Source organism: Photorhabdus namnaonensis (genome assembly GCF_001684335.1).
Lineage (GTDB): Bacteria > Pseudomonadota > Gammaproteobacteria > Enterobacterales > Enterobacteriaceae > Photorhabdus > Photorhabdus namnaonensis.
Map to the genome: position 1 here is coordinate 270,717 of NZ_LOIC01000082.1, position 57,671 is coordinate 328,387.

The 57,671-nt window shown below is 41.4% G+C and carries 53 protein-coding genes and 2 tRNA genes; 30 read left to right on the forward strand and 25 right to left on the reverse strand.

Features of this window, described 5'->3' with window-relative positions; genetic code table 11:
- The first annotated feature begins 159 nt into the window (after positions 1-159).
- Positions 160-3,219, forward strand: coding sequence for a D-2-hydroxyglutarate dehydrogenase YdiJ (gene ydiJ, locus Phpb_RS17725; protein ID WP_065391493.1), 3,060 nt, complete (start codon positions 160-162; stop codon positions 3,217-3,219).
- Positions 3,216-3,632, forward strand: a complete 417-nt coding sequence (gene menI / locus Phpb_RS17730) for a 1,4-dihydroxy-2-naphthoyl-CoA hydrolase (protein WP_036805375.1) — start codon at positions 3,216-3,218, stop codon at positions 3,630-3,632. Before ydiJ ends, menI begins: the two co-directional genes overlap by 4 nt.
- Positions 3,633-4,033: 401 nt before the next feature.
- Here the strand turns inward: menI and Phpb_RS24060 are convergent, their stop codons facing one another.
- Positions 4,034-4,192 carry a Hok/Gef family protein gene (locus Phpb_RS24060; RefSeq protein ID WP_071824117.1) on the reverse strand — a complete coding sequence of 53 codons (159 nt, stop codon included), beginning with the start codon at positions 4,190-4,192 and terminating at the stop codon, positions 4,034-4,036.
- A 456-nt stretch (positions 4,193-4,648) separates the two neighbouring features.
- Complete coding sequence (locus Phpb_RS24065; RefSeq protein ID WP_075489528.1) at positions 4,649-4,807, reverse strand: Hok/Gef family protein; 159 nt, start codon at positions 4,805-4,807, stop codon at positions 4,649-4,651.
- A 765-nt stretch (positions 4,808-5,572) separates the two neighbouring features.
- Here Phpb_RS24065 and sufA point away from each other — a divergent pair.
- The 7 genes from sufA to Phpb_RS17765 all read left to right on the forward strand — a co-directional run bounded on the left by sufA (position 5,573) and on the right by Phpb_RS17765 (position 12,392).
- Positions 5,573-5,941, forward strand: a complete 369-nt coding sequence (sufA, locus tag Phpb_RS17735; protein ID WP_065391494.1) for a Fe-S cluster assembly scaffold SufA — start codon at positions 5,573-5,575, stop codon at positions 5,939-5,941.
- Between the two features lie 12 nt (positions 5,942-5,953).
- Entirely contained in the window at positions 5,954-7,450 is a 1,497-nt protein-coding gene (gene sufB, locus Phpb_RS17740) for a Fe-S cluster assembly protein SufB (protein WP_065391495.1), read from the forward strand.
- 57 nt (positions 7,451-7,507) lie between these two features.
- Positions 7,508-8,254: a Fe-S cluster assembly ATPase SufC gene (gene sufC / locus Phpb_RS17745; RefSeq protein ID WP_065391496.1), complete on the forward strand. Its 747-nt coding sequence runs from the start codon at positions 7,508-7,510 to the stop codon at positions 8,252-8,254.
- Positions 8,229-9,542 carry a Fe-S cluster assembly protein SufD gene (gene sufD, locus Phpb_RS17750; RefSeq protein ID WP_065391497.1) on the forward strand — a complete coding sequence of 438 codons (1,314 nt, stop codon included), beginning with the start codon at positions 8,229-8,231 and terminating at the stop codon, positions 9,540-9,542. The genes sufC and sufD overlap by 26 nt, the downstream gene beginning before the upstream one ends.
- Positions 9,539-10,777: a cysteine desulfurase SufS gene (gene sufS, locus Phpb_RS17755; RefSeq protein ID WP_065391498.1), complete on the forward strand. Its 1,239-nt coding sequence runs from the start codon at positions 9,539-9,541 to the stop codon at positions 10,775-10,777. The genes sufD and sufS overlap by 4 nt, the downstream gene beginning before the upstream one ends.
- A 12-nt stretch (positions 10,778-10,789) precedes the next feature.
- Positions 10,790-11,206: a cysteine desulfuration protein SufE gene (gene sufE, locus Phpb_RS17760; RefSeq protein WP_065391499.1), complete on the forward strand. Its 417-nt coding sequence runs from the start codon at positions 10,790-10,792 to the stop codon at positions 11,204-11,206.
- Between the two features lie 115 nt (positions 11,207-11,321).
- On the forward strand, positions 11,322-12,392 hold the full coding sequence (locus tag Phpb_RS17765; RefSeq protein WP_065391500.1) for a L,D-transpeptidase family protein: 1,071 nt from the start codon (positions 11,322-11,324) through the stop codon (positions 12,390-12,392).
- A gap of 109 nt (positions 12,393-12,501) precedes the next feature.
- Here the strand turns inward: Phpb_RS17765 and Phpb_RS17770 are convergent, their stop codons facing one another.
- Complete coding sequence (locus Phpb_RS17770) at positions 12,502-12,738, reverse strand: major outer membrane lipoprotein (RefSeq protein ID WP_036805405.1); 237 nt, start codon at positions 12,736-12,738, stop codon at positions 12,502-12,504.
- 441 nt (positions 12,739-13,179) lie between these two features.
- On the opposite strand from Phpb_RS17770, the gene Phpb_RS17775 reads away from it, so the two are divergent.
- Positions 13,180-14,031: an enoyl-CoA hydratase-related protein gene (locus tag Phpb_RS17775; RefSeq protein WP_065391501.1), complete on the forward strand. Its 852-nt coding sequence runs from the start codon at positions 13,180-13,182 to the stop codon at positions 14,029-14,031.
- A gap of 1,175 nt (positions 14,032-15,206) precedes the next feature.
- Here the strand turns inward: Phpb_RS17775 and pykF are convergent.
- The 4 genes from pykF to Phpb_RS17795 form a co-directional block, all read right to left on the reverse strand.
- Complete coding sequence (pykF, locus tag Phpb_RS17780) at positions 15,207-16,616, reverse strand: pyruvate kinase PykF (RefSeq protein ID WP_065391502.1); 1,410 nt, start codon at positions 16,614-16,616, stop codon at positions 15,207-15,209.
- A gap of 453 nt (positions 16,617-17,069) precedes the next feature.
- Positions 17,070-17,146 (reverse strand) — tRNA-Val (locus Phpb_RS17785).
- A 59-nt stretch (positions 17,147-17,205) separates the two neighbouring features.
- A tRNA-Val gene (locus tag Phpb_RS17790) sits at positions 17,206-17,282 on the reverse strand.
- A gap of 171 nt (positions 17,283-17,453) precedes the next feature.
- Positions 17,454-18,827: an MATE family efflux transporter gene (locus Phpb_RS17795; RefSeq protein WP_065391503.1), complete on the reverse strand. Its 1,374-nt coding sequence runs from the start codon at positions 18,825-18,827 to the stop codon at positions 17,454-17,456.
- Between the two features lie 224 nt (positions 18,828-19,051).
- Here Phpb_RS17795 and Phpb_RS17800 point away from each other — a divergent pair, with 224 nt between their 5' ends.
- Positions 19,052-19,708 (forward strand): riboflavin synthase, encoded by a 657-nt coding sequence (locus tag Phpb_RS17800; protein ID WP_065391504.1) that lies wholly within the window; start codon positions 19,052-19,054, stop codon positions 19,706-19,708.
- 424 nt (positions 19,709-20,132) lie between these two features.
- Entirely contained in the window at positions 20,133-21,110 is a 978-nt protein-coding gene (locus tag Phpb_RS17805) for a CgnE/CgnB domain-containing protein (RefSeq protein WP_065391505.1), read from the forward strand.
- Positions 21,111-21,265: 155 nt separating this feature from the next.
- Here the strand turns inward: Phpb_RS17805 and cfa are convergent, their stop codons facing one another.
- Positions 21,266-22,417, reverse strand: a complete 1,152-nt coding sequence (cfa, locus tag Phpb_RS17810) for a cyclopropane fatty acyl phospholipid synthase (protein ID WP_065391506.1) — start codon at positions 22,415-22,417, stop codon at positions 21,266-21,268.
- A 297-nt stretch (positions 22,418-22,714) separates the two neighbouring features.
- On the reverse strand, positions 22,715-23,911 hold the full coding sequence (punC, locus tag Phpb_RS17815) for a purine nucleoside transporter PunC (protein ID WP_065391507.1): 1,197 nt from the start codon (positions 23,909-23,911) through the stop codon (positions 22,715-22,717).
- 148 nt (positions 23,912-24,059) lie between these two features.
- Here punC and punR point away from each other — a divergent pair, with 148 nt between their 5' ends.
- Positions 24,060-24,968 (forward strand): DNA-binding transcriptional activator PunR, encoded by a 909-nt coding sequence (punR, locus tag Phpb_RS17820; protein WP_065391508.1) that lies wholly within the window; start codon positions 24,060-24,062, stop codon positions 24,966-24,968.
- 6 nt (positions 24,969-24,974) lie between these two features.
- Here the strand turns inward: punR and purR are convergent, their stop codons facing one another.
- Positions 24,975-26,000 carry an HTH-type transcriptional repressor PurR gene (gene purR / locus Phpb_RS17825; protein ID WP_065391509.1) on the reverse strand — a complete coding sequence of 342 codons (1,026 nt, stop codon included), beginning with the start codon at positions 25,998-26,000 and terminating at the stop codon, positions 24,975-24,977.
- A 695-nt stretch (positions 26,001-26,695) separates the two neighbouring features.
- Here purR and Phpb_RS17830 point away from each other — a divergent pair.
- Complete coding sequence (locus tag Phpb_RS17830; protein ID WP_065391510.1) at positions 26,696-27,043, forward strand: Grx4 family monothiol glutaredoxin; 348 nt, start codon at positions 26,696-26,698, stop codon at positions 27,041-27,043.
- Between the two features lie 233 nt (positions 27,044-27,276).
- Here Phpb_RS17830 and rnt read toward each other — a convergent pair whose 3' ends face one another.
- Together rnt and gloA are read right to left on the reverse strand one after the other, a co-directional pair.
- Positions 27,277-27,933 carry a ribonuclease T gene (rnt, locus tag Phpb_RS17835; RefSeq protein ID WP_065391511.1) on the reverse strand — a complete coding sequence of 219 codons (657 nt, stop codon included), beginning with the start codon at positions 27,931-27,933 and terminating at the stop codon, positions 27,277-27,279.
- On the reverse strand, positions 27,933-28,346 hold the full coding sequence (gloA, locus tag Phpb_RS17840) for a lactoylglutathione lyase (RefSeq protein ID WP_065391512.1): 414 nt from the start codon (positions 28,344-28,346) through the stop codon (positions 27,933-27,935). The genes rnt and gloA overlap by 1 nt, the downstream gene beginning before the upstream one ends.
- A gap of 172 nt (positions 28,347-28,518) precedes the next feature.
- Here gloA and Phpb_RS17845 point away from each other — a divergent pair, with 172 nt between their 5' ends.
- Both Phpb_RS17845 and slyA read left to right on the forward strand, forming a co-directional pair.
- Entirely contained in the window at positions 28,519-28,758 is a 240-nt protein-coding gene (locus Phpb_RS17845) for a DUF1289 domain-containing protein (protein ID WP_036805434.1), read from the forward strand.
- 559 nt (positions 28,759-29,317) lie between these two features.
- The gene (slyA, locus tag Phpb_RS17850; RefSeq protein WP_036805437.1) at positions 29,318-29,749 is read left to right on the forward strand and encodes a transcriptional regulator SlyA; all 432 of its coding nucleotides are present in this window, start codon (positions 29,318-29,320) and stop codon (positions 29,747-29,749) included.
- An 88-nt stretch (positions 29,750-29,837) separates the two neighbouring features.
- On the opposite strand, the gene Phpb_RS17855 is transcribed toward slyA, so the two are convergent.
- Positions 29,838-30,308 carry an outer membrane lipoprotein gene (locus tag Phpb_RS17855; RefSeq protein ID WP_036805439.1) on the reverse strand — a complete coding sequence of 157 codons (471 nt, stop codon included), beginning with the start codon at positions 30,306-30,308 and terminating at the stop codon, positions 29,838-29,840.
- A gap of 347 nt (positions 30,309-30,655) precedes the next feature.
- Here Phpb_RS17855 and anmK point away from each other — a divergent pair, with 347 nt between their 5' ends.
- From anmK to pdxY, 4 genes are all read left to right on the forward strand, one after another.
- Positions 30,656-31,768 carry an anhydro-N-acetylmuramic acid kinase gene (anmK, locus tag Phpb_RS17860; protein ID WP_065391570.1) on the forward strand — a complete coding sequence of 371 codons (1,113 nt, stop codon included), beginning with the start codon at positions 30,656-30,658 and terminating at the stop codon, positions 31,766-31,768.
- A gap of 49 nt (positions 31,769-31,817) precedes the next feature.
- Positions 31,818-32,471: a pyridoxamine 5'-phosphate oxidase gene (gene pdxH / locus Phpb_RS17865; RefSeq protein ID WP_065391513.1), complete on the forward strand. Its 654-nt coding sequence runs from the start codon at positions 31,818-31,820 to the stop codon at positions 32,469-32,471.
- Between the two features lie 119 nt (positions 32,472-32,590).
- Positions 32,591-33,865 (forward strand): tyrosine--tRNA ligase, encoded by a 1,275-nt coding sequence (tyrS, locus tag Phpb_RS17870; RefSeq protein WP_065391514.1) that lies wholly within the window; start codon positions 32,591-32,593, stop codon positions 33,863-33,865.
- 99 nt (positions 33,866-33,964) lie between these two features.
- Complete coding sequence (gene pdxY, locus Phpb_RS17875) at positions 33,965-34,828, forward strand: pyridoxal kinase PdxY (RefSeq protein ID WP_065391515.1); 864 nt, start codon at positions 33,965-33,967, stop codon at positions 34,826-34,828.
- A gap of 46 nt (positions 34,829-34,874) precedes the next feature.
- Here the strand turns inward: pdxY and gstA are convergent, their stop codons facing one another.
- The 9 genes from gstA to pspF form a co-directional block, all read right to left on the reverse strand.
- Positions 34,875-35,480 (reverse strand): glutathione transferase GstA, encoded by a 606-nt coding sequence (gstA, locus tag Phpb_RS17880; protein ID WP_065391516.1) that lies wholly within the window; start codon positions 35,478-35,480, stop codon positions 34,875-34,877.
- A 376-nt stretch (positions 35,481-35,856) separates the two neighbouring features.
- Complete coding sequence (locus Phpb_RS17885) at positions 35,857-36,615, reverse strand: hypothetical protein (protein ID WP_065391517.1); 759 nt, start codon at positions 36,613-36,615, stop codon at positions 35,857-35,859.
- A 452-nt stretch (positions 36,616-37,067) separates the two neighbouring features.
- Positions 37,068-37,856, reverse strand: coding sequence for an enoyl-ACP reductase FabI (gene fabI, locus Phpb_RS17890; protein WP_065391571.1), 789 nt, complete (start codon positions 37,854-37,856; stop codon positions 37,068-37,070).
- A 174-nt stretch (positions 37,857-38,030) separates the two neighbouring features.
- Positions 38,031-38,840 carry a putrescine export ABC transporter ATP-binding protein SapF gene (sapF, locus tag Phpb_RS17895; RefSeq protein ID WP_065391518.1) on the reverse strand — a complete coding sequence of 270 codons (810 nt, stop codon included), beginning with the start codon at positions 38,838-38,840 and terminating at the stop codon, positions 38,031-38,033.
- Positions 38,841-39,833 (reverse strand): putrescine export ABC transporter ATP-binding protein SapD, encoded by a 993-nt coding sequence (gene sapD / locus Phpb_RS17900; RefSeq protein ID WP_065391519.1) that lies wholly within the window; start codon positions 39,831-39,833, stop codon positions 38,841-38,843.
- Complete coding sequence (gene sapC, locus Phpb_RS17905) at positions 39,833-40,723, reverse strand: putrescine export ABC transporter permease SapC (RefSeq protein ID WP_036805457.1); 891 nt, start codon at positions 40,721-40,723, stop codon at positions 39,833-39,835. The genes sapD and sapC overlap by 1 nt, the downstream gene beginning before the upstream one ends.
- A complete protein-coding gene (gene sapB, locus Phpb_RS17910; protein WP_065391520.1) occupies positions 40,710-41,675 on the reverse strand; it encodes a putrescine export ABC transporter permease SapB in 966 nt (321 codons plus the stop codon). Before sapB ends, sapC begins: the two co-directional genes overlap by 14 nt.
- Positions 41,672-43,336, reverse strand: coding sequence for an ABC transporter substrate-binding protein SapA (sapA, locus tag Phpb_RS17915; RefSeq protein ID WP_065391521.1), 1,665 nt, complete (start codon positions 43,334-43,336; stop codon positions 41,672-41,674). Before sapA ends, sapB begins: the two co-directional genes overlap by 4 nt.
- A gap of 257 nt (positions 43,337-43,593) precedes the next feature.
- Positions 43,594-44,613 (reverse strand): phage shock protein operon transcriptional activator, encoded by a 1,020-nt coding sequence (gene pspF, locus Phpb_RS17920; protein WP_065391522.1) that lies wholly within the window; start codon positions 44,611-44,613, stop codon positions 43,594-43,596.
- A gap of 186 nt (positions 44,614-44,799) precedes the next feature.
- Here pspF and pspA point away from each other — a divergent pair, with 186 nt between their 5' ends.
- From pspA to tyrR, 8 genes are all read left to right on the forward strand, one after another.
- On the forward strand, positions 44,800-45,474 hold the full coding sequence (gene pspA, locus Phpb_RS17925; protein WP_065391523.1) for a phage shock protein PspA: 675 nt from the start codon (positions 44,800-44,802) through the stop codon (positions 45,472-45,474).
- A 37-nt stretch (positions 45,475-45,511) separates the two neighbouring features.
- Positions 45,512-45,730, forward strand: coding sequence for an envelope stress response membrane protein PspB (gene pspB / locus Phpb_RS17930; protein WP_065391524.1), 219 nt, complete (start codon positions 45,512-45,514; stop codon positions 45,728-45,730).
- Positions 45,730-46,083, forward strand: a complete 354-nt coding sequence (gene pspC / locus Phpb_RS17935) for an envelope stress response membrane protein PspC (protein WP_040149899.1) — start codon at positions 45,730-45,732, stop codon at positions 46,081-46,083. Before pspB ends, pspC begins: the two co-directional genes overlap by 1 nt.
- Positions 46,084-46,270: 187 nt before the next feature.
- Positions 46,271-46,738, forward strand: a complete 468-nt coding sequence (locus Phpb_RS17940) for a hypothetical protein (RefSeq protein WP_065391525.1) — start codon at positions 46,271-46,273, stop codon at positions 46,736-46,738.
- A complete protein-coding gene (locus Phpb_RS17945) occupies positions 46,735-47,025 on the forward strand; it encodes a type II toxin-antitoxin system RelE/ParE family toxin (RefSeq protein ID WP_240492601.1) in 291 nt (96 codons plus the stop codon). The genes Phpb_RS17940 and Phpb_RS17945 overlap by 4 nt, the downstream gene beginning before the upstream one ends.
- Positions 47,026-47,050: 25 nt before the next feature.
- Positions 47,051-48,448: a YcjX family GTP-binding protein gene (locus Phpb_RS17950; RefSeq protein ID WP_065391526.1), complete on the forward strand. Its 1,398-nt coding sequence runs from the start codon at positions 47,051-47,053 to the stop codon at positions 48,446-48,448.
- Positions 48,445-49,509 carry a YcjF family protein gene (locus Phpb_RS17955; protein ID WP_065391527.1) on the forward strand — a complete coding sequence of 355 codons (1,065 nt, stop codon included), beginning with the start codon at positions 48,445-48,447 and terminating at the stop codon, positions 49,507-49,509. Before Phpb_RS17950 ends, Phpb_RS17955 begins: the two co-directional genes overlap by 4 nt.
- A gap of 257 nt (positions 49,510-49,766) precedes the next feature.
- Positions 49,767-51,350, forward strand: a complete 1,584-nt coding sequence (gene tyrR / locus Phpb_RS17960; protein WP_065391528.1) for a transcriptional regulator TyrR — start codon at positions 49,767-49,769, stop codon at positions 51,348-51,350.
- A 167-nt stretch (positions 51,351-51,517) separates the two neighbouring features.
- Here the strand turns inward: tyrR and tpx are convergent, their stop codons facing one another.
- Entirely contained in the window at positions 51,518-52,021 is a 504-nt protein-coding gene (gene tpx, locus Phpb_RS17965; protein ID WP_065391529.1) for a thiol peroxidase, read from the reverse strand.
- A 173-nt stretch (positions 52,022-52,194) separates the two neighbouring features.
- Between tpx and Phpb_RS17970 the strand changes: the two genes are divergently transcribed.
- Positions 52,195-53,817 (forward strand): peptide ABC transporter substrate-binding protein, encoded by a 1,623-nt coding sequence (locus Phpb_RS17970; protein WP_065391573.1) that lies wholly within the window; start codon positions 52,195-52,197, stop codon positions 53,815-53,817.
- A 16-nt stretch (positions 53,818-53,833) separates the two neighbouring features.
- Positions 53,834-54,817 (forward strand): zinc transporter ZntB, encoded by a 984-nt coding sequence (gene zntB, locus Phpb_RS17975; RefSeq protein ID WP_065391530.1) that lies wholly within the window; start codon positions 53,834-53,836, stop codon positions 54,815-54,817.
- Positions 54,818-55,187: 370 nt separating this feature from the next.
- Here the strand turns inward: zntB and ttcA are convergent, their stop codons facing one another.
- Both ttcA and Phpb_RS17990 read right to left on the reverse strand, forming a co-directional pair.
- A complete protein-coding gene (gene ttcA, locus Phpb_RS17980; RefSeq protein WP_205634804.1) occupies positions 55,188-56,117 on the reverse strand; it encodes a tRNA 2-thiocytidine(32) synthetase TtcA in 930 nt (309 codons plus the stop codon).
- 710 nt (positions 56,118-56,827) lie between these two features.
- Complete coding sequence (locus Phpb_RS17990) at positions 56,828-57,238, reverse strand: hypothetical protein (protein WP_065391533.1); 411 nt, start codon at positions 57,236-57,238, stop codon at positions 56,828-56,830.
- Positions 57,239-57,671 lie beyond the last annotated feature (433 nt).

The following is a 57,671-nucleotide window of genomic DNA, read 5'->3' on the forward strand; positions in this document are numbered from 1 at the left end:
GGTTACTCAAAATAGGTGAATATTGTGATAAGGTAAACGCTTGCCTTCTCAGACAAATCAGTTAACGGTGGTAAATGATTACGGCTGATTAAGGCATTGATTCAAAGATAGTATAAATGGAGCAATGTGGACACTCATTTTAAAAGGGTCAAAACGATAATGATCCCACGCATATCACAAGCACCGCACGTCAGTGAGGTCGCACAGAAGTTCTTGGATACATTAAAGGCACAAGGATTTACCGGAGATGTTGCAGGCAGTTATGCCGATCGTCTGACAATGGCGACAGATAACAGTATCTACCAACTCTTACCACAGGCTGTCATTTTCCCCCGATCCAGTGCGGATGTAGTTTTACTGGCTCGTGTCGCAGGTGAAAAAGAGTATCAGAATTTGACATTTACTCCACGCGGTGGCGGTACAGGCACAAACGGTCAGGCGCTTAATGATGGTATTGTGGTGGATATGTCCCGTTATATGAATCGTATCCTTGAGATTAACCCAGAGCAAGGTTGGGTCAGAGTTGAAGCGGGGGTGATTAAAGACCAACTGAACCAATATTTGCGTCCATATGGTTATTTCTTTTCACCAGAGCTTTCAACCAGCAACCGTGCGACATTGGGCGGTATGATTAATACCGATGCATCCGGTCAGGGTTCACTCGTCTATGGTAAAACTTCTGATCATGTTCTTAGCCTGCGGGCCGTTCTATTAGGGGGGGAATTACTTGACACCCGCGCTATGGATATAGCCCAAGCGGAATCGATTGCGCAAGAAGATTCGGTTATCGGTCGCATTTATAACACGGTGCTTAGTCGTTGCCGTGAACAACGTGAACTTATTGTTGAAAAATTCCCTAAACTCAATCGTTTTCTGACTGGTTATGATTTGCGCCATGTTTTCAGCGACGATATGCGGAAATTTGACTTGGGGCGTATCTTAACTGGTTCAGAAGGAACGCTAGCTTTTATTACCGAAGCGATTTTGGATATTACCCCGCTGCCGAAAGTCAGGCGGTTGGTGAATGTGAAATATGATTCATTTGATTCTGCATTGCGTAATGCCCCTTTTATGGTGGAGGCAAAGGCGTTATCGGTTGAAACCGTGGATTCTAAGGTGCTGAATTTGGCGCGTGAGGATATTATCTGGCATTCAGTTAAGGAATTGATCACTGATGTTCCTAACAAAGATATGCAGGGGTTGAATATTGTTGAATTCAGTGGCGATGATCAACCTTTGATAGAGCGGCAAGTAGAAACACTTTGTCAGCGCCTTGATGAACTGATGGATAGCAAGCAAGCAGGGGTTATTGGCTATCAAATTTGTCGAGAGTTAGCTGATATTGAGCGTATTTATGCAATGCGCAAGAAAGCGGTTGGTTTGTTGGGTAACAGTAAAGGTGCGGCGAAACCCATTCCTTTTGTGGAAGATACGTGTGTGCCGCCACAGTATCTTGCTGATTATATTACGGAATTCCGACGGCTATTGGATAGCTATCATCTTAATTATGGTATGTTTGGTCATGTGGATGCGGGGGTGTTGCATGTTCGGCCAGCGCTGGATATGTGTGATCCTCAGCAAGAGATACTGATGAAACAGATTTCTGATGAAATTGTCAGTCTTACGGCACGTTATGGTGGTTTATTGTGGGGAGAGCATGGTAAAGGATTTCGTGCTGAATACAGCCCTGAGTTTTTCGGTAGCATCTTGTATGAAGAATTACGCTGGATTAAGGCTGCTTTTGACCCGGATAATCGCTTGAATCCGGGTAAAATTTGTCCTCCGATGGGGATTGATGCCCCTATGATGAAAATCGATGCCGTTAAGCGAGGAACTTATGACCGGACAATTCCGGTGAATGTCAGAAATACATTCCGTGGCGCTATGGAGTGTAATGGGAATGGGCTCTGTTTTAATTTCGATGTAAAAAGCCCGATGTGTCCATCGATGAAAGTGAGCCAGCAACGTATCCATTCGCCGAAAGGACGTGCGACACTCGTGCGTGAGTGGTTGCGCCTTTTGACGGAACAGGGTGTGGACCCGACGTTACTGAAACAGGGATTAGGACAAAAACGACCAAGTTTGCGTGGGTTGATTGAGAAGACTCACAATAGCTGGCAGGCATGGCGTGGAGAATATGACTTTTCTCACGAAGTGAAAGAGGCAATGTCGGGTTGTCTGGCATGCAAAGCTTGCTCAACACAGTGCCCGATTAAAATTGATGTTCCGTCATTTCGTGCTCGTTTTCTTGAGTTATATCATGGTCGCTATTTTCGCCCTTTACGTGATCATATTGTGGCGAGTGCGGAAAACAGTACGCCATTAATGGCTAAAGTTCCTCGGGTCTTTAATTTCTTCCTGAAACAGCCGTGGATGCAAGAATTGAGTCGCCGGACTATCGGCATGGTGGATTTACCTTTGTTATCCAGCCCGACGCTGCACCAACAACTGGCGGGTCATTATGCGCTTTCCACCACATTAGAACAGCTTGAAAAAATGGATCAGGTTCATCGTAACGAACATGTATTGATCGTTCAGGACCCATTTACTAGCTATTACGACGCTAAAGTTGTGGCTGATTTTGCCTGTTTGGTAGAGAAATTGGGATATAAACCAGTATTGCTGCCATTTTCTCCGAACGGTAAAGCACAACATATCAAAGGCTTCTTATCCCGTTTTGCTAAAACAGCCAAAAAAACGTCAGATTTTCTCAATCGGGTTGCTGAGTTGAGTATACCTATGGTCGGTGTCGATCCAGCGCTGGTTTTGTGTTACCGGGACGAATATAAAGAAATTCTGGGAGAACAGCGTGGAAAGTTTGAGGTTCAGCTTGTTCATGAATGGTTGATTAACGCTTTGCCAGAAAAAAGTGATCATGAAGAAAAATCAGGTGATAAATGGTATCTATTTGGACATTGTACCGAAGTGACTATGCTACCGGGCAGTAGTCAACAATGGGGAAAAATTTTCCATCGGTTGGGTAGCAAGCTGGATAATATCAGTGTAGGCTGCTGTGGCATGGCTGGAACCTATGGTCATGAAAACAAAAACATAGAACACTCTATTGGTATCTATAAATTATCCTGGCAACCTGCCTTACAGAAATTACCCTTGGAGCGTTGTCTAAGCTCTGGTTATTCCTGCCGCAGTCAGGTTAAACGGATAGAAGGGCAAGTACTTAAGCATCCGTTGCAAGCTTTATTGGAGATAATCCCATGATTTGGAAACGTGATATTGGACTGGATAGCCTGAATCAAGTAAATAGCCAATGTATGATGGGCCATCTGGGCATAAAAATCACGCATATCGGTGATGACTATATTGAAGGCACAATGCCGGTTGATCATCGCACCCGTCAGCCATTTGGTTTATTACATGGCGGGGCATCTGTTGTGCTGGCAGAATCACTCGGTTCTTTAGCTGGGTATCTCTGTTCCGAAGGTGAGAAAAAAGTTGTTGGATTGGAAATTAATGCTAACCATATTCGGTCGGTTCGTAGTGGTGAAGTGAAAGGCGTGTGTAAACCTCTTCATATTGGCCGCAATCACCAAGTGTGGCGAATTGATATTTTTGATGAGCGGCAACATTTGTGCTGTACCTCTCGGTTAACCACATCAGTTTTGCCTGGATAAAATATAAAACAAAAGTGAAAGTAGGTTATTGTATGGAAAAATAACCTACTATTTAAGTGAAAAGGTTATTTATTTACGTATTAAATTTAATTGTGATAACCTTTAAGAAGTATATATATTTATGTAACTTATCGATGTTTTTATAATATTATGGGTTGTTTGATTGTATATGTCTGATGAATAGGAATGGTGAATTATCTTAAAAGAATTAATACTCTAATAGGGAAAGATCTAATTGAAAATTCTTATTCAAATCTATAAATACTGATATATTAATTAATGCTAAAGTTTCAGCAGTTTTAATTTGCGTTAAATTCCACTTAAATATGAAGGGTGCCTGAGAACCAAGTCATAACAACATCTAAAAGGGCGGGAGTAAAAACCTCCCGCCTAAGGTTGCCTTACCTGTCGCTGGATTCGTAAGCCATGATTGCCGCAACCTCTGTATTACCTCGTTTGATATGGAGTTTACAGATTGAACCCCTGGTTATCCACGTGAATATAAGTAATGTCACACAAATAATGATCAAACTAAATATTGCGATTTTTTGCGGCTTCATCGCCTTCTCTCCTTGCTTTTTTTCAGGTAAGAGGCTAGCCTTGTGTTGTCATGCATAGGAACAGCCTCATTTCGATTTATAGTCGGATGGGGCTTTTCTCTTTCTGCCTGGAACATAATGCTTAAGACAGAAAGTCTCAAGCACCCGGAGGCAGTATACGTTTATTCGCATGATATGCAATATCTTAAAATATTTATTATGGTCACGTAATACCTTCGAATTAAATTAGCCAGCTAGTCAAGCTATTAATAAGAAAAGGAAAGAATGGTGGAGGTGGAATATATAGATAAAATTGTTTCTTAATACGTTTAATTAATTGCGTCGATTAAATAGAAACTCTATTTGCATATATAATAATAGCCCCCTATTTTCCACTTAAATATGAAGGGTGCCTGAGAACCAAGTCATAACAACATCTAAAAGGGCGGGAGTAAAAACCTCCCGCCTAAGGTTGCCTTACCTGTCGCTGGATTCGTAAGCCATGCTTGCCGCAACCTCTGTATTACCTCGTTTGATATGGAGTTTACAGATTGAACCCCTGGTTATCCACGTGAATATAAGTAACGTCACACAAATAATGATCAAACTCAATATTGCGATTTTTTGCGGCTTCATAGCCTTCTCTCCTTGCTTTTTGTCAGGTAAGAGGCTAGCCTTACGTTGCTAGGCATAGGGGTAGCCTCATTTCGATTTATAGTCGGATGGGGCTTTTCTCTTTCTGCCTGAAACATAATTCTTACTTAGAACATAATGCTTAAGACAGAAAGTCTCAAGCACCCGGAGGCAGTATACTTTTATTCATATAGGATGTAAAATCTTGAAAATATTTATTATGGTCGCGTAATACCTTCGAATTAAATTAGCCAGTTAGTAAAATTATCAATAAAAAGGGAAGAAATGTTTAAAATGGAATATATAGATAAAATTGTTTCTTAATGCGTTTGATTAATTGAGTTGATTAAATAGAAACTCTATTTGCATATATAATAATAGCAACTTCCATTCTTTATCTCCGGTTAATGATGTCAATTTTGTCTGACTGCTATTTTCATATCGGTGAGGAGTCATTCGCCGTTGTGTCTGAAAGCTCACATCGAATAGTATTTCTGATGAACTTTTTGTGCTTTTGTTTTACGCCAAGAAGTAAAGAATAGCACAATTGATCAAACTAATAATTTATAGATAAAACAGTAAATTAAATAGATACCTTCATATGAAATGAACATAAATTATCGCATTCGAATAAAATTTAACCTTGTTAAGGTATATCCTCTTAAAACAAATGGTTGAAGTGATAAAGGTTATCATTACCATTATACGGAAGGAGAGCACTCCGATAACGGCGGCAAAAATAGCTATAGAATAAATGTGAGGCCAACTATGACAAACAGTGTTGAAACCTTTTCTCTAAATGAAACCGCATGGCAAGGAATTACCATCACCACGAGAGCCGCAGCGCAGATCCTAAAGTTGATGCAGCAAAACCCACAAAGTAAAGGATTATGTCTGGGGGTAAAGCAGTCAGGATGTGCCGGCTTTGGCTATGTATTTGAAATGGTTAACGATCCCGCACCTGATGATCTAAGGTATGAAAATGAGGGTGCGTGTCTATATGTCCCTTTGAAAGCCATGCCCTTTATTGATGGTACTGAAGTGGATTTTGTTCGCGAAGGTTTAAATCAGATATTTAAATTTAATAATCCAAAAGCACAACATGCCTGTGGGTGTGGTGAAAGCTTTGGTATATAAGTGTACCAATATATGTCTCAGAGCAATGTAGAAATCAGCGATGATGTGCAGACTTGGCTCAGCGATCATCGCTATAAAGAAGGTTTCTTCACTCAGGTGGCGACGGATGAGTTGGCTAAAGGTTTGAGTGAAGAAGTTGTGCGGGCTATTTCCGCAAAACGCAATGAACCCGAATGGATGCTGGAATTTCGGCTGGAGGCTTATCGCCATTGGCTAGGAATGGAAGAGCCTCATTGGTTGAAAGCCAATTATCCCAATCTTGATTATCAGGATTACAGTTACTATTCAGCACCTTCATGTGGTGCTTGTGATGATAGTTGCAATTCACAATCTGGTGCTGTTCAAGAGGCAGGGGCGGAGCAAGCTAATAGCTATTTAACCGCGGAAATTGAAGAAGCGTTTGATAAGTTGGGTGTTCCTGTACGGGAAGGTGAAGCGGTTGCGGTAGATGCTATTTTTGACTCCGTTTCTGTTTCAACCACCTATCGGGATAAGTTAGCGAAAGAAGGGATTATTTTCTGTTCATTTAGTGAAGCGATACAGGAATATCCTGGATTGGTCCGTAAATACCTCGGCAGTGTCGTTGCAAGCCACGATAACTTTTTTGCCGCATTGAATGCCGCGGTGGCTTCTGATGGTACTTTTGTTTATGTGCCAAAGGGCGTTCGATGCCCAATGGAGCTATCCACCTATTTTCGTATCAACGCTGCGAAGACGGGACAATTTGAGCGCACTATCCTGATTGCTGATGAAGGCAGTTATGTCAGCTATATAGAAGGATGCTCCGCGCCGGTGCGTGATAGCTATCAACTTCATGCCGCTGTTGTCGAAGTGATTATCCATAAAGATGCCGAAGTGAAATATTCCACGGTACAAAACTGGTTCTCAGGTGGCGACAGTGCAGGGGGGATTCTCAACTTTGTCACTAAAAGAGCGTTATGTGAGGGCGAAAATGCCAAGATGTCTTGGACGCAATCGGAAACAGGTTCCGCAATTACCTGGAAATATCCCAGTGTGATCTTGAAAGGAGATAACTCGATTGGCGAGTTTTTCTCTGTTGCTCTAACTAACGGCACTCAACAGGCAGATACCGGCACCAAGATGATCCACATTGGCCGTAACACTAAATCGACCATCATTTCAAAGGGCATTTCTGCCGGTCATAGTCAGAACAGCTATCGTGGGCTGGTCAAAATATTACCGGGAGCAGAAAACGCTCGTAACTATACCCAATGTGATTCCATGTTGATTGGTACTGAATGTGGCGCGCATACATTCCCTTATGTAGAAGTACAGAATAATACGGCGCAACTGGAGCATGAAGCGACAACCTCTCGCATTGGTGAAGATCAATTGTTCTATTGCTTGCAACGTGGCATCAGTGAAGATGATGCGATTTCCATGATTGTTAATGGATTCTGTAAGGATGTGTTCTCTGAACTTCCCCTTGAATTTGCCGTTGAAGCACAAAAATTGCTGGCGATCAGCCTTGAACACAGTGTCGGATGAGTTCTTCCTGTTTCCCTTTTTTATGACAGAACGTTAAGTCGTTCGAAGGCATGTAATATGTTAAGTATTAAAAACTTACGAGTTAGTGTTGAAGGTAATGCAATCTTAAAAGGATTAAATCTTGAAATTAAACCGGGTGAAATTCATGCCATTATGGGGCCGAACGGTTCCGGTAAAAGTACATTATCAGCAGCGTTAGCTGGCCGTGAAGAGTATGAAATTGATGATGGTGAAATCACCTTTAAAGGAAAAGATTTACTTGGATTTGAGCCAGAAGAGCGAGCCGGGGAGGGGATTTTCCTGGCTTTTCAATATCCGGTGGAAATTCCGGGCGTCAGTAATCAGTTTTTCCTACAAACCGCAGTGAATGCTGTCCGCCAATATCGCCGTCAGGAGCCGCTGGATCGCTTTGATTTTGCCGATTTTATCGAAGAGAAAATTGAATTGTTGGATATGCCGCCGGATTTGCTGACACGTTCAGTCAATGTCGGCTTTTCCGGTGGCGAGAAAAAACGTAATGATATTCTGCAAATGGCCGTGCTGGAGCCGACACTTTGTATTCTGGATGAGACAGATTCAGGGCTGGATATTGATGCATTGAAAATTGTGGCTAATGGCGTGAACTCTTTACGTGATCCAAACCGCTCATTCATTATTGTGACCCATTACCAACGTATTTTGGATTATGTGACACCTGATTTTGTGCATGTACTTTATCAGGGACGAATTATTAAATCCGGTGATTTCAGTTTGGCGAAAAAGTTGGAGGAGCAAGGTTATGGCTGGCTTATTGACCAACAGTGAAAAAGCTGAAAAGGTGCGGCAGGTTGTGGAACGTAACCAGCAAGCATTAGCACGTTTTGCAAATTTATATCGTTATCGTCATGGTGAGGATTCATCTCATGCCAGTTTGCATTGGCAACGAGTCGCTCAAACCGGCTTTCCCCAATTCAGGCATGAAGATTGGCGTTATACTCCGCTGGATAAATTGTTAAATCAGCCATACAGCAGCAAAACTTGGGAGTTGACAGTAGCACAATGCGAACAATTGGCGATTCCAATGGATTGTTGGCGTGTCGTTATGGTGGATGGTTGTTTTTCACCTTTACTGAGTTCCTGTGAATTTGGACCCTATCAGCTCAATTTACTGGATAATAAAAGTGGGCTTCCGGCGCCGGTACAGGGTGAGATTTTTCTGCATCTGACAGAGAGTTTGGCCCAACAACCTTTGGTTATTACATTAAGGGCTGGGCAAGTGGCAGAAAAGCCCTTGTACTTGCTGAATATAACCAGTGGTCATGGTAGTGAAGCATTGAATTCCAGTCATTACCGCTATCACATTGCCGTAGGCGCGAATGCGAGTGCCAGCGTGATTGAACATTTCGTCAGTATTGATGAGCGGCAACCCCATATGACAGGAAGCCGATTAACTGCGGAAGTGGGTGACAATGCTCATTTTGCCCATATAAAACTGGGGGTTGAGAATAGTGCAAGTTATCACTTTGCACATAACGATATTGTGATTGGTCGTGATGCTCAAGTAAAAAGCACCAGCTTTTTATTAGGTTCTGGGCTTGGCCGACACAATACCAGTGTTAAGTTGGATGGCGAAGGGGTCAATTTGTCGTTGAATAGTTTACTGTTGCCACAAGGAAAAGAGGTCGCTGATACTCGAACTTATTTGGAACATAATAAAGGGCATTGTGAAAGCCGTCAGTTGCATAAAACCATTGTGATGGATCAGAGCAAAGCGGTATTTAACGGCATGATTAAAGTGGCGCCTCATGCGCTAAAAACTGACGGACAAATGACTAATAACAATTTGTTGTTAGGCAAACAGGCAGAAGTGGATACCAAACCCCAACTGGAAATTTACGCTGATGATGTGAAATGCAGTCATGGTGCGACCGTTGGCCGGATAGATGAAGAACAACTGTTTTATCTGCAATCACGCGGTATCAACCGACGCGATGCAGAACATATGATGGTATTTGCTTTTGCTGCTGAGTTTACTGAATCTATTGCAGATGAATCCCTGAAGAACGCGGTGATGAAACACATTAAGCACCGTTTAGCGGGAGTGGAAAGATGACTTTTTCTGTAAAAAAGGTGCGACAAGATTTTCCGGTATTAGCTCAACAGGTTAATGGACATCCACTGGTTTATCTTGATAGTGCGGCCAGTGCTCAGAAGCCGGTTTCGGTTATTGAACGAGAAAGTGAATTTTGTTTGCACCAATATGCGGCAGTTCACCGGGGAATTCATACCCTGAGTTCTGCGGCTACTCGGATGGTTGAAAATGTGCGTCACCAGATGGCGCAATTTATTCATGCTCGAAGTGATGAAGAGATTGTATTCGTCAAAGGTACAACGGAAGGGATTAACTTGATTGCTAACAGTTATGGCCGCAAATTTATCAATAGCGGCGATAATATTGTTATTACTGAAATGGAGCATCACGCCAATATCGTTCCGTGGTATATGTTGGCAGAACAGATTGGATTTGAAATCAGAATATGGCCGTTGAATGAAAATGGCGAATTGGATCACGCAATTTTGGCTTCTTTGATTGATTCACGTACTAAATTACTCTCTTTTACTCATCTTTCTAATGTGCTTGGCACCGTGAATCCTGTACGTCAAATCATCAAACAGGCAAGAAAACTGGCTAATGAGCAGGGAAGTCGGTTACCTATTCTGGTCGATGGCGCTCAAGCCATTATGCATAAGAAAGTTGATGTGCAGGATCTGGACTGCGATTTCTATGTTTTTTCCAGCCACAAATTATATGGTCCAACAGGCATTGGTGTGCTTTATGGGCGTAAATCCCTGCTGGATGCTATGCCGCCTTGGGAAGGCGGCGGCGCGATGATAAAACAGGTTAGCCTGCAAAGGGGGATAACCTATGCAGAACCACCGTGGCGATTTGAAGCGGGAACCCCAAATATTACGGGAATTATTGGGCTTGGCGCTGCTGTCGATTATGTTACTTCACTTGGGCTGGATGAAATTCGGCAACATGAACAGGCACTGATGGATTATGCAATGGCACGGCTGAAAGAGGTCAGAACCTTGAAATTGTATGGTCCTGAGCGACGTCAGGGGGTTATTGCTTTCAACCTTGGTCAGCACCATGCTTATGATGTGGGAAGTTTCCTTGATCAATATGGAATAGCGATCCGTACCGGACATCATTGTGCCCTTCCTTTGATGGAGCATTATCACGTTTCCAGTATGTGTAGGGCATCATTGGCGATTTATACTACGCAAGAAGATATTGATGCGCTTGTTGTCGCATTGCGGCGAATAGAACAGTTACTGGGTTGAAAGGAAAAAGTCATGGCAAGTTTGCCCGACACAAATAAGTTGTTACGTAATTTTTCCCGTTGTCAGAATTGGGAAGAAAGATATCTCTATATGATTGAATTGGGGGGGAGGTTGCCTCCTCTTACTGACGAGCAACGCCGACTTGAGAATTTAATCGCAGGTTGCCAGAGTCAGGTGTGGATACTGCTGAGAACGAATCACCAAAACAAAGTGGAATTTATTGGTGACAGTGATGCCGCTATTGTTAAAGGATTGGTTGCGATTGTCTTTATCCTGTTTCAGGATAAAACTCCCCAAGAGATTCTGGATTTGGATGTAACTGAATATTTTGGAAAATTGTCTTTGGAGCAACATCTGACACCCTCACGCACGCAGGGGTTACATGCGATGATATGCGCCATCCGAAATAGAGCGAGTAAAATGGTTTAAATACTAGTCTTACGAGTTTCTTTCACTACTGATAACATATACGGCCGATAAGGCTTCAACCTTTTACACTTAAATTTATTCGATAACCATTCAGAAGTCATTCCAGGAAGCAAGCATGAAACGAGTTTTAACGTTTATTGGCATGTTATTGTTAAGTGGGCTAGCTAACACCGTCAGCGCCACAGAGTATACCTTGCCAGCAGCCAATAGCCGTTTAATTGGCGAAAATACGACATTGGTTGTACCCGATGATGGGCGTTCTTTGGAAGCCATTGCTGCCGAATATGAAATTGGTTTATTGGCAATGCTGGAAGCTAACCCAGGTACCGACCCTTATTTGCCTACTCCGGGTTCTGAACTGATTATTCCGTCACAAATGCTGTTGCCTGATACACCGAGGCAGGGGATTGTGATTAACCTTGCAGAACTCAGACTTTACTACTTCCCTAAAGGGAAAAACAAAGTCATCGTTTATCCGATTGGTATTGGGCAACTTGGTCGTAATACGCCAGTGATGACAACATCTGTCAGCCAGTTAATTAAAGATCCAACTTGGACGCCGACTAAGAATATCCGTAAACATTATGCTGAACAGGGGATTAGCTTACCTGCGGTTGTTCCTGCTGGTCCTGAAAACCCAATGGGCTTATTTGCGTTGCGTTTAGCAGCCGGGCGCGGAGAATACTTGATCCACGGCACGAATGCTGATTTTGGTATCGGTATGCGGGTGAGTTCCGGTTGTATCCGTTTACGTCCTGATGATATTGAAACGTTGTTCAATACAGTGCCCCGTGGAACGCGAGTACAAATTATCAATGAAGCGGTTAAATATTCTGTAGAACCAAATGGTGAGCGTTATATTGAAGTACACCAGCCGTTGTCTAAGAAAGAGAATGATGATCCACAGACATTATCTATTGTCCGATCAGTCGATTTGAACAAGTTCATTGATAATAGCAAAACGGATAAAAACATTGTTGAACAAGCGATAGTACGCCGTTCTGGTCTGCCGGTGCTGGTAAGTCAAGGCATAGAACCTGAAACCCAACAGGAGTTGCAAGAAGAGAATATCGTACGGGTGGAAGATGAGGTTAAAGGTGCGGAACAAGCGGTGAATAAAGATGTATCTGAATCGTTTAAATTACCACCGTTATATCAACCTGGACCAATCTATCGGGAAAATTAATATTTCATTGCGGACAGGGAAGTCTGCGAATATTTATCTAATAAAACCCGAAGATAAAAAATGGCGCACAGATAGACTGTGCGCCATTTTTGTACATAATTACAAAAAATTATTTTTTGTAGGAACGAACTTGATTATCCAGACGCTGATTCGCACGAGCTGCATCGTCTTTAGCGGCTTGAATGTCAGTACGTACTGCGTTCACGTCATTGCTCAGTTGATCAACTTTTGCATTCAGAGTCTGAATATCAGAAGTCAGTTGGTCAACCTTAGCAGTGCTTGAACAACCAGCCAACAGAGTAGAAGCTAGAACTACTGCACCCAGTACAATTTTAGTACGATTCATTATAATACCCTCTAGATTTAAGTTAATCTCCAAGTAGCCATGTAAGTATTACACAAAGTTTTTTAGAAAGAGAATAAATTTTTATCATGAAAACCAATTATTTCAATTTTTCTCTTTAACGAGTGGATAATTTTTATCTGAATGTAAAAAAACAAAACCGTTGAGTAACATTTTAATCAAAAAAAGCCTATTCCATGAGGGAATGATATTCTTCGAAATAATTTTAGTTAAAAATTCTTATAAATAAAAAATACAACATCCAGATCATCTTGCATCTATTGAACCATCAGGACATCTCTATTAATGCAGCCATTTTTTATACATAAATTTAGGGTTTCTCTTAAAACAAATTTGTTAACTGAATCTTACTGTAGATGAACAACTTGACAATGTTCAGGTTGAATCCTAGGCTCAAATGCAAACTGGTAAGAGGAGTTTATTATGTTAACTGATCAATCTAACGAATATTTTGACATCAACATTGACAACGGAGTCGCTCATTTACAACTCAGTCGTCCCGAAAAGGCAAATAGTTTGGCGCTTGGGTTCTGGAAAAGGTTTCCTGAGGCAATAGAGCAACTTAGTCGTTCAGGTGAAGTTCGGGCAATGGTGATCTCTGCACAAGGAAACACATTTTGTGGTGGGCTTGATCTGCAAATTTTTGCTTCTAGCAAAGAGGCTAATACGGCTAATCCTAATGAGCGGGAATCGATGCAGTTCAGCTTATTACAAATGCAGGAGGCGATAAGTGTATTGGAGCGTGCACGATTCCCTGTTATTGCCGCAGTGCAAGGTGCCTGTCTTGGCGCGGGTTTTGACTTAATTGCCGCATGCGATTTTTGTTTTGCTGCTGAAAATGCGAAGTTTCGGATAGAAGAAACCAATATCGGTATGATGGCTGACTTAGGTATTCTTCAACGTTTGCAACATTTGATACCTGGGGGTATGGCCCGCTATCTTGCCCTTACTGGAGATACACTGAGTGCGGCTCAGGCTCATGATTTGGGGCTGGTGGTAAAAGTGTTCCCTTCTACAGAGACATTAATCGAAGGCGCTCTTGCGACTGCCCGACGTATTGCTGATCGGCCTCCGGTTGCCATTAACGGGATTAAACGAGCTATGCTTTACAGCCGTGATCATGGTGTTTATGAATCGTTGCAACAAATAGCACTTTTGCAAGCTTCGATTTTTAGTCGTCAAGATATTCTGTGCTCTATTCAGGCGAAAGCGGCCGGAACAAAAAGTGAGTTCCAGAATTTAAGTGAAGTCGGTAAAGCTTTCGATGAATCATGATTAAGAAAAAGATATTGATGACATCCAAAGTGGATTCTCCGCAAATGATGTAGTGCTGGAAAATGTCATCATTGTTGAGGTTTACGCCATTTTCTGACCATGAGAAAACAGAGAATGGCATTATTATCAATCAGCATATAAGTGGATGGAATAATTTGATCGATATAATGAATATATGAAAGCATTTTATTTTCTGTTAATAAATGATTTATAGCTAGGTTGTAAATTTTCACAAAAACCAAGGTAAATATATTATAATAATATTCCTATTTCATATAATTTTGATTTATTATTCATATTTTTATTTATCATTAATAATATCTTAGGTGTTGATAAAACATTATTATTGTTAGATTTTATTTGACATTCGTGATTAATGATTGGATTGTAGAAATAGTAGTTAATGAGGAATTTTTTAATAACTTTAGATTAGAGATTATATACCCTATGGATTTCAAGTTGCATCGCGGCGGCAAGGGAGTGAATCCCCGGGAGCATAGAGAACTATGTGACTGGGGTGAGCGAGTGCAGCCAACAAAGAGGCAGCTTGAAAGATAACGGGTATAGTATTAAAAGCGATATTTTTCAGGAGTGAGTTAACCTATTGTCATGTTCATCAACTGAGCTTTTTGCATGTTATTACATGAACGCCAATGAAACTGGCTGGTAATCTGTACTTGCCGTTAGCCAGATGGCGCGGGAAGCAAGGTAGAGATAATATCAATAAGAAAAATATATTAAATGAAGGAAATAATAAAGGTAGAAGTAAATAACAAAGATACATTATTATATTTTAAATTTATTAATATAATCATAGGATTTTTTCTGTGTAAATTATTTTTTGATTAAGTAGATAATCTTATTATTTTATATGTGTTAATAATGCTCATTGTTTTTAAAATACATATGTATTATGGCTGATTATTAAATTTATTCTATTTTAAAGGGATAATTTAAAAACCAAAATTGAAAATGGCAGTTTTAAATATTTGGCTAATGGTAAATAAGAAGAATAAGGTTATTTTATTATTCATTGAAATAGATAGAATGGAAATAAATCTGTGATTATGATGATTAGTAAAATAATTTGGTATTGCATCATATTAACGGAGAAAATTAGAGCTCTGAAACACCGCCAGGAGTACGGTGTTTCAGAAATAAAACGACTGATTAAATTAAAGTACGTGAACAGACGAGGTGTTAGTGGTACCGCTGGGAACCAAGGCGCCGGATACCATAACTACGATTTCACCTTTCTTCGCCAGGCCACTTGCTAGTGCCGCTTCTTTACCAATGCGGTAGAAATCGTCGGTAGAGGCGATTTCTTTAACAATTTGGGTAGAAACTCCCTTAACAAGCAATAGTTGGCGGGCAGTCACTTCATTAGTGGTTAATGCCAAAATAGGGGCGCCAGGGAAGTACTTACGAATGGATTTGGCAGATTTACCGCCATAGGTTGCGACCACAATCAAAGGAGCTTCCAGTTTTTCTGCTGTTTCGACGGCGCCACGGCACACTGCTTCGGTTACGCGCAGATTACGACAATTGACGGCTTCGATACGACTTGGCATTACGCGGTCTGTACGTTCACAAATCGTTGCCATGATAGTTACCGCTTCTATTGGATATTTGCCTTTTGCACTTTCACCGGAAAGCATAACTGCATCAGTACCATCCAAAATAGCGTTAGCAACGTCACCTGCTTCAGCCCGGGTAGGGCGCGGGTTTTTAATCATGGAATCGAGCATTTGAGTTGCAGTGATAACAACTTTACGAGCAATGTTACATTTTTGAATCATCATCTTCTGAGCGAAGATCACTTCTTCTACCGGGATTTCAACACCCAAGTCACCACGGGCAACCATGATCCCGTCAGAAGCTTCCAGAATTTCATCAAAATTGTTCAGACCCTCCTGATTTTCAATTTTAGAGATGATTTGAATATTTTCACCGCCGTGCCCTTTCAGATGTTCACGGATTTCCAGAACATCGGAGCGTTTGCGGATAAAAGAAGCGGCGACGAAATCAACACCTTGTTGGCAACCAAAGATCAAATCTTGTTTATCTTTTTCAGCCAGAGCTGGCAGACTGATGGAAATACCCGGCAGGTTAACACCTTTATTTTCACCTAAGTCGCCATTGTTCAAAACTTGGCAAATGACTTCTGATTTAGTGACTTCTTTGACTGTCATGCCGATTAATCCGTCATCAACTAGCACGGTATTACCGGGAGCCAGATCCGCAGGGAAACCACTGTAAGTGACAGCTACACGGTCTTTATTACCGATAACGGAAGTGTCAGTGGTAAAAGTGAAGGTCTGACCGGCGGTTAGAGTGACATCATTACCGCCTTCCAGCTTCATGGTGCGAATTTCTGGTCCTTTAGTATCCAACAAAATAGCGGCTTGTTTACCTGTCTTAGCCATAACTGAACGGATATTTTGAATACGCTGACCGTGCTCTTCATAATCTCCATGTGAGAAATTAAGGCGCATAACATTCATGCCGGCATTCAACAGTTCGGTCAGTTTTTCTTCGGATTCTGTTTTTGGCCCGATAGTACAAACAATTTTGGTTTTTTTCATGACAATCTATCTACAGGTTTTAATTGGATAAAATAGTGAAACCGCCAACTTTATGGTTTGCGCAGATACCATATGGTGCTGAATGTTGCGCAACATCATTAAGGGCTGGTGGCGGGGAAGACATGCGGCGGTTAGGCACATGTAATTATGCGAGTTTATACATACGATTAGTCTGTAACTTTTCAGTGTTCGGCAAATTAATGTTAATAAGCTGAAACCATTCAACTATAAATTGCGCCGTATTATAGAGACTTATTTCTGTGAAATGAATCGAAAAATGATTATGTGAATTAATTATAACGATAAACTGGAAAAATGACGCAGATCTTAGCAAAGAAGGGTTATAACTCATCGCGGAAACTGCTTGTAAACAGCTAACAGTGTATTTTGACGCAGCAAGCAGACTGAGTATAACCAAGAGATAATAAAAGTAAGAAAAGAGATTTGTAGACTTGGTGCGTCCGAGTGGACTCGAACCACCGACCCCCACCATGTCAAGGTGGTGCTCTAACCAACTGAGCTACGGACGCACTAATAGGATTATGCTATCAACCAAACAATATTAACCAAGTAATATTAATCAAGTAATTGGTGCGTCCGAGTGGACTCGAACCACCGACCCCCACCATGTCAAGGTGGTGCTCTAACCAACTGAGCTACGGACGCAATCTAAATTGCATGGGTGACAACGGGGACGAATATTAGCGGCGAGTTAGCCTTCTGGCAAGGGGAATAATACAAATTATTGTTCAACTGTTCGTATTTGCATCTACATACAGTGAATTTGCCGTTTATTCCACCAATTAAGTATTCGTCCCCGGCTTTATGAAAAAGAAATCAGCGGGTTGAGCGTTGTAAAACTATTTCATCTGACTGTTTTTGTACCCACAAAATACGGGTAAATATCATCACTGCTGATGCAGTCAGGCCAATAATAAAGCCAATCCAGAACCCTTGTGGCCCCATAGCGGGTACGAAATAGTCAGTTAATCCCAGAATGTAACCGCTTGGCAACCCCAAAATCCAGTAAGCGATGAAAGTGATATAAAAGATAGAACGCGTATCTTTATATCCACGTAAAACACCAGCCCCTACAACCTGTACGGCATCAGATAATTGATAAAGCGCGGCAAATAACATCAGATGCGATGCCATGATGATAACTTCAGGATTGTCGTTATACATCAAAGCGATCGGCTCTCGCAAAATAATAGAAAAAGTTGCGGTTAAACAAGCAAATACCAAACCAACCATAATTCCGGTATAGGCTGATATCCGGGCATTATCGGTAGACTTTTGTCCTAAATTGTAGCTCACCCGGATAGTGGTTGCCGCGGCTAAAGATATTGGGAACATAAACATTAATGATCCGAAATTTTGTGCAATTTGATGCCCTGCGACAGCGGTAATGCCTAAAGGAGAGATCAGCAATGCCACTATGGCAAATAGGGTAATTTCAAAAAACATCGCCATCGCAATAGGAAAACCGAGAGCTGAAATACGTTTCAGAATATGCCAATCTGGTGCGGCAAAACGATGTTTAGGACGGATATCCTTTTGTGATGACGAATGTTTCACATACCAACGCATGAGTAGGAACATGGCCCAGTAAACGCTGGCGGTTGCAACGCCGCAACCAACACCACCTAAAGCGGGCGCGCCGAATTTACCGTAAATGAGTATGTAGTTAATCGGAATATTAATTAACAATCCTAAAAAACTAATCACCATGCCTGGTTTGGTTTTCGATAAACCTTCACATTGATTACGCAGCACATGATAAAATAGAAAGCCTGGCGCACCCCACATGATTGCGTGGATAAATCCAACCGCTTTTTCGGCTAAAAGTGGATCTATATTATGTTGCCGGTCAATCAGGAACTTGCTGTTGTATAAAATAGCGATAATGATAATGGAGAGGAAAATCGCTAGCCAGAATCCTTGCTGAGTTTGGTTAGCAATGAGATTCCTGCGTCCAGAGCCATTCATTTGCGCAATAATGGGGGTTAAAGCTAGTAGTAAGCCGTAACCAAATAAAATAACCGGCAGCCAGATAGAGGTGCCGACGGCAACCGCAGACATATCGGTTGCACTGACGCTACCCGCCATAACTGTATCCACAACTCCCATTGCAGTTTGTGAAAATTGGGCAATAATGACGGGGATCCCTAGAGCGAGCAAACTACGCGCTTCTTTTAAATACTTCTGCACGCATTACACCTTATTTTAAAAGTAGAAAAGATTAAGAAAAATGCCTGTATATAAGAAACGATTTTCGAAAAATCAATCGTTTACTAACCGGCGTATTGTATCTATTTGGTGCTATATTACAACAATCATGCTGAGTTTATATTCAAATGTTTAGGTGGTATTTATCAATGACAACTTGATATAAACTAATTAATAATTATACACAGTCATTAAGAGGTTCTTCTATGTTTACGGGCATCGTTCAGGGAAAGGCACCCTTGGTTGCTATTGATGAAAAGAGCAATTTTCGGACTCATGTTGTTAAATTCCCGGCTGAATTATTGCCGGGTATTGAAACCGGGGCATCGGTTGCCAATAACGGTTGTTGTCTGACGGTAACTAAAATAGAAGGCGATGAGATTAGTTTCGACTTAATCAAAGAGACTCTACGTCTGACTAATCTTGGTGATTTGCAGATAGGGGATTATGTGAATTTGGAGCGGGCGGCTAAATTTGGGGATGAAATTGGTGGACATTTGATGTCCGGTCATATCATCACGGTTGCTGAGATAGTTAAAATTTTCACTTCAGAAAATAACCATCAGATATGGTTCCGTATCCATGATAAGCAACTAATGAAATATATCTTACATAAAGGGTTTATCGGCATCGATGGAATTAGCCTGACAATTGGCGATGTGGTTAATAATCGTTTTTGCGTTCACCTTATTCCTGAAACATTGGAACGTACAACATTAGGTAAGAAACGTCTTGGTCAGAGAGTTAATATTGAGATTGACTCACAGACTCAAGCGATTGTTGATACTGTGGAGCGCGTTCTTGCCCAGAGAGAGCGGGAACAGGTCCTCTCTCAGCAGTCAGAGACATTCATGGAGGAATGATCAATCAATGAGGAGCGACAGGATGACCCCGCTTGTCGCTTTCAAACAAAATTAACTGTGTTAAAAGGGAGCACTGAATCCACCGATGCTCCTTTTTGTGATTTATGTAGCAGTGTTTTGTATATTGTGTTAACTAATATAATTAATATTGTTATTATTGTGTTAATGCCCTTTCTCATAAAGCGCAGACTAATCCCCACGATGATATTTTTAGAGGCTACTTTATGGAAAACCCGATTGAGTTAGATGAATGGCTTGAAGAACCTACACACGATGATGCTGTTGAAATGATGAATGCGCAAGCTGTCGTACCTTTTGGTACTGCACTTTGGCCTTAATGGTTTTTTATAATTAAGGCTCTTTATAATAATAGATAAGTAAGGGGAGAGTTTCCCCTTACTTAAAAATAAACAGGATTGTCCTCATGGATAAAAGTCTTGAGAATATGTATCGTTGTTTATCATATCATCCTGCGATTTCGGATAAAGTAAGAAATGATGAATGTATAAAGATATTTATCGGATCTGATGCTGAGCATGGCGATATTGCGCAAAAGATGCATGTGTATAAAAAGAATTTCGATGTGAAATCTGATTTCGCTTTCTTAGAAAAAACGCCGCCAGACGATGTAAAACAAAAAATATCCGATTGTGATTTGTTTATTTTTCTTTACGCATCATCAACATTAAAGAATGCATCTCCACAAGGGCCAGAATATCTAACCAAAATAAGAAGCTTTATTACTGAATCATGGAAGAAATCTGTACTGTTTAAAGATTATGGTCCGCATTTTATTGAAGCATTCAGTGAGCTACCAGCATCAATAACAGAAAGGAATCAAAAGCTTATTGGATTATCAAGTCGATCACAGAAGATTCAATATACAGATAATAAAGGGAACTCGATTGTAGGTTATTTAGAAAAGGACCATAAATGGACTTCCATTGATGGCAACGGAAATATTGATGTTATTCCTGGGGAAATAGCAAGTCATATAAAGAACCTTAACGGCAGTATTAGCTTTAGTGGTACCTTTTTGAGTACTGCACCCTTTGCCATAAAGTATGGGGTTGTCAATGATATGATGACGATAAATATAAAAGAGGGTGAAATTATTGGTTTTGATTGTGAGAATGATGAATTTAGTAGAGATTTTAATTTATATCTAAATCATAATCACGGAAATAGAATTGTTGAAGAGTTTGGTATTGGCACTAACACCGGTGTGAAAGCGCTTTATGGCAGAAATGCCGGTTTTGAAGAGCGGCATCCTGGCTTACATCTTGGTTTAGGTGGTGGTGTAAAAGGGAGTCATCATTTAGATTTGATATTTTCTGGTGGAAAAATAGCATTTGATCAAACCGTTTTCTTTGATAATGGTTATGTGGGTGATTTCCGTTAGTGAGAAATAGATCTCTCTTTTATTAAGGACCACCTATTCTAAGTGTAGTTAAATGGTTTTGTCATATTGGAATAGGAATTTTCCTTTTAATGATTAGAAATGGATATGTTGCATTGACTAAAAGCTACAGTGGGAACCTGTAGCTTTTAGGTTAACTATCGGGCTACCCGTAACCCGCCTTCAATGCCTTTTAGACTGAATATGATTTGCCATAATTGAATATCGCGAGCACGAAATGCACCGGCACAGGCATTCAGATAATAGCTAAACATGCGTTTAAATGTTGGGCTATAGTTATCTTGTATTTCAGGCCAACTGGCAATAAATCTTTCATACCAGGCCATCAATGTACGATCATAATCTGCGCCAAAGTTATGCCAATCTTCCATAACAAAACAGTTTTTGCTGGTGCGAGCTATTTGCTCAATCGAAGACAAGCAGCCATTAGGAAAAATATATTTGCTGATCCACGGATCAGCACTGGCCTTAGTTTTGTTGGAACCAGCGGTATGTAGCAGGAATAGGCCATCAGGCTTCAAGTTTCTTTGAACAACGTCGAAGTAAGTCGCATGATTTTTAGGTCCAACGTGTTCAAGCATACCGACAGAAACAATTCTGTCGAACTGCTCATGTAAATCCCGATAATCTTTCAGAATGATTTTTACATCCAGATTTGTACATTGTTTCTGTGCATATTTCTGTTGTTCGGCTGAAATAGTTATACCTGTGACAGAAACACCATAATTTTTAGCAGCATAAGCTGATAGCCCACCCCAACCACATCCAATATCCAGCAGGGCCATACCTGGAGAAAGTTCCAATTTCTCGCAGATGAGTTTCAACTTATCAAGTTGAGCCTGCTCCAGTGTTTTAGCTTGTTTCCAGTATCCGCAGGAATATTGCATATAAGGGTCAAGCATATGGGTAAAAAGATCGTTTCCTAAATCATAATGTTGATAACCGACAATCCATGATCTTTTTGGCGTTTGCAGATTACGTAAGCGGGTTGTTGCGATTCTTACTATGTCTTTGAGATTATTGGGCATTTTATTTTCTAATCCAGCGCGTAAAACGCGATAAAAGAAAATATCTAACCGCTCGCAATCCCACCAGCCATCCATATAACTTTCACCTAATCCCATAGAACCTTGTTGTAAAACTCTTTTGTAGAAATTAGGGTTTTTTATCTGGATGTCATAAGGATTGTGACCATTAATTTGAATTCCTGCTTCCTCTAGCATCTGATTGGCAATTCTCTGCCAGGAGTTAATGGCTGTTTTCGGGTTTTCAATATAGGGTGAACTCATATACTCTCCAACGTTAGGGTGATGGAATATTGAGGAGCTCGTTTTAGCTAACAAAGCAGGATGCGAAGACGCAAAATGCAAAAAATAACAAAGAATCAAAGTAAAAAAATCTTAAAGATGACTAATCCATGAGTTTAATGGGGCAATCATTGCTCCTGAAAACCTCAAATTCCAGGTTATTTGTAATAAAGATCTTTATTAAGTATAAAAGCATAAAATTGTTTTATCAATTAATAAATAAAGGCCGCGATTAATTGATAATTAGCCGCCTTTATTGGAGTAACAATTTGATTAATATTAAGAATTTTGTTCAACTGTTTGAATTCGGCGATCAGCGTTTTTTTTCCACTGTATAAAATATCCTAATGTCATTGGAACAACGGTAGAAACCATGACAGTGGTTGTGGATATAAGTGGATTGCTGATAAATGCTGATACAACCAAACTGGCAATAAAACAGAGCCCTAATTGAAGCGTGTTTTGTAATGCAGTAGCTTTTCCACTGTCTTGTGGATAAGCGGATAAAGCGTTTGCTACTGCAATTGGATATGATGCGCCATTCATTGCAGCCATAAAGCAGAAAGGGATCAGAATAGTGAATAGAGTTGGCTCGCTAAATTTTGCAATCAAATAGAGCGCAATCATGCTGAAAGCATAGCCAACTAACAGATAAGGAAAAATAATCTCACTTTTTATTTTGGTCAAAATACTGCGACATCCATAACCTCCAACGATAAAGGCCAACGTTTGAGGAATATAACTCAGACCGATGTCATCGGGGGTATATCCCATTTCACCGAGGATTGAAGGGGAGCCGGTTAACCAGGCAAAAAAGCCGGCGCTGCATGATGCGAATATCAGAACGTTGCCATTAAACAGTGGTGATTTTAATAGCGTAAGGAAAGAGACATTATTTGTTTGCACTTGAATTTCATGGTTTTTGCGATTTTCTTGCAAAAACAGAGTAAAAAACAACAGTATTAATGTGATTGTCAATAAGACTAGGAAAATTATGCGCCAGCCGCCATGTTGCAACAGCCAGGCTCCCATTAAAGGCGCCAGGGCAGGGGAAAGTGCAACCAATGGCATAATTGTCGCGAAAACACGTTTGGTACGATTGGAATCGTAACGATCAATAACTAATGCTTGCCATGAGACGGCGGCTGAACACACACCGATGGCTTGAATAAAACGCAAAGCTAAAAGTTGGGTGGAATCTGTTATCCAAATCATTCCCAGACAGCCAATAGAAAACAGGGATAGGCCGATGATAATAATCGGTTTCCTGCCAAAGCGATCTGAAAGAGGCCCCCACAAAAGTTGCGCAAAGGCGAAACCTGCAAGAAAGATGCTTAGGCTGGCGCTAATTGCGTTTGCTGATGTCCCTAATTCTTGTTGCATAGCACCGAATGCTGGCAGATACATATCAATAGCCAGATAGCCTAGCATACTCAAGCCTGCAAGGTAGAACATGAACTGACTTGAGTTTTTCATTTGATTACTCTCTTTGAATGTCATGATTGAAATAATTTGCAGTGATAAGATAGATAACAATATTGACACATATTCTATACGTCGTGATTTTTACTTGTGAAATGGTAATATTTGCATAGTGCTGTGAAAAAAATTGAAAGGTAAAATTATGTGGTCGGAATATTCACTTGAAGTCGTGGACGCGGTTGCCAGAACAGGCAGTTTTAGTGCCGCGGCATCGGAGCTTCACCGTGTCCCTTCTGCGATCAGTTATACCGTAAGACAATTGGAAGAGTGGCTTGCCGTTTCGTTGTTTGAGCGTCATCATCGAGATGTAGAATTAACTGAGGCAGGCGCTATTTTTATCAAAGAAGCTCGCTCTGTTATCAAAAAAATGATTGATACTCGTCACCAATGTCAACAAGTTGCAAACGGCTGGCGAGGGCAATTTAATATTGCTATTGATCTCGTTGTCAAACCAGAACGTAGTCGTCAGCTTATTCTTGATTTTTACCACCATTTTCCTGATATAGAACTTTTTATTCATCAGGAAGTGTTTAATGGTGTGTGGGATGCGCTGGTGGATAGTCGAGTTGATGTCGCCATTGGGGCAACCCGAGTGGTTCCTGTCGGGGAAAGGTATAGTTTCCGAGATATGGGGTTTATGCCTTGGTTATGTGTGGTTAGCGCAGACCATGAGTTGACTCAATTGCCGGGGCCGCTATCTGATGACCAAATGCGGCCTTATCCAAGTTTGTGCCTTGAAGATACATCCCGTAATTTACCGAAGCGTGACACCTGGAATCTGGATAACCAGCGCAGGTTGGTAGTTCCTGATTGGGAGTCTGGTCTGTCTTGTTTAAACGAAGGATTATGTGTAGGAATGGTGCCTAAGCATAGGGCAATGCCGCTTATTCGGCAGAAGAAATTAGCCGTGTTGGAATTGGAACAGCCTTTACCAGACAGTCCATGTTGTTTGGCGTGGGTACAAAACAGCCATTCTCCAGCATTAAGTTGGTTGCTTGACTATCTTGGCGATAGTGAAACGCTTAATGCTGAATGGCTTCAGGATGAATAAAACGGATTAACGGCGGTAGTCTATAAATGGACCATCCACGACAGAGCGTCGTTCAACCAGGCGTGGATGTACTTCAATGGTTTGTGCATCTTCACGTTTGTTGACGATTCTGTCCAATAACATAGAAAACGCCATTTGTCCCAGTCGTTCTTTTGGCTGATGAATGGTGGTCAATGCCGGAGAGAAATAACGAGCGTTGCGTATATTGTCATAACCGATGATAGAAATATCTTGCGGGACGCGTAATCCTGATTCATCAGCAGCACAAATAGCCCCCATAGCCATAACATCTCCGCCGCAGAAAACCGCAGTCGGACGCTGTTTTTGATGCAGAATTTGATGCATGGCTTTATAGCCCGATTCTGGCTCAAAATCCCCCTGAATAATCCATTCTTCTCTGATCGGAATATTGGCTTCTTTTAACGCTTTTAAGAATCCTTGATGGCGACCACCGCCGGTATTTCGTGCCAGAGGGCCGGGGATCGCGCCAATATCACGATGGCCGCGCTCGATAAGATAACGACCAGCCAGATAACCTCCGTGGAATGCGTTATCAATAATCGTATCGGTGAAGTCGCTTCTGGCTTGACCCCAATCCATGACGACCATTGGAATATTGCGATAATCTTCCAGCATTCCCAACAACTGTTCCGGGTATTCTGAACACATAATCAGCAGTCCATCCACACGTTTTTGTGCCAGCATGGCGAGATAGGCTTTCTGTTTATCAATGTTATTGTGTGAGTTACATAAAATCAGCGTATAGCCTTTGCTATAACAACTGTTTTCAACGGCCTCAATGACTTCAGCAAAATAGGGGGCTTCACTGGATGTCGCCAGTAATCCGATCGATTTTGTGTGGTTAACTTTCAGACTGCGAGCGACGGCGCTGGGTGAATAATTCAGTGCCTTAATAGCAGCCCAAACGGCAGCTTTAGTATCTTCAGCGACGAAGCGGGTTTTATTAATAACATGGGATACGGTAGTGGTTGAGACGCCAGCGTGTTTAGCCACATCTTTGATCGTTGCCATGAGGTGAAAGACTCCTGACCTTTTGGTCTAAATTTAAAACGCTTTGTTAATCACTTGCCAGCCCTTTTACACAAGGGCTGGCAATAAGTTAGCGATAAATCTTGGATTTTGTCTGATCTGGCTCAAAAGTGAAAGCAATAATCAGTGTTATAAAATGAATGGTAATCGCTATTTATGCTTTTCCTTATATAAGGGCAATTAACCATCTCAATAGACTGGTTTTTGTCGTTATAAACTTTTTATTCTGAGGAGGCTTTATGAATACCGATTTGAAACTTGGTTTATTTACTGCTGTTAGCACGTTGGTGATGATTGCCATTTTTGCCGCTCTTTGCTTGATCTTTGCCTGATATTTTGAACAGGTTAGATGGTTTAGAAATTGGGCTTTACGTTGAAAGGAAATTGGGCGGATAGTCTCAGCGGTTTATCTGCCCTTTGCCTTTGGGTGTTAAAACAGAGAGTAATGAATTAATCTGATGGTTGTTAAGCCCAGCCCAGAACCAAAAGCTTTCATTGCTGTGCTGGTAAATTTCTGGTCATCCTGGCAACTTCTACGATAAATAACAGTGAAAATGATGCCATCTGCATCAGAATAAGAAAAGATCAGGATACATCTTAGTGAGAGAAAATGGTATTCTCCGTAATATTGTGACGATGTTGGTTATCAACATAGTGTTGGTTTAAAGGAAATAAAAATGACGACTATTGAGAAGATTGAGCGCCAAATTAAAGAAAACCCAATTTTATTGTATATGAAGGGTTCTCCTAAATTGCCAAATTGTGGGTTTTCTGCGCAGGCTGTTCAGGCTTTATCTGCATGTGGTGAGCGTTTTGCTTACGTAGATATTTTGCAAAATCCAGATATTCGTGCAGAATTGCCAAGATATGCTAATTGGCCAACCTTTCCTCAACTTTGGGTAGCAGGTGAGTTGATAGGTGGATGCGATATTATCATTGAAATGTATCAGCGTGGTGAGTTACAAACATTAATCAAAGAAACTGCTGATAAATATCGTCTCGAGGACGAAGACGCGACAGAGTAATTTTTTAATTACTTATATTACCCAATGGATTTCAAGATGCATCGCGACGGCAAGGGAGCGAATCCCCGGGAGCATAGATAACTATGTGACCGGGGTGAGTGAGTGCCGCCAACAAAGAGGCAACTTGAAAGATGACGGGATAAATTATTATGCTATCTCCCCATATATTGATATATGGGGGGTATTATTGCTTAAATTTAGATTTGATAATGTTAATCTAGCCGTTCAGCTATTTATCCGTTTTTTTCTTCCGTTGCTGTCGTTAATGGCCAGCCACCGAGTTGTTTCCAACGGTTAACCATTTCACAGAATAATTCAGCGGTACGATCAGTATCATATAAAGCGCTGTGAGCCTGATGATTGTCGAATGGGATACCGGCGGTGATACAGGCTTTTGCTAAGATTGTTTGTCCTAATACCAGACCACCTAAAGCAGCGGTGTCAAAAGTTGCAAACGGATGGAACGGATTTCGCTTTAGTCCGGTGCGTTCCGCGGCAGCCATAACAAAGCTATGATCGAAGCTAGCATTGTGAGCAACGATAATTGCCCGATTACAATGATTATTTTTTATCCCTTTACGAACCATTTTAAAAATAGCGTGTAGAGCTTCATATTCGCTCACTGCTCCACGTAGCGGATTTAATGGATCAATGCCGGTGAACTCCAGGGCTGCTGGTTCAAGATTGGCTCCTTCAAATGGCTCAATATGGAAGTGAAGCGATTCGCTAGGCGTTAGCCAACCTTCACCATCCATCTCCAGTGTAACGGCGGCAATTTCAAGTAATGCGTCTGTTTTGGCATTAAAGCCGCCAGTTTCAACATCAATAACAACAGGGTAATAACCTCTAAAACGTCCACTAAGGACGTTTGGCTCTTTTTTGTCAGACATCAGATCGAGTTACCCAGAGCGTTGCTGGCATTTTTATTTTCAATCAGTTCAATTTTGTAACCATCTGGATCTTCAACGAAAGCAATAACGGTTGTTCCGCCTTTTACGGGGCCTGCTTCACGGGTAATGTCGCCACCGGCTTTGCGAATAGATTCGCAAGTGGCTGCGACATCATCAACACCTAATGCAATGTGACCAAAAGCATTCCCCATTTCGTAATGATCAACTCCCCAATTATAGGTTAACTCGATTACGGCTCCTTCGCTCTCATCAGCGTAGCCAACGAAGGCGAGTGAGTATTTATATTCGATGTTTTCACTGGTGCGTAGCAGGCGCATGCCTAACACTTCAGTGTAAAAATTAACGGAGCGTTGTAGATCGCCAACACGGATCATGGTATGGAGTAAACGCATAATTACCTCTAATTTAATGGTTTTACCAATATTTTTGTGCGGTAGGTCGCACAAAAACCACTAACTATAACGTGTCTTACGGTTACAGTTCAATTTTCCCATAATTATAATTTATTCTTATCTAGGTTTATAATTAAATATAGTATGTGAATTGTATAGGAAACGGGATGTGATGGCTGAGCAACTGGAGTTTTTTGCTATTCCCAGTCCTTGTCGAGGAATTTGTCAGGCTAATGAGCGAGGTTTTTGTCTGGGGTGTTATCGCAGCCGGGAAGAAAGATTTAATTGGATGAAAATGTCTGATGGGCAAAAGCGTGAAGTATTGCGACTGTGCCGGCAAAGATATTTACGTGCATTGAGAGCACAAAATCAGACAGATGAAGAACCACCTGAGCAGCCATCACTATTTTAATTAGAAATTTTTGAAGTTATTAAAGTTAACAATTCAATGATTTACTTATATAGGGTTATATTTTTGGCGAAGTTATAAATGTTCTACTATAATCTTAAGTATTTTGTTTGTTATTTTTTTATTTTTCACTTAACGAAAAGACTAAGGGAGCTTATTTGAGTGTTCTTATAACTTTATGTTTTAAATGGAATTTTAAGCCCAATTGTGTGATAAATGTAAAATAAAAACAACATTAATGTAAAAATAGATAGCTTAGCATTTAGATGACAGCTATTCTTATAGTACTTTGAATAAAGTATTGAATGATATTTATTGGTTTCTGTCTGCTTGTATTCATAGTTCTGATAGTTTTTATGGTAAAAATATTGTATGTTAATTGTTTTGTTCTGAGTTTAAATTAAGTTTAGTTGTTCTTGGTTATAGTTACCTGAATTAGTTAGTTGCTAAGAATTTACTGTGATTATGCAGAAGTTATATATACTTTTTTAAGGCTAGTTAGCCTGATTTAGAAAAATTTGGCTGTTATGTTTAGTAGGCTAGTTTATTTAAGGAGGGACAATTGGAATCTACATTGGGATCAGATCTGGCACGGTTAGTTCGTATTTGGCGTGCTTTAATTGACTACCGTTTAAAGCCGTTAGAATTAACTCAGACTCATTGGGTAACGTTATACAATATTAGCCGGTTACCTCAGGAGCAATCTCAGATACAGTTGGCGAAAGCTATCGGTATCGAGCAACCATCTTTGGTCAGGACATTAGATCAGCTTGAGGAAAAAAAACTTATCACCCGGCATACTTGTGCCAATGATCGCCGTGCAAAGAGAATCAAGCTAACTGAAGATTCTGCATCGGTTATTAGGGAGTTGGATGGTGTTATTGAATCCACAAGAAATGAGATTCTGGAGGGTATTTCACGCGAGGAACTTGCTTTTCTTTCCACTTTAGTGCAGAAGTTAGAGCAAAATATTATCCAATTACAGAGTAGATAGTAATTACGATAGCCATGAAATGCGCTAACCGGATGAAAGAAGACCGCGACTTACCAAAATGAAGTCACGGTTTTCTTATTTCTATATCTTATTGTCGAGGTGAAACAGTAATACTACTGCCTTGGCCTGCGATTCTTACTCGTTGACCTTTATGGAAAACAGTTTTACCTTGCTTTTGAACAACAATGATACTTTCACCGCTGTCACGACGAATTTCGAGTTCCACACCTTTAGTTGTGTTAAGAGCCCCCTGAACGTTTTGGCCTGCAACACCACCGGCAATCGCACCAGCGGCGGTCGCCAATGTATTGCCGCTGCCGCCGCCAATAGTATTGCCAACCAAGCCTCCTAGAACTGCGCCGCCAATTGCGCCTAATACATTCTCATCGCTACCCGCCTGAATATTGATAGGACGAACAGAAACAATTGTACCGTAAGAGACAGTCTGGACCTGCTTAGCTTGTCCAGCGGTATAGGTATCACCAGAAAGAGAATCGGTGTTGACACAGCCTGATAATGAAGCAACGGCAACCGCGCTAACTAAAAAGTGCTTAAACATAGTAACTCCTAATTTCGATGCCTGACTGCGGAAATCTGATAGCTTACTGGGCAATCAGGCTAACAACCGGCATTGGCAATAAGTAATAAAAAGTTTATCCAAATAGAATGCCAGTACATTAGCAATCTAGTGCTAAACATATATTAAACGTCAATAGAGATTTTTAAAAGAAATAGCTATTAATGAGAAATTCAGCATTTTTTGTGAAGTTGTTTCCAAAACTCAGGTTTTATTCCTTAGTTTGTCTATTAGCCATATACAGCCAAAACCACTGCGCTTTATAGTTATTGGCGTGGTTTCTGATTTTATCAAGACAGATTTTAAGCAGGAAGGCAAATTAAATGGTTATGAAGTCAGGTCGTTATATTGGTGTAATGTCGGGGACAAGTCTGGATGGCGTTGATGTGGTGCTTGCAGCAATCAATGATAAAGTTGTTGCTCAACAAGCCAGTTATTCGCATCCATTTCCACACGAATTAAAACAGAAAATTCTTGCAGTCTGCCAGGGGCAGCAAACGACATTATCAGCAATTGGTCGGTTAGATTATGAACTTGGTTCTTTATTCGCTGAAGCAGTGCAGGGCTTACTGATTAAAACAGGGTTAACCACCAGTGACATTATCGCTGTGGGATGTCATGGACAAACTGTTTGGCATGAGCCAGATGGTCACACGCCTTTCACTATGCAACTTGGCGACAATAACCGTATCGCAGCTTTAACTGGGATGACTGTGGTTGGCGATTTTCGTCGGAGAGATATGGCATATGGCGGGCAGGGAGCGCCATTAGTTCCCGCTTTTCATTTCGCCGTCTTAGGGCATTCGACAGAACGCAGAATAATTCTCAATATCGGTGGTATTGCCAATATAACGACGCTATTACCGGGATCACCGGTCAAAGGTTATGACACAGGTCCGGGTAATATGCTGATGGATAGTTGGGTGTGGCGTCATCAGAAAAAACCTTATGATAAAGATGCGCAATGGGCGCGGGAAGGTGCGGTTAATAACCAGCTACTTAGACAAATGCTTTCTGATCACTATTTTTCACGACCAGCTCCTAAAAGCACAGGCCGGGAGTATTTCAATATGAGTTGGTTGGAGGCGCAATTAGCTAATTTTCCTGACATATCTCCAGTTGATGTCCAGGCGACACTGGCCGAGCTGACAGCAGTGTCTGTGTCACAGCAAATCATGTTGAGTGGTGGATGTGAACGTCTGTTGGTTTGTGGCGGCGGCGCACGTAACCCACAGATAATGAGTCGACTTTCTGCATTATTACCGGGAACGGAGGTTTGCCCGACAGATAAATATGGCCTAAGCGGCGATGATATGGAAGCACTGGCATTTGCCTGGTTGGCATTCCGTACGATGTCAGGTGCGTCAGGGAATTTGCCCTCTGTTACCGGTGCGAGTACTGAAACCATTTTAGGGGCGATTTATCCTGTTAATAATCAATAACAATGATAAGCTGTCTGGTATTTAGTGAGTCATAAACAGAGCTACGTTAATGTCAGAACATAATGAATTTGATGTTGCAGAATTACGCCGTGAATATATTCGTGGTGGATTAAGACGTAAAGATTTAACTAAAGAACCTATTGAACTTTTTGAGCGTTGGTTCAAGCAAGCATGTGAAGCTAAATTGAGCGATCCAACCGCAATGTGTATAGCAACAGTTGATGAAAATGGCCAACCGTATCAACGTATTGTGTTATTGAAGCATTTTGATACAAATAGTTTGATTTTTTATACAAATTTAAGCAGCCGGAAAGCAAAACATTTGGCGCGAAATAACAAAATCAGCCTCCATTTCCCTTGGTATCCTCTGGAAAGGCAAGTCTCTTTTCTTGGTAAAGCGGAACGTCTTTCTCCTGTTGAAGTGATGAAATATTTCCATAGTCGTCCCAGAGATAGCCAGATTGCCGCATGGGCGTCACAACAATCTTCTCGTATTTCCGCACGCGGTGTTTTAGAAGGGAAGTTCCTTGAATTGAAACAGAAATTCTTGAATGGCGAGGTGCCTTTGCCTAGCTTTTGGGGAGGATTCAAAGTGACCTTTGATTCTGTTGAATTTTGGCAAGGCGGTGCAAATCGGCTCCATGATCGGTTTATTTATCAACGGGAAGGCGATAGTTGGCATATTGACAGGCTTGCGCCATAAATCGTGGATTATTATTTTTAATACTAGCACTTATAGTAGTAGCGTTTTATGCTATGCCGCACTCTTTTTAAGTCGCGATTTATACAACAGACAAAATACACAAATTGATGGAGTCATTAATGTCTAGCAATAACCTGATAAAACAACTGCAAGAGCGGGGCCTCATTGCCCAGGTGGCGGATGAGAATGCGTTAGCAGAGAGACTGGCGCAGAGCCCTGTCTCCCTCTATTGTGGTTTCGATCCGACCGCTGACAGCTTGCATTTGGGGCATCTGGTTCCCTTGCTGTGTTTAAAACGCTTCCAACTGGCCGGGCATAAACCCGTGGCGTTAGTTGGTGGGGCTACGGGTTTGATTGGCGATCCAAGCTTCAAAGCCACTGAACGTAAACTGAATACTGAAGCCACCGTTAAAGAGTGGGTAGAGAAAATCCGTAGACAGGTTTCACCTTTCCTAGATTTTGATTGTGGTGAAAATAGCGCTAAAACAGCCAATAATTATGATTGGTTTGGCAACATGGACGTCCTGACTTTCCTGCGTGACATTGGCAAACATTTCTCAGTTAATCAGATGATTAATAAAGAAGCGGTTAAACAGCGTTTGAACCGTGATGATGTAGGTATCTCTTTCACTGAGTTTTCTTATAACCTACTGCAATCCTATGACTTTGCTCGCCTGAATGAAGTACATGGTGTTGAGTTACAGATTGGTGGTTCTGACCAGTGGGGAAATATTACTTCTGGTATTGATCTCACTCGCCGTATCAACCAGAAACAAGTATTTGGCATGACTGTTCCGCTGATCACGAAATCTGATGGCACTAAGTTTGGCAAAACAGAAGGTGGCGCTGTTTGGTTGGACCCGAAGAAAACCAGCCCGTACAAATTCTATCAATTCTGGATTAACACTGCGGATGCCGATGTTTATCGCTTCCTGAAATTCTTTACCTTCATGAATCTTGAAGATATTGACGCTTTGGAAGAAGAAGATAGAAATAGCGGTAAAGCTCCCCGTGCTCAGTACGTGTTGGCGGAACAAGTTACTGGTATGGTGCATGGTGACGAAGGATTGGCCGCTGCTAAACGGATTACAGAAAGTTTATTCTCTGGGGCCGTTGCTGATTTGACCGAGGCGGATTTTGCTCAATTGGCACAGGATAGTATGCCAGTAATTGAGTTGGAAAAAGGTGCGGATTTGCAACAAGCTTTAGTTAATGCTGGATTAGTACCTTCTCGTGGTCAGGCGCGTACTATGATCAGTTCCAACGCTGTCGCAATTAATGGTGAAAAACAATCTGAACCTGAATATCTGTTTACTGACAGTAACCGTCTGTTTGGTCGTTACACCCTGTTGCGTCGTGGTAAAAAACACGATTGTTTGATCTGCTGGAAATAACTAATATTGCGTTATGACAGGGCAACAAATGTTGCCCTTTTTCTTACCATGACTTTAATCTTAATAAACAGAAGCCAGAATAAAATATAGGCCGTCATTGTGAAAAATATTCTCTCAATTCAATCCCATGTTGTCTTTGGTCACGCTGGTAACAGTGCTGCGGAATTCCCTATGCGTCGGATGGGGGTAAATGTATGGCCATTGAATACCGTACAGTTTTCAAATCACACCCAATATTCTCAATGGAAAGGGTGTATTATGCCGGCGAATCATCTTACGGAAATCGTTCAGGGCATTGAAGAAATTGAACAGCTTAAATCTTGTCATGCGGTACTGAGTGGATATATCGGTTCACCGGAACAGGGGAGCCATATTATCGATATCGTGAAACGGGTAAAAGCGGTGAATCCTGATGCTTGGTATTTCTGCGATCCCGTCATGGGGCACCCAGAAAAAGGTTGTATTGTTGCGCCGGGAGTGGCTGAATTTTTATGTGAAGAAGCACTTCCTGTAAGTAACATTATTGCACCAAATTTACTGGAGCTTGAAACACTGAGTATGCAGAAAGTGGCTAATGTAGAACAGGCTGTTGTGGCTGCCCGAACATTATGTGAGAAAGGGCCGGATATTGTACTGGTTAAACATCTTAGTCGTGCTGGTTATCGGGCTGATCATTTTGAAATGCTATTAGTGACTAAAGAGCATAGCTGGCATGTAAGTCGGCCTTTGGTGGATTTTGGCGAACGTCAGCCGGTTGGTGTGGGTGATTTAACCAGTGGCCTGCTATTGGTTAACCTATTAAAAGGCGAGTCTTTACAAACTGCTCTCGAACATGTTGCTGCTGCGGTTTATGAAGTGATGGTAACAACGAAAGATATGGGCGAATACGAACTACAAATTGTGGCTGCGCAGGACAGAATGGTGACTCCTGGCTATAAATTCTGTGCGACGCAATTGGATTAAGATATTTAACCGTTCCACTAACATTGCGTGGAACGGTTTTTTACTCTTAAATTAATCCTTCTGCTTTCAGGGCATCATGAACACTTGGACGTTCTGCAATCTTCTTTTGGTAATCTTTAAGATGAACCAGGTCAGATAGATCCAATTGCACTAAAGGCGCCCAGTTACTGAGGGTGAATAAATAAGCGTCAGCAACAGTAAAGTGCTCCCCGGCAATGTATGGCTGTTCTGCTAATACCTTATCTATATACTTGAATCTCCTGAGTAGATTATTAATAGCAACAGGACGATAATTTTCTGGTGTTCCCGGGAAAAACAGGGGTGAAAATCCTTTATGGATTTCACTGGAAAGATGGCTAATCCATTCAAGTTGATGATATCGTTCCATCGTTCCGGCTGGTGAGATTAATTTTTTGTCCGGTTTCTGGTCGGCAATATATTGGACAATAACAGCTCCTTCGGTGAGGATCTCATTGTTATCTAACAGAAGAGTGGGTATCTGGCCTTTTGGGTTAATTGCGAAAAAATCGTCGCCGTTCTCCATTTTTTTAGTTTTCAGATCAACTTTAATCATGCTGAAATCAAGTCCTGCTTCACGAAGTATGATGTGAGGTGAGAGAGAACAAGCTCCAGGTTGGTAATAAAGTTTCATGTGCCGCTCCTTAAAAGTTTCCGGTAATAGATATAATAGGACAAAGGAACTCAGTAAGGCATTGCTATAGCCTTGATATATACTACCACGACAGATGGAAATAAATGAATGATTAAATAGATATAAGGTGGTGTGATTGTATCGTGAATAATCCTTTTCTATATTCTGGTATAGAGGCGATTATTTATTTTTTTTATCATTATTTTCAAATAGATTAGTTGCTTTAATTTAGAAGTTTAGGGAAAGATTTTGGATGAAGTGACTTATCCAAAACTTCCCCATATTTTGTGTCATATAGTATATTTTTCAATTGGTTATATTATATGGAATAAATAATGGCGATTATTGATAATTACAAGAATTCATTTTATATTGGTTATAAGATAATTAATATATTATTCTTGTTAAATGATTTGTAATCATAGGAAAATAAATTGAATTTATTTGTAAATTCACTAAAATAAATCATGCATTGTCTATAGTTTCTTGTAAAAATATCTTTTTTATTCTCTTGATTAAAGTTTTCGACTAACTCTTTGTAAATATTATTAATTGTTTCTATTTGTCCGTTAAGTCTATTGACGGAATTATTTATATTTCTAAGACTAAATGAAACGTATGATATATTTAACGTGATTTCTTCCATCAATAAAGAGACTTTGTATATTTGCTTTTTATCTTCTCCATCGGGAATATTCTTTAATAATTGTTGTATTTTTATGTGTGTTTTTTCTGCGAAGTTTTTCTTGCGTTCAAAATCAATTTGAGATATTTCAAATAGTTGTGGTAGTTTTGAGATGAAATCGTTTAGCTTACTAAAATCTGATTCAATTTCTTTCAATGCATGATCGACTCTGGCAATATAACCATGACCTAAATATCCACTGCTAAGTGAACCTAAATAAGTTGTTGCTTTGTGTATATTTTTAATAATTCTATCAATATCTTGTTCATCGGAATTATATGCATATTCGTAATCTTCCAATGCTGATGGCCAGTGATATAATGATTCCTTAAACTCATTCCAAGAAACTGCAATGCCTTGGGATGGATCATGATTTTTCAGACATTCTGGCAATTTTATATTGGTGATTGATTTAAACATATTAGATATAATTAAAAAATCATTTTTCATTTTATGCACCTTGCTAAAATAATAAATATCATTAAATTGTATAAAAACATGAAATATAATATTTAAACTAAAAGGGTAAAATAATAATAAAATATTGCATTAAAAATATTTAACTGGAAATATTTAATTGTAAATATTGTGCTGATAATCGATTTAATGAAATTAAGTTATTGATTATATTAAAGGACATATTACTGATTAGTGCAAGGAAACAAGATGATATTTTTTATTTCAGTAAAATAATTATAAGGTAATGTCGTTTAACTCTTTAATTACAAAAGGTTTAATAATTCGTTCCAATGGTTTTTTTATATTTTGACTTAGAATTAATTTTTACCTGTTAGTGATGATTTAATGAAGTAATTAATTTGTTATTTTATTGATAATAAAAGGCCCGAAAAACTAGCTTTTCGGGCCTTTTGTGAGTTGAAATTTACTGATTATTAATCAGATTATTTCAAGTCCAGTTCATTCATTGCGACAATGCTGAAACCACCATCAACATGCAGGATTTCGCCGGTAATACCGCCGGACAGATCCGAACACAAGAATGCCGCAGCGTTACCAACATCTTCAGTTGTTACAGTGCGGCGAATTGGGTTAACAGTTTCACAGTGAGCCAACATTTTACGGAAATCCTTGATGCCAGACGCAGCCAAAGTGCGGATAGGGCCGGCAGAGATACCGTTTACACGAATACCTTCGGCACCCATAGCGTTAGCCATATAACGAACGTTAGCTTCCAGAGATGCCTTTGCCAGACCCATTACGTTATAGTTAGGGATTGAGCGCTCTGCTCCTAGGTAGGTGAGAGTCAGTAAAGCAGAATTTGGGTTTAGCATTTCACGGCAAGTTTTTGCCATAGCGACAAAGCTGTAAGAGCTGATGTCGTGTGCGATTCTGAAACCTTCGCGGGTAACGGAACTGACATAGTTACCATCCAGTTGATCAGCCGGTGCAAAGCCAATGGAGTGAACAAAGCCATCGAATTTTGGCCAGACCTTACCCAATTCAGTGAACAGGGCTTCGATGCTTTCATCTTCGACTACATCGCATGGCAGAACGATAGTAGAGTTCAGGGAAGCTGCAAATTCTTCAACACGAGGTTTCAACTTGTCATTTTGATAAGTGAAAGCCAGCTCAGCTCCTTGGTCATGCATTGCTTTTGCAACACCATAAGCGATGGAGAGTTTACTGGCGACGCCAGTGATCAGAATGCGCTTGCCGGTCATAAAACCCATAACAGTATCCTTGTGTGATAACGCCGGTAATGATATTAATGGATTAAAATTGCTCATAGAGACAATATCAATATGACGTTTTATTGTTAATAAACCCAGTAATTCTATCACGCTAGAGAGAAATATGCTGTATTTTGCGTTCTGCTCCGAGCAGTGATTATCGTTTTCTATATGTCAAGGAATATCCTGCCGCCAGGCATCAGCGGTGAGTGGTTCACCAAAATGGCTGGCGATCAGACGGCGGGTCATATCATGCAGAGGAGAAGCCAACACTTCTGCGGTATTTCCCCGTTCAACAACTTCCCCCTGATGCATGACCATCACCTGATCGCTGATATGTTTCATCATGCCAAGATGCTGGGTGACATAGAGGTAAGAAATACCCTGTTTTTCTTGTAATTCCAACATCAGATTAATGATTTGAGATCGCATAGACATATCGAGTGATGCTAATGCCTCATCAGCAATAATAATCTGCGGTTGTAATATTAATGCGCGCGCCAGTGCTACCCGCTGTTTTTGGCCGGAGGCTAACATATGTGGATAATAATTGGCATGGTCCGGTAACAGGCCAACTTGTCGTAATGTCTGGTTGATCCGTTTTTCCCGCTCCATTGTATTAAGCGCTGTATTAAGCAGAAGGGGAATATCAAGAATTTGTCCAATACGCTGACGAGGATTTAGCGATGTACTTGGGTCCTGAAATATCATGCGAATGCGTTGGCTGCGATAACTGTAATCACCGTAAGTGAGTTTATGGCCTTCGATCATAATTTCGCCGGAAGTTGGTTCAATAACACCTGAAAGCATTTTTGCCAGTGTTGATTTCCCGGAACCGTTTTCACCAATAATCGCCAGTGTCTGTTTAGCTTTTAAAGTAAAACTAACGGGTTTTACCGCATCAAAATGTTGACGGTGAAAAAAACCGGTTCGATAACGAAAAGTTTTAGCTAAGTTCTTGACTTCTAGCAGAGTATTAACCAATTACTGTTCCTCCAGATTCAGTGGAAAGTGGCAGGCGAAAGCATGGTTTTTAATCACCCGCAACCGTGGTGTTTCAATACACGTTTTTTGTGCATACGGGCAACGAGGACCTAAACGGCAGCCGATGGGTAGATGCTCAAGGGATGGAATAGCGCCGGGTAAGGTGTTTAACCTACTTTTATGAGGCAAAGAGCTGCCAAAATCAGGAATAGCGCGGCTTAACGCTTGTGTATAGGGGTGATGTGGCGTTATCAGTAATTCATCAGGAACGGCGCTTTCGACCGTTTGACCACAATACAGAACATTAATGCGATCCACCAGTTTGCTCATGACTTGCAAATCGTGACTTATCAGTAAAATAGTGGTGTTATTGTTCTGATTCAATCGTGCTAACAGACGGAAAATCTGAGCTTGGGTGGTCGGTTCCATCGCATTGGTTGGTTCATCTGCAATCAGCAGACGTGGTTGGTTAGCCAATGCGATAGCAATCATAACTTTCTGGCATTCTCCTTCCGTTAATTCGCAAGGGAAGCTATTCATGATGTCTTTATGATCTTTAATTCCCACACGGTGGAGTAATTCAATAGCCCGGCGTTTTCGCCATTTGAAACGTTGCCACCAACGGCCTTTGTAAGTCCAGCCGGGGATGGCTTGAATAAGCTGTCGACCAATATTTTCAGAAGGATCAAGACAGGATTGTGGTTCCTGAAAAATCATTGAGATATTGTGGCCGATCACTTTGCGGCGCTGCCGTGGAGTCAGACGGAGCAGGTCAATATCGTCGAAGCGAAAACGGTCAGCCGTCACTTTGAGATTATCTTTAGTGACTCCACTTATTGCTTTGGCAATCAAGCTTTTACCTGAGCCTGATTCGCCAACCAGACCGCGTATTTCGCCTTCTGTCAGTGAAATACTGACGCGATCAACCGCTTTAACTGGCCCTTTGGCAGTCATAAATTCAATAGTGAGATTGCGAATGTCGAGTAATGGCATTATTCCACCCCGGAATTAATTGCACGGTGTAATCCATCACCTAATAAATTGACTAACAAGACACTGAACATGATTGCCGCGCCGGGTAACATAACGGTCCAGGGCGCAACATAGATTAGCTCCAGTGAATCGCCCAACATGGCTCCCCATTCGGGTGAGGGAAGTTGGGCGCCAAGATCAAGAAAACCAAGTGAAGCGATATCAAGTATGGCGATAGAAATGGCGCGTGTTAACTCATTGACCAAGGCGGCGGTAATGTTTGGTAATACGGCATACCATAGAATATGGTAATTAGAGGCGCCATCCAGGCGAGCGGCAATAACATATTCTTTATCAAGCTCATCGTGAACTGCGCTGTAAACTGTGCGAACGATACGTGGCAATAGCGCTAACCAAATAGCGATTATTGCATGTTGCAAACTGGCGCCTACAAAGGCGACGACAATAATTGCCAGTAATAGTGATGGGATAGAGAGTAATGTGTCGAGAATATGATTGAGTACCGCGGATTTCAGCCCTCGAGTCATGCCTGCCAGACAGCCGATAATCAGACCACATAAAGCGGCCGCTAAAGTGACTAACAGCGCTGAACCGAAGGTGGATGCCGTGCCTATTAGCAATCGGCTAAGAATATCGCGCCCAAGATCGTCGGTACCTAGAAAAAATGCGATATTACCGTGATATGACCATGAAGGCGGCAGTAGTTGGTGACCAAGAAATTGTTGATCGAGCTGATAAGGGGCCAGATAGCCGCCAAACAGACTTAGGGCAATCAGAATAAGCACCCCATAAAATCCCATCATTGCCAACATGTCGGAATAGAAAAAGCGCCAGATGACCTTTATCGGTGACGGCATTTTCTTTTCACGATAAAAATTATCTAAGGGCATACCATTCCTTATGCTTCAGAGGGTTAGTTATTGCGCCAATAATATCAGACAGAACATTGACAGAAATCACCAGTGTGCCAATCACCATAACACCGGCGGAAATGGCGGAATAATCTTGCTGACGAATGGCGCTGACTAACCAATGGCCAAGTCCCGGCCAGTTAAATACGAGTTCTGTCATCATTGCCAGTGTCAGCATGGTGGAAAATTGTAATCCTAGTTTCGGAATGATAGGGGGCAACGCATTGTGTAACACATGACGACGGATAATGGTCAGCCTTGATAAACCACGGGTTGCGGCGGCCTTGATATAGTTTTCACCAAAAACCTCTTCTGTACTGTTTCTCATCAACCGAATAACTTCGGTTGTCGGTGCGACGGCGAGTGTAATCACCGGTAGCAGCAAGTGTTGCACGGCGCTAATGATCATCTCATTACGATGGGATGATTTTGATAACCAGGCATCAATTAATGAGAAACCTGTCACAGGTTCAATCTGAAATAGCAGATTAAAGCGCCCTGAGACCGGTAGCCAGCCGAGATAAAGAGAAAAAAATAGGGTGAGTAATAGCGCTAGCCAAAAAATCGGGATGGAAAATCCGACTAAGGCAATGGAGGTGATAACCGTATCCGCTGGTTTGTTACGCCATACCCCCGCAATAATCCCGAGTGGGATGCCGACTAGCAAGGCGACAGAGAAAGCCAGAATACAAAGCTCCATTGTGGCGGGGAACACTTCCCATAGCTGTGCGCTGATAAGTTCGCCGTTGATGCTGGATACGCCAAAATCCCATAGTAATAAGCTGTGGAAAAAGAATATATAAGCATCAAACAAGGATGCTCCGCTGAGAGGAGCATTAGGGGTGAAGTAGCTGAGACTAAAGCTTATCAGCGACAGGAAAAACAGGGTGATAATCAGCAAAAGCAGACGACGGAGAGTGTAAATAATCATTTGCCACCTTTTTGAGTCATTTGATCAGTCTCTTTTTCCCGATAAACACCGGCGAAAGAGGTATTGCCAAATGGACTGAGTACTAACCCTTTAATATCGTAACGGTAAGCCTGTAAATGCAAAGAATAGGCTAATGGTAACACAGGTAATTGCTGTTCAAGGATTTGTTGAGCCGCATGGTAATACTTAATTCGGGATAATAATTGTTGGTTAATCAAAGCTTCCCGTAAAATTTTATCAAATTCTGGATCACACCAATGGCTGAAATTGGTCTGTGAAGCAATCGCAGCACAACTTAACAGCGGCCGGAAAAAACTGTCTGGGTCATTACTATCAGTTGACCAGCCTGATAAGGTCATATCGTGGGATTTATCCATCAGTTTGGTTTCCTGAAAGCGGCCCTCAACAGGTTTAATACTCATGGTAATGCCAACTTGTGCTAAATCGGCCTGAATCAGCTCTGCCATTTTGAGTGGACTTGGATTATATGATTGAGAGGCGGAAGGTACCCATAAGCTCAATTGCAAACCGTTTAATCCAAGGCCATTAAGTATTTTGCGGGATTTTTCTGGGTTGTATTCCGTAATCTCAGTTTGATTATCATAAGCCCATGACGCCCGAGGTAAAATTGATGAGGCTGTTTCCGCCGTACCATAATAGATGGATTGCATCAGCCGTTGGTTATTAATAGCGTAGGCAATGGCTTGCCGAACCTGTAGTTTATCAAGTGGCGGTTTGCTGGTATTGAAAGCCAGATAAGCGATATTCATTCCTGGGCGTAAAGTCAGACGCAGGCGGGGGTCATCTCGTAAAACTGTCAGTTGGCTGGCAGCGGGATACGCTAATACATCACATTCACCGGTTAAAAGCTTAGACATCCTGCCGGTGCCGCCGGCGCCGACATCAATAACTATTTGCCGCATTTGTGGTTTGCCTTTCCGGTATTTATCATGGCGAACCAGACGGATAAATTGTCTGGTCCGATGATCTTTCAACATAAACGGGCCGGTACCGACAGGTTTCCAGTCAATTTGCTCATGGCGATTCATTTGATGCAATTGTTGCCCATATTCTTGTGAAAGTATTGGGGCATAGTGGGTGGCCAAATGCCAAAGAAAAGAGGCGTCTGGTTCGTGCAGGCGAAATTCCACCGTATATTCATTAATTTTACGGATACTTTGAATAGAATTGGCCAATTGGAGACTGTCAAAATAGGGATAATGCCCGCCATTGACGTTATGATAATAGTGTTGCTTATCAAACAGACGCTTAAAGCTGAAGATGACGTCATCAGCATTCATTGTACGGGTCGGAATAAACCAGTCTGTTGATTGAAATGAGACATTATGGCGCAAATAAAAGCGGTAAGTAGCGCCGTTATCCAGTATCTCCCAATGGGAAGCTAATTCAGGGAGCAAACGATAAGTATAAGGATCAACATCTAATAGACGCTCGTAAAGTTGGGCGGCCAGCGTATCGACAGTTAAGCCACTGCTCGTCAGTTGGGGATTAAAGGTATTCAGATTGCCATTAACGCAATAAATAAACCCGTGTTGCTGAATGTCAGTCGGAACGTGGGGCTGTTTTTCAGGCGCAGCCATTGTTTCTGCAATAGCTGGGGCTGAAAGGAATAATATGATCCAATAAATCAAACTGTGCATATAAGGCATCTGTTATTAATTAGAATTGACACATTGTATCTCAAGTCGCGCTTGAGCCCAAAAAAACGCGGTGGTAATGGTAATGAGAAAAATTCTCAGTAAAGTGCTTTACAAATCGTATTGATAACCATTATCATCTGTATCGCACTTCCGGGGAACAGTTTTTAGGTCCCAGGAAATGCACGACATTGCTCACATTGCTTCCAGTGTTTTTTTAGCCAGCTCGGGTGCTGGCTTTTTTTTATCTGTCATTCGGATCACTTATCGCCGACGTTGATATCATGTTTCTTCATTAAGCCTCGTAATTGATAATAGGTCAGTCGTAGTTTCTCTGCCGCTTTTCTTTGGTTAAATCTGCTCTCTTTTAACGATAACTCTATGAGTTGTCGTTCGCTGTCATGTTGCCACTGTTTCAAATTAACAGGCAGTGAAGGCAGAAGTTGTGGAGATAAATCATTACTGTCATCAATATTACTAGCATCAACATTGGCTAGAAAATGCGATGTGGAGGCGAATGGGTTAATAATAATATTATCAAGTTGATCAGAATTCTCGCCGTGACGATAAACGGATCGTTCCACAACATTTTTCAGTTCACGGATATTACCGGGCCAAGTGTAATTCTGTAACTGTTGTTTTGCCTGGTCAGTGAAACCGGGAAATAACGGCAAATCAAGTTCCCGGCACATCTGAATAGCAAAGTGTTGTGCTAGCAACATGATATCCTGTTGTCGCTGGCGAAGTGGAGGAATTTTGACCACATCGAAAGCCAGTCTATCGAGCAAATCAGCGCGGAATTGCCCCTTAGCTGCCATTGCGGGCAGATCATCATTGGTTGCGCATATGAGTCGAACATCGACATGTAATGGTTGGTTGCCGCCAACGCGTTCAAGATGCCCATATTCAATGACGCGCAACAGCTTTTCCTGAACTTGCATTGGTGCGGTTGCCAGTTCATCAAGGAATAGCGTTCCCCCATCGGCACGTTCAAATCTGCCTTGGTGCTTTTTTTGTGCACCAGTAAATGCGCCAGCCTCATGACCAAATAACTCTGAATCCAATAAATTTTCATTCAACGCCGCGCAGTTTAGGGAGATAAATGGCCCTTGCCAGCGGGGGGATAAATAATGCAAACGGCGGGCGATCAGCTCTTTGCCGGTTCCGCGTTCCCCAATAACGATAACGGGTTTGTTCAATTTTGCGAGTGCGGATACCTGTTCCAAGATTTCGACAAAGCTGTTTGCTTCACCTAATAGATTTTCTGTAACGTCATTCATGGTTATTTTCACCAATATTTGGTTGTTTAGACCACTTTATTTCGTTGTGATAAAAAGTCAAATAAAAAATTCTCTTTGTATTTCATAAGAATAGAACAAATAAAAAGTTGGCACGATTCTTGATAATAAATTATAGGAGTGACATGAATAGTATTAACTAACCTTAACCAAAGAGGATAATTTATTATGGGTATTTTCTCTCGTTTTGCTGATATCGTGAATGCCAATATCTCTTCATTATTGGATAAAGCGGAAGATCCGCAGAAAATGATTCGTCTGATGATTCAAGAAATGGAAGACACTTTAGTTGAAATTCGCTCAACTTCCGCCCGTGCTCTGGCAGAGAAAAAGCAGTTGTCTCGTCGTATTGCCGCAGGTGAACAACAAATGCACGATTGGCAGGAAAAAGCGGAACTGGCGTTGAATAAAGAGAGAGAAGATTTGGCGCGAGCAGCGCTGATCGAAAAACAGAAAGCAGCTGCTTTAGTGGATACATTGAAGCATGAATTAACCATACTGGAAGAGACGCTTGAGCGGATGAAAGGGGAGGTTGTCGAGCTTGAAAATAAACTGAGTGAAACCCGAGCAAGACAACAAGCGTTGGCTTTGCGTCATCAGGCGGCGGCCTCTTCCCGACAAGTTCGTCATCATTTAGACAGCGGTAAAATTGATCAGGCAATGGCTCGCTTCGAGCAATTTGAGCGGCGTATCGATCATATGGAAGCGGAAACAGAAGCCGTGGGCATGGGAAAACAAAAATCGCTGGATCAACAGTTTGTTGAATTGAAAGCAGACGATGAAATCAGTGCGCAGTTAGCGGCAATGAAGGCTAAAATAAATGCTAATAAAGAACAACATTAAGTGTTGATGCACTCAACTAACCGTTTAAGGAAAAGTGATGGGCTCGATATTTCTCGGCATTCCACTGACTATCTTTGTACTTTTTGTATTACCCATTTGGTTGTGGTTGCATTATAACAGCCGGAATTCCAATCAAAGCCAGTTGGATCAGAATGAAATTCAGCATCTGGCAGAGCGTGTACAACATATGCAGACACGAATTAAAACATTGGAAGATATTCTGGATGCGGAACATCCTGATTGGAGGCAATCATAATGTCGAATAGTAACCGTAGGAAACTGTATCGAATACCCGAAAAGGGCAAAATTAAAGGTGTTTGTGCCGGGCTGGCCGATTATTTTGATGTACCGGTGCGCTTGATTCGTGTCATCGCGGTATTGTCACTCTTTTTTGGCCTGTTTGGTTTTGTGGTTGTCGCTTATATTGTACTGGTTTTCGTCCTTGACCCGGCACCGCCGGGTTATACCCAAGAAGCTCATTTTTCAGCGCAAAACTTGCTGAATGAAATCGATTATCAATTGAAATCGGGAGAGATTCGTCTGCGCCAAATGGAACGTTATGTTACCTCAGAAACGTTCAGTGTTCGCAGTCGTTTCAGGCAGCTTTGATATTGACCTTCGTCCACAAAAAGTGAAGAGCGCGCTTTTTCATCTATTCATCGTTGCTGCTGTTTGGTTTTTTGTTCTCGGTTTGATGCGTGGAATCTCTTGGGAGGAAAAGGCAATGGAGTATCTTTGCATGTTAATTATTATTTATGTACATTGATAATAATTAACCATGCATATGGAGATAACCATGTACACGTTTACCTTGGAGCAGTTACGAGCTACTACAAATTCTGGCGGTGTCGCCGGTGTTACTCTCAAGGCAGAAGGCGGCTCTTTCATTGTTCAAATAGACACCCTAAAAGGGGAGGAGGCGGTGCTTACTAAAGCGCGTAGCAAGGAACCGCGCCGTTTTGGCAACCCTGTGCAAGCTTTCACACTACTGAAAGGTCTTGGGCTAGTTGTGGGGGCATTTAATGTTGAGCAATGGGAGCCGGATCAGAAGGTTACCCACAGAACCCGACCTGACCGCGCCGAGGCGTTGAAGCGAGCTCACGAAGCGGTAGAACACGATAAATGGTTCCGGGAACAAGTGAAACAGGGTCTCAATGAAGCAGATGATCCTAACACTGTTTGGGTTTCTCATGAATCTGCCAAACAAGAGATGCAGCGTCAACGAGAAGTCCTGCAAGCACGAATTGCAGGAAAAGTTAAATGATGGAGTTGGTATGGACACCTCGTGCTAACCGTGTCCGAGAAGCTGCAATCGATTTTATTGCACAAGATGATCCTATTGCAGCATTAGGCCAGCTAGACGAAATCGAATATCAGACTGACTTGCTGCCCTACCAGACTGAAATGGGCCGACCGGGGCGCGTCAAAGGGACTCGCGAATTAGTTATCAACGGAACTCCTTTTATTGTTGTGTATCGAGTTAAACCACGTTTAAAGCGTATTGAAGTTATCCATTTTTTGCATGGGGCACAGCAGTGGCCTAAGGTTTGAAGTTATAGATCTACACAGGAGAGATATGAAACGGCTGCAAAATGAATTAACTGCGTTGGTTAATCGTGGGATGGATCGCCATTTACGGTTAGCGGTGACAGGATTAAGTCGCAGTGGTAAAACCGCGTTTATCACATCTCTGGTTAATCAGCTACTTAACCTCCATAGCGGCGCTCGGTTGCCGCTATTTTCCGCTGTGCGTGACGGTCGCTTGTTGGGTGTAAAACGGGTTCCTCAACGCGATTTAGGCGTTCCCCGTTTTACTTATGATGAAGGGTTGACCGCACTTTACGGCACACCACCTTCATGGCCGACCCCGACACGGGGTGTCAGTGAAATCCGTCTGGCGCTTCGTTACCGTTCTGAGGATTCTCTGCTGCGTCATTTTAAAGAAACAGCCACGTTATATCTGGAAATCGTGGATTACCCCGGTGAATGGCTGTTAGATCTACCGATGTTGGCACAAAGTTATTTAACATGGTCCCACCAGATGAATAGCTTATTGCAGGGACAAAGAGCTGAATGGGCAAAGCCTTGGCTGGAGCTTTGCAAACAATGTGATCCGCTGGCCCCCGCAGATGAGAATCTATTGGCTGCTATTGCTCAGGCATATACGGAATATTTGATTAAATGCAAAGAGCAAGGGTTGCATTTTATTCAGCCGGGGAGATTTGTTCTGCCCGGTGATATGACGGGTGCTCCGGCTTTGCAATTTTTCCCGTGGCCGGATATCAACCCTATCACTGAATCACAATTTGCTCAGGCAGATCAACATACCAATATCGGTATGTTACGTCAGCGCTTTGAATATTACTGTCAGTCGGTTGTGAAAGGGTTTTATAAAGCACATTTTCTACGTTTTGATCGGCAGATTGTGTTGATAGATTGTTTACAGCCATTGAACAGTGGACCACAAGCATTTAATGATATGCGTTTGGCGCTGACACAACTAATGCAGAGTTTTCATTATGGTAAACGCACTCTCTTCCGCCGTCTGTTTTCCCCTTGTATAGATAAATTAATGTTTGCTGCCAGTAAGGCGGATCATATTACCGCGGATCAACATGCTAATTTGGTGTCTTTACTGCAACAGTTGGTTCAGGAAGCCAGACAAAATGCGGCTTTTGAAGGTATCAGCATGGATTGTGTCGGCCTGGCGTCGGTACGGGCGACAGAAAGCGGCATGATTGAACATCATGGTGAAAAGATTCCGGCATTGAAAGGATATCGACTTACAGATGGTAAATCACTGACATTTTTTCCCGGTGAAGTGCCGCGGCGTTTACCTGATGATAATTTCTGGCAAAAACAGGGTTTCTGTTTCGAGGAATTTAGTCCTTGTCCGGTCAATGTTGATACACCATTGCCTCATATCCGGTTAGATACTGTGCTGGAATTTTTAGTGGGAGATAAAGTGAGATGACGGAACCTTTGAAGCCAAGAATTGACTTTCAAGAACCCTTATCAGGGCCGCGAGAGCCGGTTTTAAAACCCGCTCAGATCTTTGATGAGAAAGAGACAGAGAATTTTTGCCCTATCTCACCAGAACTTGAGGTTGAAGAGCGCGAAGGTCAGATAGAAGGGATAGTGAATGCAGCGCTGAAACCTAAGCGTAGTTGCTGGCGTAAAATGGTCTATGGCGCTCTGGTTTTACTGGGCGTGAGCGCTGTTGCTCAGTTTGTGCAGTGGATTTATCAATCATGGCAGCAACAGGATTGGAGCGCATTAGGTGTCGCGGCGGCAGGGGGCATGATTGTCTTTGCCGGTATAGGTTCTCTTGCCAGTGAGTGGCGTCGTCTTTATCGGTTAAGAATGCGGTCTGAAGAACGCGATACGGCGAAGGAGTTATTACAGCATCATGGTGTGGGTAAAGGCCGAGAATTTTGTGAGAGATTGGCAAGTCAAGCAGGTATCGAACAGCATAACCCTGCGTTACAGCGCTGGCGGGCCGCTTTACATGATACACATAATGATCGTGAAGTGGTGTTGTTGTACAGTAAATGGGTTCAACCTGTTTTGGATACGCAAGCCAGAACTGAAATCAGCCGCTATGCTGCGGAGTCGGCATTAATGATAGCGGTTAGCCCGTTGGCGGTTGTCGATATGGCATTTATTGCCTGGCGTAATATCCGGCTAATTAATCGAATTGCAGGTTTATATGGTATTGAACTGGGATATTTCAGTCGAATTCGGCTTTTCCGCCTTGTTCTGTTGAATATTATTTTTTCTGGCGTCTCAGAAATGGTGCGGGAAGTGGGTATGGATTGGTTATCACAAGATATCACCGCGCGTCTTTCCGCCAGAGCCGCCCAAGGTATCGGTGTAGGTTTACTGACCGCCCGGTTGGGTATTAAAGCGATGGAATTATGCAGGCCATTACCTTGGATAGAAGGTGATAAACCTAAATTAGGAGATTTCCGTCGTCAGTTGATCACTCAACTTAAGAATATCCTGCCAAATAAATCTAAGAATATAGTTGATTAAATGATATATACTTTAATTCTATATGAAGGCACAAAATATCCAGATAACGAAAACGTTTTACGTTATTTTATTAATCTGTCTTATAATCAATTGTAGAATTTGTTTATTTTAGTGAAAGTTTCAAATGCTATGTTATTTACGACATTGAAAAAACCGGAGTCTGGTCAATTTTTACTGACAGAATGCTTCATATGAATAATCGTAGAGAGTAGTATTTTAAAAAATTATATGTATTAGTGTAAATAAGGTCAAAACAGATGCGCTTAGAAGTTATTTGCCATGATCGAATTGGGCTTACCCGTGAATTACTCGATCTACTGGTATTAGAGAATATTGATTTAAAAGGGATAGAAATATCCCAAATCGGCCGGATTTACCTTAATTTTTCACCTGTTGATTTCAATGTATTTCGTAAATTGATGGCGGAAATTCGCCGTATTAATGGTGTTATTGATGTTCGTACCGTCTCTTTTATGCCTTCGGAAAGAGAACACAAAGCGATGTGCGCACTGTTGGAGTCCTTGCCTGAGCCTGTTTTTTCAGTTGATCTGAAAGGAAATATTGAGCTTGCTAACTCTGCGGTGTTTAAGTTGTTTGGGGTGAGCGAGGAGCAAACTTATCAAAAACCTATTGGGCAGTTTATCAGCGGTTATAACTTCTCACGCTGGTTTGAGAGCAAAAATATCCAACAACGTGTGGAAAGAGTAACTCTTAAAGGTCTGGACTACCTGATGGATATTACGCCCATTCAACTGATGGATGAAAAGCAAAAAATGCAGTGTGTCGGCACGGTGATTATGCTCAAATCTGCTGCCCGAATAGGGAATCAACTGAAAAAACTGACTGTCAATGACGGGAGTGAGTTTAAGAAAATTATCGCTGTTAGCCCAAAAATGACTCAACTCATTGAGCAGGCTCGTAAAATGGCGATGTTGGATGCGCCGCTGCTGCTGATTGGCGAGACAGGAACGGGCAAAGATATTCTGGCAAAAGCTTGTCATTTGCACAGCTTACGCGGAAAACAGCCCTTCTTGGGGTTGAATTGCGCATCAATGCCGGATGATGTAGTAGAAAGTGAGCTGTTCGGCTATGCCGCCGGCGCTTATCCTAATGCGATTGAAGGAAAGAAAGGTTTCTTCGAACAGGCTAATGGCGGCACTGTTTTACTGGATGAAATTGGTGAAATGTCGCCACAGATGCAAATTAAGCTCCTGCGTTTTCTGAATGATGGGACTTTTCGCCGAGTAGGGGAAGAAAACGAAGTCAAAGTGAATGTCAGAGTTATCTGTGCTACGCAAAAAAATCTGGTTGAATTAGTCCAACGGGGGGAATTTCGCGAAGATCTCTATTATCGCCTTAATGTGTTGGCGATTACACTTCCGCCGTTGCGTGATCGTAAAGCGGATATTATGCCGCTGGTGGAGTATTTTATTGAGCGTTTTGCTGAAGAACAGGGGGTATTGAAGCCTAAACTGTCCCCTGAACTTCCCCATTTCCTGACCAGTTACAGTTGGCCCGGTAACGTAAGGCAGTTACAAAATGCCATCTATCGGGCATTGACACAGCTTGAAAATATGGAGCTGACGCCGCGGGATATACAATTACCGGAGTTTGAAACAGAGGTGTCTTTTAGTGAAGATGTGTTCAACGGTTCTCTGGATGAAATCAGTAAACGTTTTGAACGTTCGGTGTTGACACGTCTTTATCGGCACTATCCAAGTACGCGTAAACTGGCTAAACGTCTAGGGGTATCGCATACTGCGATTGCCAATAAATTGAGAGAATATGGTTTGAGTAGCAGGAAACACGCTACCGAATATGAGCCGGATGATGACGAGTAAGATCATGCCCACCGGAAGTGGGCATTATATATATCCGTCGTCTTTCAAGTTGCCTCTTTGTTGGCTGCACTCGCTCACCCCGGTCACATAGTTACCTATGCTCTCGGGGATTCACTCCCTTGCCGTCGCGATGCATCTTGAAATCCATAGGGTATAAATCATGGGATCTATTTCAGTACGGCCAGTGCGCTATCGTAATCTGGCTCATTAGTGATTTCATCCACCAGTTGGCTATAAATCACATTATCACTTTCATCAAGCACAATGACCGCACGGGCTGTGAGACCTCTCAGAGGACTGTCGCTGATGGCAACGCCATAATCTTCACTGAAAGTACCGCCGCGCAGGGTAGAGAGCGTGACGACATTTGATAACCCTTCTGCGCCACAGAAACGGGATTGAGCAAAAGGCAGATCAGCGGAAATGCACAGTACGACGGTATTTTCCAAATCATTCGTTACCTGATTGAATTTACGTACTGATGCCGCGCAAACACCGGTATCGATACTTGGGAAAATATTCAGCACCTTACGCTTTCCGGCATAGTGGCTAAGAGAGACATCGGAGAGATCTTTGGCTGTCAGAGTAAAATCTTGCGCTTTCTCCCCTGATTTTGGGAACTGGCCGCTTACGGAGATATCATTGCCTTGAAATTTTACTGTTTGTGTCATCGTTTTCTTCCTCTGATAAATGAACCACGATTGCCCAGTGTAGAAGAATATTCGGCTCTTGCCCATCAAAAATAGTACCTGTGAGAGTAAAATTGTCTGATTGTGTCATTTCGACAATGGCTTATAATTTAGTACTGGGATATTTATTTTATAACAGGGCAGATTATTACCTTATGCGTTATTTCAATCTGATTTCTTGTGCACTACTTATCAAAAGCTCTTTTATCACTGTTTCTGCTTTTGCTGCGGAAGTTCCTTCGGGCGCTCAGCTTAATGACAAACAGGAACTGGTGCGTCACCTAAAGGACGAACCGGCGTCCTTAGACCCGATTAATGCCGTGGGTCTGACAGAAGCGCAAGTTCAGCGTGATCTGTTTGAAGGGTTGGTGAATCAGGATGCGTATGGCAAGGCCATTCCCGGCGTCGCGACAGCGTGGAAAACCGCAGACAACAAAACTTGGTTTTTTACATTGCGTTCTGATGCCCGTTGGTCAAATGGCGAACCGGTTACTGCGACAGATTTTGTGTATAGTTGGCAGCGGTTGGTCACTCCGGTTAATACCTCTTCTTTTGCTTGGTTTGCCGCACTTGCGGGTATTGAAAATGCTCAGGAAATTATTGACGGCAAACTGCCGCCGGCAAAACTGGGTGTTCAGGCCATTGATAAGCACACACTAAAGGTGACGTTAAACCGGCCTGTGCCTTATTTCCCTAGCCTGACGGCGAATTTCAGTCTCTATCCGGTAAATAAGAAAATAGTAGAGAAATATGGGAAAGAGTGGATAAAGGTTGGTCATTTGGTGGGAAATGGCGCTTTCAAATTACATGATCGAATTGTTAATGAGAAAATCGTTCTGACACCAAACCCTTATTATTGGGATCATAAAAAAACCGTCCTAACCAAAGTCACATTTGTACCCATTAATCAGGAATCACACGCGACTAAACGCTATCTGGCGGATGATTTGGATATCACCGAATCCTTCCCGAAAAATATGTATAAAAAATTGCGGCATGAATTACCCGGGCAAGTCTATACGCCGGATCAGTTAGGAACCTATTATTACGCTTTTAACACCCAACGCGCGCCCACTAATGATGCCAGAGTGCGTAAAGCGCTTTCTATGGCGATTGACCGTAAAGTCATTGCGGAAAAAGTTTTGGGGACAGGAGAAAAACCAGCCTGGCATTTTACGCCGGATGTGACCGCGGGTTTTCATCCTGCGCTCAGTGACATGGAACAACACACACAGGCAGAACTGGACCAACAGGCTAAGGTTTTGTTGCAAGCGGCTGGTTACGGGCCGAATAATCCACTGAAACTTTCTCTACTCTATAATAATTCTGAAAACCACCAGAAAATTGCGATTGCTATTGCCTCTATGTGGAAGAAAAAACTGGGGGTGCAAGTAAGTTTGATGAATCAGGAATGGAAAACTTATATTGATAGCCGTAATACGGGTAATTTTGATGTTATTCGTGCATCTTGGGTGGGTGATTATAACGAACCCTCTACATTTCTAAGCCTGTTAACATCAACACATAGTGGCAATATTGCTAAATTCCATCAGGCAAATTATGACAAACTGCTACAATCTGCTAGTTTGCGAACAGATGATGGCTTAAGAAACGATGATTATAACAAAGCGGAGCAAATGATTGCTGAACAGGCGCCTATCGCACCGATTTATCAATACACTAACGGCAGATTGATAAAGCCTTGGTTAAAAGGATACCCGATCACCAATCCAGAAGACGTGGCATATAGTCACACTATGTACATAATTAAGCACTAAGGGTAAGGAGCTGGATGTGGAAACCATTTATGGTTCATCATTGCAAGAGGCTGATGCGGTCTATGCTTGTCAGTTTGACGGACAAGGCGGTATGACACCGATTGATAGGAATGGATTAGCCACACCAGCTCAACCTTTCTGGCAACATCTGGATTACCACAATCCCAAAAGTTATCGTTGGATAATGGACACTGATTTATTGCCGGCAACAGTCAAAAAGGGGCTGGCCGGAGAGAGTTTTAGGCCGAAAATAGTTCGTACCGGCGATGGTACGATGATTACGCTGCGAACAATTAATAGCAATAAAAGTGAACGTCCCGATCAACTGGTCACGTTCCGTATTTATATTAATTCTGAAATTATCGTTTCCAGTCGCCATCGTAAAGTTCATTCACTTGAACAGGTACTGAGTGATTTACAGAATGGGATAGGCGCGAAAACGACCGGGCACTGGTTGGTTGAAATGGCTGATGCAATAACCGATGAAGTGGGTAATTTTATTGAAGATCTGCATGACAACCTTATTGAGCTTGAGAATATGATTCTTGAGCAACGGATACCGGGGCGGGGTGGATTAGCTTTACTGCGCAAACAATTGATTATTCTGCGCCGTTATATGGCGCCTCAAAGAGATGTATTTTCTCGTCTCGCCAATGAAAGATTACTCTGGATGAGTGATGAAGATCGTCATCGAATGCAGGAAATATCTGACCGCTTGGGAAGGGAATTGGATGATTTGGATGGTTGTATTGCTCGCACAGCGATTATTTCAGATGAAATTACATCCATGATGGCGGATGCGATGAACCGTCGTACTTATACTATGTCATTATTTGCCATGATTTTTTTACCGACAACATTCCTGACTGGATTATTTGGTGTCAACCTTGGCGGTATTCCTGGTAATGAAAACCATCTGGGTTTTAGTATTTTTTGTTTGCTGTTATTGGGATTGATTATATTTGTTGCTTGGTGGTTAAAAAGAAGTAAATGGCTATGAAGATTAAATAGTTATTTGGAGAGATGAAACACGGCTGCGAGAAAGTGTTACAAAAATCGGTTCTTAATTTGAGATATATCAATATTCACCAAGCCTCATTGAGGCATGATAACTCTCGCAGGTGAAAACAACGTTAAGCGATGAACGTTGTTCTCCGTAATTGTAGTTTTTCTCACATAAGTCTTTATACAGAATAATTGCCCATTCTTGTGCCGATGTTAATTTCTAATGTCGGCTTTTTTTTATTTTTCATTTTTGTGGAGGAAAATAAATAAAAATCAAGGCGAAAGAGAAGAGGAAATTAACGCTCTGAGATATATCCAGAGCGGTATGATTAAGATCCTGCTATTGGGATAGGCAGTAAGAATAGCTATTTGACTTCAATAACATCCAGTCGTTCTGATTGATAATCGGATTGATCTTCTATATCACTGACGGGTTGTATGGGTAATTCTTCGCGGTCAAAGGCGAGATCGCCACCATCAATCACTTCGCTGCCGTGAGTGATATTTTTAAAATCGAATAGATTAAAATCGCTGAGATGCGACGGAACGACATTTTGTACCGCACGAAACATGGTTTCAATTCTGCCGGGATAACGCTTATCCCATTCCCGTAACATATCCTTGATAACCTGACGTTGCAGATTGGGTTGTGAACCACAGAGATTACAAGGAATGATCGGGAATGCTTTAGCGGTTGCATAGCGTTCAATATCTTTCTCGCGGCAATAGGCGAGAGGGCGAATAACAACATGTTTACCATCATCGCTCATTAACTTTGGCGGCATACCTTTTAGTTTGCCGCCATAAAACATATTGAGAAATAGGGTTTGCAAAATATCATCTCGGTGATGGCCTAATGCAATTTTCGTGGCGCCCAACTCAGTGGCTGTACGATATAAGATGCCACGGCGCAAACGGGAGCAGAGAGAACAAGTTGTTTTACCTTCGGGTATCTTCTCTTTCACTATGCCATAAGTGTTTTCTTCGACAATTTTATATTCGACACCCAGTTCATCCAGATAAGCGGGCAGGATATGCTCAGGAAAACCGGGTTGTTTCTGATCCAGATTAACTGCAACAAGTGAGAAATTAACCGGAGCGCTTTTTTGCAGATTTTGCAGGATGGACAGCAGGGTATAGCTGTCTTTACCACCAGAAAGGCAGACCATAATGCGATCGCCTTCCTCAATCATATTGAAATCAGCGATTGCCTGACCGACATCACGGCGTAAACGTTTCTGTAATTTGTTCAGGTTATATTGTTGTTTCTGATCCACCACGGACGCTCTGTAAATAATGTTTAAATGGGATTTAGGCGGTGGAGTATACCATTTTTGTTACCTTAACACCTTAAAGAGTTTGTGATAGCTTCCGCTCGTTTTTACCTGTTAATGCGGATGGACTGACAGTTTTTTCTGTATGGCAGATGAGGATTGCCTATATTCTAGATGCTAAACGTCATTAAATCTTCACCATTGTTAATGATAGCGGATGCTAACCATGAAAAACTGGAACTGACATTTGATGTTTATTGAGCCTCTTAAATAGATTTAACACGATGAATAATATTTTTGAATTAAGATTATTATTGTTGACATTAGAGCAAATGCTGCACTTATATAAGTGGTAATGATACATGTTTTCATCCAATGCGTTAAACTGGAGGGTAGATTTTGAATAAAGTTATAAGATTCTTGGTGCATATATTTACTATCAGGCTGATTTATCTTCATTTTTTTTCCAGTTAACAGCATGTAGAAGAACAAAACGACGTGAATCTGATCACGCATCCTTCCGAAGCGTTGTATTATTATGCCTGTTGGTAAATAAAGTCCTTCTTCTATATATAATTCAATAATTTTATCCATCTTTTTTTGATTTATTTTATAAATGGCTATTGATATAATAATAAAAATAGTGAATGAAATATATGAAATAAATAAGATGATATATGTGACTCTGTTCATACTAATATTCAATTGAATGTTGAATATAAATTTATAGTCTATTTGATGTATTTGAAATATAAAACAAATATCATTCCGATAGAGAAAGATAATATACTGATGGAGGTGGTTAAAATATAGAGTTTTAACCAACTTGTCATATTTTTCGGTAATCTCTGGATAAAGTCGTAGGACTCTTTATACATATATTTACTATCCTTTTCATTGATTCTCATTCTTTTTCCAATGAGTAATTGGTAAAAAAACATAGCAACTTGAAATTGACCATAAACACCCAAAAAACGGCCCAACTTTACTCCTGCTGATAAGTAAAGTCCTTTTCCTATATATGATTCAATAATTTCATCCATCTTACTCTGATTTATTTTGTAAATAATGATTGATACAACTAAAAAAACAATAAATAAAATATAAAGGATAGTCATAATGATAAGAGTTAATCTGTTCATGTTAATTTCCTGTTTGTGTTTTAATCAATAAGGTGTGTTTTATGTATTCGTTAAATACTTGTATAACAAGAGAATTAGACAGCTTAAAATGAATAAGAATATAGAGACAGAGAACAAATAATAATAGATAATCATTATTGATGCAAGTTTTTTAGGTATACTCTTTGCGAACTCATATGCTTCTTGCGGGATGGAATTACCTATAAAAGCACGAGATATTATAGTCTTTCTTCTAGTTATTATCTGGTATAAGAAACATGATAGATAATAACTCCCATAGAAGCCAGAAAACGATATTACATATATGATTTGTGGTATGAGAAACCCATTTTTTATATATTCGTCTCTGATTTCTATGAAGGATTTTTTATTTATTCCATAAAAAATGAATAAAGATAGCAACAAAAACATACTAACTAAAAATAAAGAAAGC

Coding starts and splice junctions, on each gene's coding strand:
- sapC (WP_036805457.1), bottom strand. CDS start 40,723: ATGCCCTTAGATAATTTTTATCGTGAAAAGAAAATGCCGTCACCGATA.
- pdxH (WP_065391513.1), top strand. CDS start 31,818: ATGTCAGAACATAATGAATTTGATGTTGCAGAATTACGCCGTGAATAT.
- sufD (WP_065391497.1), top strand. CDS start 8,229: ATGGCTGGCTTATTGACCAACAGTGAAAAAGCTGAAAAGGTGCGGCAG.
- gloA (WP_065391512.1), bottom strand. CDS start 28,346: ATGCGTTTACTCCATACCATGATCCGTGTTGGCGATCTACAACGCTCC.
- fabI (WP_065391571.1), bottom strand. CDS start 37,856: ATGGGTTTTATGACCGGCAAGCGCATTCTGATCACTGGCGTCGCCAGT.
- Phpb_RS17950 (WP_065391526.1), top strand. CDS start 47,051: ATGAAACGGCTGCAAAATGAATTAACTGCGTTGGTTAATCGTGGGATG.
- pspB (WP_065391524.1), top strand. CDS start 45,512: ATGGGCTCGATATTTCTCGGCATTCCACTGACTATCTTTGTACTTTTT.
- punC (WP_065391507.1), bottom strand. CDS start 23,911: ATGAAAAACTCAAGTCAGTTCATGTTCTACCTTGCAGGCTTGAGTATG.
- Phpb_RS17990 (WP_065391533.1), bottom strand. CDS start 57,238: ATGAACAGATTAACTCTTATCATTATGACTATCCTTTATATTTTATTT.
- menI (WP_036805375.1), top strand. CDS start 3,216: ATGATTTGGAAACGTGATATTGGACTGGATAGCCTGAATCAAGTAAAT.
- ydiJ (WP_065391493.1), top strand. CDS start 160: ATGATCCCACGCATATCACAAGCACCGCACGTCAGTGAGGTCGCACAG.
- sapB (WP_065391520.1), bottom strand. CDS start 41,675: ATGATTATTTACACTCTCCGTCGTCTGCTTTTGCTGATTATCACCCTG.
- punR (WP_065391508.1), top strand. CDS start 24,060: ATGTGGTCGGAATATTCACTTGAAGTCGTGGACGCGGTTGCCAGAACA.
- Phpb_RS17845 (WP_036805434.1), top strand. CDS start 28,519: ATGGCTGAGCAACTGGAGTTTTTTGCTATTCCCAGTCCTTGTCGAGGA.
- sapD (WP_065391519.1), bottom strand. CDS start 39,833: ATGCCATTACTCGACATTCGCAATCTCACTATTGAATTTATGACTGCC.
- Phpb_RS17940 (WP_065391525.1), top strand. CDS start 46,271: ATGTACACGTTTACCTTGGAGCAGTTACGAGCTACTACAAATTCTGGC.
- Phpb_RS17775 (WP_065391501.1), top strand. CDS start 13,180: ATGTTAACTGATCAATCTAACGAATATTTTGACATCAACATTGACAAC.
- pykF (WP_065391502.1), bottom strand. CDS start 16,616: ATGAAAAAAACCAAAATTGTTTGTACTATCGGGCCAAAAACAGAATCC.
- pspC (WP_040149899.1), top strand. CDS start 45,730: ATGTCGAATAGTAACCGTAGGAAACTGTATCGAATACCCGAAAAGGGC.
- Phpb_RS17970 (WP_065391573.1), top strand. CDS start 52,195: ATGCGTTATTTCAATCTGATTTCTTGTGCACTACTTATCAAAAGCTCT.
- Phpb_RS17855 (WP_036805439.1), bottom strand. CDS start 30,308: ATGTTTAAGCACTTTTTAGTTAGCGCGGTTGCCGTTGCTTCATTATCA.
- Phpb_RS24065 (WP_075489528.1), bottom strand. CDS start 4,807: ATGAAGCCGCAAAAAATCGCAATATTGAGTTTGATCATTATTTGTGTG.
- purR (WP_065391509.1), bottom strand. CDS start 26,000: ATGGCAACGATCAAAGATGTGGCTAAACACGCTGGCGTCTCAACCACT.
- sapA (WP_065391521.1), bottom strand. CDS start 43,336: ATGCACAGTTTGATTTATTGGATCATATTATTCCTTTCAGCCCCAGCT.
- Phpb_RS17945 (WP_240492601.1), top strand. CDS start 46,735: ATGATGGAGTTGGTATGGACACCTCGTGCTAACCGTGTCCGAGAAGCT.
- anmK (WP_065391570.1), top strand. CDS start 30,656: ATGAAGTCAGGTCGTTATATTGGTGTAATGTCGGGGACAAGTCTGGAT.
- Phpb_RS17885 (WP_065391517.1), bottom strand. CDS start 36,615: ATGAAAAATGATTTTTTAATTATATCTAATATGTTTAAATCAATCACC.
- sufC (WP_065391496.1), top strand. CDS start 7,508: ATGTTAAGTATTAAAAACTTACGAGTTAGTGTTGAAGGTAATGCAATC.
- sufB (WP_065391495.1), top strand. CDS start 5,954: ATGTCTCAGAGCAATGTAGAAATCAGCGATGATGTGCAGACTTGGCTC.
- Phpb_RS17765 (WP_065391500.1), top strand. CDS start 11,322: ATGAAACGAGTTTTAACGTTTATTGGCATGTTATTGTTAAGTGGGCTA.
- Phpb_RS17770 (WP_036805405.1), bottom strand. CDS start 12,738: ATGAATCGTACTAAAATTGTACTGGGTGCAGTAGTTCTAGCTTCTACT.
- Phpb_RS24060 (WP_071824117.1), bottom strand. CDS start 4,192: ATGAAGCCGCAAAAAATCGCAATATTTAGTTTGATCATTATTTGTGTG.
- pspA (WP_065391523.1), top strand. CDS start 44,800: ATGGGTATTTTCTCTCGTTTTGCTGATATCGTGAATGCCAATATCTCT.
- Phpb_RS17830 (WP_065391510.1), top strand. CDS start 26,696: ATGACGACTATTGAGAAGATTGAGCGCCAAATTAAAGAAAACCCAATT.
- tpx (WP_065391529.1), bottom strand. CDS start 52,021: ATGACACAAACAGTAAAATTTCAAGGCAATGATATCTCCGTAAGCGGC.
- sufS (WP_065391498.1), top strand. CDS start 9,539: ATGACTTTTTCTGTAAAAAAGGTGCGACAAGATTTTCCGGTATTAGCT.
- tyrR (WP_065391528.1), top strand. CDS start 49,767: ATGCGCTTAGAAGTTATTTGCCATGATCGAATTGGGCTTACCCGTGAA.
- cfa (WP_065391506.1), bottom strand. CDS start 22,417: ATGAGTTCACCCTATATTGAAAACCCGAAAACAGCCATTAACTCCTGG.
- rnt (WP_065391511.1), bottom strand. CDS start 27,933: ATGTCTGACAAAAAAGAGCCAAACGTCCTTAGTGGACGTTTTAGAGGT.
- Phpb_RS17955 (WP_065391527.1), top strand. CDS start 48,445: ATGACGGAACCTTTGAAGCCAAGAATTGACTTTCAAGAACCCTTATCA.
- Phpb_RS17800 (WP_065391504.1), top strand. CDS start 19,052: ATGTTTACGGGCATCGTTCAGGGAAAGGCACCCTTGGTTGCTATTGAT.
- sufE (WP_065391499.1), top strand. CDS start 10,790: ATGGCAAGTTTGCCCGACACAAATAAGTTGTTACGTAATTTTTCCCGT.
- Phpb_RS17805 (WP_065391505.1), top strand. CDS start 20,133: ATGGATAAAAGTCTTGAGAATATGTATCGTTGTTTATCATATCATCCT.
- pspF (WP_065391522.1), bottom strand. CDS start 44,613: ATGAATGACGTTACAGAAAATCTATTAGGTGAAGCAAACAGCTTTGTC.
- gstA (WP_065391516.1), bottom strand. CDS start 35,480: ATGAAACTTTATTACCAACCTGGAGCTTGTTCTCTCTCACCTCACATC.
- tyrS (WP_065391514.1), top strand. CDS start 32,591: ATGTCTAGCAATAACCTGATAAAACAACTGCAAGAGCGGGGCCTCATT.
- sufA (WP_065391494.1), top strand. CDS start 5,573: ATGACAAACAGTGTTGAAACCTTTTCTCTAAATGAAACCGCATGGCAA.